This is a genomic window from Stenotrophomonas sp. 93052_Sma (assembly GCF_056481145.1).
The window spans coordinates 2,627,750-2,684,290 of the sequence record NZ_CM151134.1 but is presented as its reverse complement, the minus strand read 5'-3'; the positions used below and the strand labels follow the sequence as shown (position 1 = coordinate 2,684,290).

At 66.9% G+C, this 56,541-nt stretch carries 45 protein-coding genes and 10 pseudogenes (2 of these 55 only partly in view); 28 read left to right on the top strand and 27 right to left on the bottom strand.

Features of this window, described 5'->3' with window-relative positions; translation table 11 throughout:
• The 4 genes from ACZK2V_RS12570 to ACZK2V_RS12555 form a co-directional block, all read left to right on the top strand.
• Positions 1-836, top strand: partial view of a sensor histidine kinase gene (locus ACZK2V_RS12570; RefSeq protein ID WP_486322421.1) — the 3' portion only. Its footprint begins 760 nt before the window's first position; the window shows 836 of its 1,596 coding nt (coding positions 761-1,596); the start codon falls outside the window, past its left edge; the stop codon is at positions 834-836.
• 70 nt (positions 837-906) lie between these two features.
• Positions 907-1,248 carry a type II toxin-antitoxin system prevent-host-death family antitoxin gene (locus ACZK2V_RS12565; protein ID WP_005413623.1) on the top strand — a complete coding sequence of 114 codons (342 nt, stop codon included), beginning with the start codon at positions 907-909 and terminating at the stop codon, positions 1,246-1,248.
• 3 nt (positions 1,249-1,251) lie between these two features.
• Positions 1,252-1,878, top strand: coding sequence for an ATPase (locus ACZK2V_RS12560; protein WP_132810239.1), 627 nt, complete (start codon positions 1,252-1,254; stop codon positions 1,876-1,878).
• Between the two features lie 69 nt (positions 1,879-1,947).
• On the top strand, positions 1,948-2,562 hold the full coding sequence (locus tag ACZK2V_RS12555) for a hypothetical protein (protein ID WP_049422970.1): 615 nt from the start codon (positions 1,948-1,950) through the stop codon (positions 2,560-2,562).
• Positions 2,563-2,646: 84 nt separating this feature from the next.
• Here the strand turns inward: ACZK2V_RS12555 and proP are convergent, their stop codons facing one another.
• The 3 genes from proP to ACZK2V_RS12540 form a co-directional block, all read right to left on the bottom strand.
• A complete protein-coding gene (proP, locus tag ACZK2V_RS12550; protein ID WP_049422969.1) occupies positions 2,647-4,134 on the bottom strand; it encodes a glycine betaine/L-proline transporter ProP in 1,488 nt (495 codons plus the stop codon).
• A 260-nt stretch (positions 4,135-4,394) separates the two neighbouring features.
• Entirely contained in the window at positions 4,395-4,523 is a 129-nt protein-coding gene (locus ACZK2V_RS12545) for a hypothetical protein (protein ID WP_256200907.1), read from the bottom strand.
• An 85-nt stretch (positions 4,524-4,608) separates the two neighbouring features.
• On the bottom strand, positions 4,609-4,836 hold the full coding sequence (locus tag ACZK2V_RS12540) for a hypothetical protein (RefSeq protein WP_486322420.1): 228 nt from the start codon (positions 4,834-4,836) through the stop codon (positions 4,609-4,611).
• Between the two features lie 160 nt (positions 4,837-4,996).
• Between ACZK2V_RS12540 and ACZK2V_RS12535 the strand changes: the two genes are divergently transcribed.
• From ACZK2V_RS12535 to ACZK2V_RS12525, 3 genes and pseudogenes are all read left to right on the top strand, one after another.
• A complete protein-coding gene (locus tag ACZK2V_RS12535; protein ID WP_019337746.1) occupies positions 4,997-5,413 on the top strand; it encodes a baeRF12 domain-containing protein in 417 nt (138 codons plus the stop codon).
• Between the two features lie 5 nt (positions 5,414-5,418).
• The gene (locus tag ACZK2V_RS12530) at positions 5,419-5,742 is read left to right on the top strand and encodes a thioredoxin family protein (protein WP_486322419.1); all 324 of its coding nucleotides are present in this window, start codon (positions 5,419-5,421) and stop codon (positions 5,740-5,742) included.
• A gap of 102 nt (positions 5,743-5,844) precedes the next feature.
• Positions 5,845-8,188, top strand: a pseudogene (locus tag ACZK2V_RS12525) (GH92 family glycosyl hydrolase).
• Between the two features lie 526 nt (positions 8,189-8,714).
• Here the strand turns inward: ACZK2V_RS12525 and ACZK2V_RS12520 are convergent.
• Both ACZK2V_RS12520 and ACZK2V_RS12515 read right to left on the bottom strand, forming a co-directional pair.
• Entirely contained in the window at positions 8,715-10,094 is a 1,380-nt protein-coding gene (locus ACZK2V_RS12520) for a sensor histidine kinase (protein ID WP_201116305.1), read from the bottom strand.
• A pseudogene (locus ACZK2V_RS12515) lies at positions 10,087-10,759 on the bottom strand (response regulator). Before ACZK2V_RS12515 ends, ACZK2V_RS12520 begins: the two are co-directional and overlap by 8 nt.
• Before the next feature lie 62 nt (positions 10,760-10,821).
• Here ACZK2V_RS12515 and ACZK2V_RS12510 point away from each other — a divergent pair.
• From ACZK2V_RS12510 to ACZK2V_RS12500, 3 genes and pseudogenes are all read left to right on the top strand, one after another.
• Positions 10,822-12,067 (top strand): annotated as a pseudogene (locus tag ACZK2V_RS12510) (TolC family protein).
• Positions 12,064-13,234 (top strand): annotated as a pseudogene (locus tag ACZK2V_RS12505) (efflux RND transporter periplasmic adaptor subunit). The pseudogenes ACZK2V_RS12510 and ACZK2V_RS12505 overlap by 4 nt, the downstream one beginning before the upstream one ends.
• Positions 13,231-16,308: an efflux RND transporter permease subunit gene (locus ACZK2V_RS12500; RefSeq protein ID WP_486322418.1), complete on the top strand. Its 3,078-nt coding sequence runs from the start codon at positions 13,231-13,233 to the stop codon at positions 16,306-16,308. Before ACZK2V_RS12505 ends, ACZK2V_RS12500 begins: the two are co-directional and overlap by 4 nt.
• A gap of 68 nt (positions 16,309-16,376) precedes the next feature.
• Here ACZK2V_RS12500 and ACZK2V_RS12495 read toward each other — a convergent pair whose 3' ends face one another.
• Positions 16,377-16,691 carry a hypothetical protein gene (locus ACZK2V_RS12495; protein ID WP_032129447.1) on the bottom strand — a complete coding sequence of 105 codons (315 nt, stop codon included), beginning with the start codon at positions 16,689-16,691 and terminating at the stop codon, positions 16,377-16,379.
• A gap of 79 nt (positions 16,692-16,770) precedes the next feature.
• On the bottom strand, positions 16,771-17,511 hold the full coding sequence (locus tag ACZK2V_RS12490; RefSeq protein WP_154352671.1) for an SDR family oxidoreductase: 741 nt from the start codon (positions 17,509-17,511) through the stop codon (positions 16,771-16,773).
• 105 nt (positions 17,512-17,616) lie between these two features.
• Here ACZK2V_RS12490 and ACZK2V_RS12485 point away from each other — a divergent pair, with 105 nt between their 5' ends.
• A complete protein-coding gene (locus tag ACZK2V_RS12485; protein WP_486322417.1) occupies positions 17,617-18,510 on the top strand; it encodes a LysR family transcriptional regulator in 894 nt (297 codons plus the stop codon).
• A 65-nt stretch (positions 18,511-18,575) separates the two neighbouring features.
• Here ACZK2V_RS12485 and ACZK2V_RS12480 read toward each other — a convergent pair whose 3' ends face one another.
• The 6 genes from ACZK2V_RS12480 to ACZK2V_RS12455 all read right to left on the bottom strand — a co-directional run bounded on the left by ACZK2V_RS12480 (position 18,576) and on the right by ACZK2V_RS12455 (position 22,906).
• Positions 18,576-19,268, bottom strand: coding sequence for an ATP-binding protein (locus tag ACZK2V_RS12480; RefSeq protein WP_486322416.1), 693 nt, complete (start codon positions 19,266-19,268; stop codon positions 18,576-18,578).
• On the bottom strand, positions 19,216-19,941 hold the full coding sequence (locus ACZK2V_RS12475; RefSeq protein ID WP_486322415.1) for a hypothetical protein: 726 nt from the start codon (positions 19,939-19,941) through the stop codon (positions 19,216-19,218). The genes ACZK2V_RS12480 and ACZK2V_RS12475 overlap by 53 nt, the downstream gene beginning before the upstream one ends.
• Positions 19,938-20,636 carry a heavy metal response regulator transcription factor gene (locus ACZK2V_RS12470; protein WP_486322414.1) on the bottom strand — a complete coding sequence of 233 codons (699 nt, stop codon included), beginning with the start codon at positions 20,634-20,636 and terminating at the stop codon, positions 19,938-19,940. Before ACZK2V_RS12470 ends, ACZK2V_RS12475 begins: the two co-directional genes overlap by 4 nt.
• Before the next feature lie 45 nt (positions 20,637-20,681).
• The gene (gene copD, locus ACZK2V_RS12465) at positions 20,682-21,566 is read right to left on the bottom strand and encodes a copper homeostasis membrane protein CopD (protein WP_486322413.1); all 885 of its coding nucleotides are present in this window, start codon (positions 21,564-21,566) and stop codon (positions 20,682-20,684) included.
• Positions 21,567-21,576: 10 nt separating this feature from the next.
• The gene (gene copC, locus ACZK2V_RS12460) at positions 21,577-21,954 is read right to left on the bottom strand and encodes a copper homeostasis periplasmic binding protein CopC (protein WP_486322412.1); all 378 of its coding nucleotides are present in this window, start codon (positions 21,952-21,954) and stop codon (positions 21,577-21,579) included.
• A gap of 70 nt (positions 21,955-22,024) precedes the next feature.
• Positions 22,025-22,906, bottom strand: a complete 882-nt coding sequence (locus ACZK2V_RS12455) for an AraC family transcriptional regulator (RefSeq protein ID WP_486322411.1) — start codon at positions 22,904-22,906, stop codon at positions 22,025-22,027.
• Positions 22,907-23,094: 188 nt separating this feature from the next.
• Between ACZK2V_RS12455 and ACZK2V_RS12450 the strand changes: the two genes are divergently transcribed.
• Positions 23,095-25,227, top strand: a complete 2,133-nt coding sequence (locus ACZK2V_RS12450; RefSeq protein ID WP_486322410.1) for a TonB-dependent receptor — start codon at positions 23,095-23,097, stop codon at positions 25,225-25,227.
• Between the two features lie 86 nt (positions 25,228-25,313).
• Here ACZK2V_RS12450 and ACZK2V_RS12445 read toward each other — a convergent pair whose 3' ends face one another.
• Positions 25,314-25,790: a MerC domain-containing protein gene (locus ACZK2V_RS12445; RefSeq protein ID WP_125893594.1), complete on the bottom strand. Its 477-nt coding sequence runs from the start codon at positions 25,788-25,790 to the stop codon at positions 25,314-25,316.
• A 32-nt stretch (positions 25,791-25,822) separates the two neighbouring features.
• Here ACZK2V_RS12445 and ACZK2V_RS12440 point away from each other — a divergent pair, with 32 nt between their 5' ends.
• The 8 genes and pseudogenes from ACZK2V_RS12440 (at position 25,823) to ACZK2V_RS12405 (ending at position 32,438) form a co-directional block, all read left to right on the top strand.
• A complete protein-coding gene (locus tag ACZK2V_RS12440; RefSeq protein ID WP_486322409.1) occupies positions 25,823-26,356 on the top strand; it encodes a ZrgA family zinc uptake protein in 534 nt (177 codons plus the stop codon).
• Positions 26,353-27,046 (top strand): annotated as a pseudogene (locus ACZK2V_RS12435) (ATP-binding cassette domain-containing protein). The gene ACZK2V_RS12440 and the pseudogene ACZK2V_RS12435 overlap by 4 nt, the downstream one beginning before the upstream one ends.
• Positions 27,039-28,290: pseudogene (locus ACZK2V_RS12430) on the top strand (ABC transporter permease). The pseudogenes ACZK2V_RS12435 and ACZK2V_RS12430 overlap by 8 nt, the downstream one beginning before the upstream one ends.
• 26 nt (positions 28,291-28,316) lie before the next feature.
• On the top strand, positions 28,317-28,844 hold the full coding sequence (locus tag ACZK2V_RS12425) for a DUF3299 domain-containing protein (RefSeq protein ID WP_434060527.1): 528 nt from the start codon (positions 28,317-28,319) through the stop codon (positions 28,842-28,844).
• Positions 28,834-29,448 carry a DUF3299 domain-containing protein gene (locus ACZK2V_RS12420; RefSeq protein ID WP_486322408.1) on the top strand — a complete coding sequence of 205 codons (615 nt, stop codon included), beginning with the start codon at positions 28,834-28,836 and terminating at the stop codon, positions 29,446-29,448. Before ACZK2V_RS12425 ends, ACZK2V_RS12420 begins: the two co-directional genes overlap by 11 nt.
• Positions 29,448-30,194 carry a hypothetical protein gene (locus ACZK2V_RS12415; RefSeq protein ID WP_049422175.1) on the top strand — a complete coding sequence of 249 codons (747 nt, stop codon included), beginning with the start codon at positions 29,448-29,450 and terminating at the stop codon, positions 30,192-30,194. The genes ACZK2V_RS12420 and ACZK2V_RS12415 overlap by 1 nt, the downstream gene beginning before the upstream one ends.
• A 262-nt stretch (positions 30,195-30,456) precedes the next feature.
• A pseudogene (locus ACZK2V_RS12410) lies at positions 30,457-31,876 on the top strand (MFS transporter).
• A gap of 4 nt (positions 31,877-31,880) precedes the next feature.
• Positions 31,881-32,438 carry a TetR/AcrR family transcriptional regulator gene (locus ACZK2V_RS12405; protein WP_486322407.1) on the top strand — a complete coding sequence of 186 codons (558 nt, stop codon included), beginning with the start codon at positions 31,881-31,883 and terminating at the stop codon, positions 32,436-32,438.
• 116 nt (positions 32,439-32,554) lie between these two features.
• Here the strand turns inward: ACZK2V_RS12405 and ACZK2V_RS12400 are convergent.
• Positions 32,555-33,434: pseudogene (locus ACZK2V_RS12400) on the bottom strand (AraC family transcriptional regulator).
• 105 nt (positions 33,435-33,539) lie between these two features.
• Here ACZK2V_RS12400 and ACZK2V_RS12395 point away from each other — a divergent pair.
• The gene (locus ACZK2V_RS12395; RefSeq protein WP_486322406.1) at positions 33,540-34,076 is read left to right on the top strand and encodes a carboxymuconolactone decarboxylase family protein; all 537 of its coding nucleotides are present in this window, start codon (positions 33,540-33,542) and stop codon (positions 34,074-34,076) included.
• Positions 34,077-34,145: 69 nt separating this feature from the next.
• On the opposite strand, the gene fdhD is transcribed toward ACZK2V_RS12395, so the two are convergent.
• Positions 34,146-34,985, bottom strand: a complete 840-nt coding sequence (gene fdhD, locus ACZK2V_RS12390) for a formate dehydrogenase accessory sulfurtransferase FdhD (RefSeq protein WP_486322405.1) — start codon at positions 34,983-34,985, stop codon at positions 34,146-34,148.
• 243 nt (positions 34,986-35,228) lie between these two features.
• On the opposite strand from fdhD, the pseudogene ACZK2V_RS12385 reads away from it, so the two are divergent.
• Together ACZK2V_RS12385 and ACZK2V_RS12380 are read left to right on the top strand one after the other, a co-directional pair.
• Positions 35,229-37,512, top strand: a pseudogene (locus ACZK2V_RS12385) (FdhF/YdeP family oxidoreductase).
• A gap of 477 nt (positions 37,513-37,989) precedes the next feature.
• Complete coding sequence (locus ACZK2V_RS12380; RefSeq protein WP_189721136.1) at positions 37,990-38,529, top strand: DUF411 domain-containing protein; 540 nt, start codon at positions 37,990-37,992, stop codon at positions 38,527-38,529.
• A gap of 140 nt (positions 38,530-38,669) precedes the next feature.
• Here the strand turns inward: ACZK2V_RS12380 and blaL1 are convergent, their stop codons facing one another.
• From blaL1 to ACZK2V_RS12360, 4 genes are all read right to left on the bottom strand, one after another.
• The gene (gene blaL1, locus ACZK2V_RS12375) at positions 38,670-39,542 is read right to left on the bottom strand and encodes a L1 family subclass B3 metallo-beta-lactamase (protein WP_486322404.1); all 873 of its coding nucleotides are present in this window, start codon (positions 39,540-39,542) and stop codon (positions 38,670-38,672) included.
• 95 nt (positions 39,543-39,637) lie between these two features.
• On the bottom strand, positions 39,638-42,067 hold the full coding sequence (locus ACZK2V_RS12370) for a TonB-dependent receptor (RefSeq protein ID WP_486322403.1): 2,430 nt from the start codon (positions 42,065-42,067) through the stop codon (positions 39,638-39,640).
• A gap of 71 nt (positions 42,068-42,138) precedes the next feature.
• The gene (locus tag ACZK2V_RS12365) at positions 42,139-42,990 is read right to left on the bottom strand and encodes a FecR family protein (RefSeq protein WP_486322402.1); all 852 of its coding nucleotides are present in this window, start codon (positions 42,988-42,990) and stop codon (positions 42,139-42,141) included.
• Positions 42,987-43,511 carry an RNA polymerase sigma factor gene (locus ACZK2V_RS12360; RefSeq protein ID WP_032129471.1) on the bottom strand — a complete coding sequence of 175 codons (525 nt, stop codon included), beginning with the start codon at positions 43,509-43,511 and terminating at the stop codon, positions 42,987-42,989. The genes ACZK2V_RS12365 and ACZK2V_RS12360 overlap by 4 nt, the downstream gene beginning before the upstream one ends.
• 203 nt (positions 43,512-43,714) lie before the next feature.
• Between ACZK2V_RS12360 and ACZK2V_RS12355 the strand changes: the two genes are divergently transcribed.
• Both ACZK2V_RS12355 and ACZK2V_RS12350 read left to right on the top strand, forming a co-directional pair.
• Entirely contained in the window at positions 43,715-43,981 is a 267-nt protein-coding gene (locus ACZK2V_RS12355) for a hypothetical protein (protein WP_201116253.1), read from the top strand.
• Between the two features lie 9 nt (positions 43,982-43,990).
• Entirely contained in the window at positions 43,991-45,163 is a 1,173-nt protein-coding gene (locus ACZK2V_RS12350; RefSeq protein WP_329810005.1) for a low temperature requirement protein A, read from the top strand.
• Positions 45,164-45,262: 99 nt separating this feature from the next.
• Here ACZK2V_RS12350 and ACZK2V_RS12345 read toward each other — a convergent pair whose 3' ends face one another.
• The 7 genes and pseudogenes from ACZK2V_RS12345 to ACZK2V_RS12315 all read right to left on the bottom strand — a co-directional run bounded on the left by ACZK2V_RS12345 (position 45,263) and on the right by ACZK2V_RS12315 (position 52,305).
• The gene (locus tag ACZK2V_RS12345) at positions 45,263-45,808 is read right to left on the bottom strand and encodes a DUF1697 domain-containing protein (protein WP_329810006.1); all 546 of its coding nucleotides are present in this window, start codon (positions 45,806-45,808) and stop codon (positions 45,263-45,265) included.
• Positions 45,805-46,446, bottom strand: a complete 642-nt coding sequence (locus ACZK2V_RS12340) for a response regulator transcription factor (RefSeq protein ID WP_486322401.1) — start codon at positions 46,444-46,446, stop codon at positions 45,805-45,807. The genes ACZK2V_RS12345 and ACZK2V_RS12340 overlap by 4 nt, the downstream gene beginning before the upstream one ends.
• Positions 46,439-47,492: pseudogene (locus ACZK2V_RS12335) on the bottom strand (sensor histidine kinase). Before ACZK2V_RS12335 ends, ACZK2V_RS12340 begins: the two are co-directional and overlap by 8 nt.
• A gap of 329 nt (positions 47,493-47,821) precedes the next feature.
• On the bottom strand, positions 47,822-48,559 hold the full coding sequence (locus tag ACZK2V_RS12330; RefSeq protein WP_012511185.1) for an MgtC/SapB family protein: 738 nt from the start codon (positions 48,557-48,559) through the stop codon (positions 47,822-47,824).
• 31 nt (positions 48,560-48,590) lie between these two features.
• Complete coding sequence (mgtA, locus tag ACZK2V_RS12325; RefSeq protein ID WP_486322400.1) at positions 48,591-51,350, bottom strand: magnesium-translocating P-type ATPase; 2,760 nt, start codon at positions 51,348-51,350, stop codon at positions 48,591-48,593.
• Positions 51,351-51,412: 62 nt separating this feature from the next.
• Positions 51,413-51,712, bottom strand: coding sequence for a hypothetical protein (locus ACZK2V_RS12320; RefSeq protein ID WP_032129479.1), 300 nt, complete (start codon positions 51,710-51,712; stop codon positions 51,413-51,415).
• Positions 51,713-52,005: 293 nt separating this feature from the next.
• Positions 52,006-52,305 carry an EF-hand domain-containing protein gene (locus tag ACZK2V_RS12315; RefSeq protein ID WP_201116233.1) on the bottom strand — a complete coding sequence of 100 codons (300 nt, stop codon included), beginning with the start codon at positions 52,303-52,305 and terminating at the stop codon, positions 52,006-52,008.
• A 294-nt stretch (positions 52,306-52,599) separates the two neighbouring features.
• Between ACZK2V_RS12315 and ACZK2V_RS12310 the strand changes: the two genes are divergently transcribed.
• The 3 genes from ACZK2V_RS12310 to ACZK2V_RS12300 all read left to right on the top strand — a co-directional run.
• On the top strand, positions 52,600-53,307 hold the full coding sequence (locus tag ACZK2V_RS12310) for a CS1 fimbrial subunit B flags: Precursor (protein ID WP_486322399.1): 708 nt from the start codon (positions 52,600-52,602) through the stop codon (positions 53,305-53,307).
• Between the two features lie 110 nt (positions 53,308-53,417).
• A complete protein-coding gene (locus tag ACZK2V_RS12305; RefSeq protein WP_201116229.1) occupies positions 53,418-53,912 on the top strand; it encodes a CS1 type fimbrial major subunit in 495 nt (164 codons plus the stop codon).
• A gap of 67 nt (positions 53,913-53,979) precedes the next feature.
• Positions 53,980-56,541, top strand: the 5' portion of a protein-coding gene (locus ACZK2V_RS12300; protein WP_486322398.1) for a TcfC E-set like domain-containing protein. The gene runs 1,176 nt beyond the window's last position; only the first 2,562 of its 3,738 coding nucleotides appear in the window; its start codon is at positions 53,980-53,982; the stop codon falls past the right edge of the window.

Genomic DNA, 56,541 nt, shown 5'->3' with positions numbered 1-56,541 from the left:
TCGCCATCGCCCGCGCGATGCGCGGCGAGACCGTGGTGCCGGGGCTGGAGTTCCAGTACCTGCATGATGATGGCCGCGCGCGCTGGACCCGCGTCGCTGCCGCGCCCCTGCGCGATGGCGACGGTGAGGTCAGCGGGGTATTTGCCATCGCGGTGGACATCGACGACCTCAAGCGTGCCACTGAGTGTCAATCGGTATTGCTGGCCGAACTGCAGCACCGGGTGCGCAACATCATGTCGACCATCCATGCCATTGCCTGGCGGACCCGCGAGTCGGTCAGCAGTGTGGATGAATACGCTGAACGGTTGTGCGGGCGACTGATGTCGCTGGCACGCACGCAGAGCCTGCTGACCCGTGGTGCCAATGCCGGCGTCTGCCTGCGTGGCATGCTCGACGAGGAGATCGCTGCGCAGACGCCGGCAGCGGCCGCCTACCGCCTGCAGGGCGAGGACGTGCTGCTGCCGCCGAAAGCAGCCGAAGTACTGTCCCTGGCGATCCACGAATTAGCGACCAACGCGCTGAGGCATGGCGCGCTCACCCATGAGGATGGCCGGATCGAGGTCACCTGGGATCTGCAGGTTCAGGCCGGCCAGCCATGGCTGGGCCTGCACTGGTGCGAGCGTCATGCCGAGGTGGAGGACTGGGAGCTGCCCCTCCAGCGCGGCCTGGGCCGGGCGCTGATCGAGCAGCGCGTGCCGTACGAACTGGCTGGCAGCGGGGAGCTGCGCTTTGGCCCACAAGGCCTGGATGCCTGGATCCGCTTCCCGTTGCGGGAGCGCGACAGCCTGCTGCAGACCGATGCTCCGGGCGCGGCGGCGGAGGGTTCCGTCAGGTAAAGGTCCATTTATCCCCAATTGGGCCAAATTGGGCATAATGGCCTCAACTATCCCCGTCTGGAGCCGTGCCATGACCCTGCCGCTGGATCTGCCTGGCCTCGAAAAGGCCCCGGCTTCGTCGGTGAAGACCCGTGGCTGGCCGAGCCTGATGCGCACCGTGCGCGAGAAGCAGGCACTGGTCATCACCAACCATAATCATCCGGAAGCGGTGATCGTGGATATCCGCACGTATCAGGAGCTGCTGGCCAAGGCCGCCGGCGGTGACGCCGGTGAGCGCAGTGAAGAACTGCTGCGCCTGCGCGGTGAGTTTGACCAGACCCTGGCCAGCCTGCAGCGCGGTGAGGGGCTGGGCAAGGTGCTGGGCCAGCCGATCCGCCGTGGCCGCAAGGTCACCCTCGGCCGTCCGCTCTGAACGATGGGGCGGATCCTGGTGCTGGCCGGCGTCAATGGCGCCGGCAAAAGTTCGCTGCTGGGTACCTGGCTGGAAGCCGAAGGGCTGAGCTGGTTCAACCCCGATTCGTTCACCCGCCGCCTGGTCGAGGCTGGCTGGCCGCTGCCCGAAGCCAATGCCGAGGCCTGGCAGGAAGGCACCCGCCGCCTGCGCCAGGCCATGGCTGATGGCACGGACTTCGCCTTCGAGACCACGTTGGGTGGCAACACCATTCCGCGCCTGCTGCGCGAGGCCTGCGAGCACCATCACGTCGCGATCTGGTTCTGTGGCCTGGCCACGGTCGAGCTGCACATCGCCCGCGTGGCGGCGCGGGTAGAGGCCGGTGGCCACGATATTCCGGTGGAAAAGATCCACGCCCGCTTCGATTCGGCGCGCGAGAACCTGTTGGACCTGCTGCCGCACCTGGCTGAGCTGCATGTCTACGACAACAGCGCGCCGGCCGACGCAGAAGGCTGCGCCGCGCCCCTCCCGGTGCTGGCGATGGAGCGCGGCCAGCTGCAGTACCCGGTCTCGGTGGCCGAACTGCTGCACACGCCGGACTGGGCCAAACCCATCGTGATGCGCGCGATGGAGTTGGACACCCCGCAGTAGATCCGCGCCGTGCATGACTTGCGCCACCGGAGCTGCGGTTAGACTGACCGCACAATCAAGGAGGATGACATGCACGGACCTGCAATGCTCCGCTCGACCCCGATCCGTCTGGCGATTGCCGCGCTGGCGCTGTCCTGCCTGCCGGCGATGGCCGCGTCGCCCGCCGCCAAGCGACCATCGCCGCCCAGCCTGGTACAGGCCTACCACGCTGCCGAAGCCAACCTGCGGCTGATTCCCGGTGACGATATCGAATCGGACTTCCGCCCGGTGTGGACGGGGGTTGCCGATCTCGATGGCGATGGCCGTTCCGAAATTGTGTACTTCTACACGTCCACTTACACCGGTGGCAGCTTCGCGCAGAGCAATGTGGTGGCGGTGATGACAGCGCTGACAGCGAACGATCCGCGTGGCCAGGAGAACCCGAAGAGCTTGTCGCGGACGGAGGCGGAGGATTTCGCGGCCATCCGGGAATCAGGTTATGGCGATGATGCCGGCATCCAGATTCCTGGCGCGGTGCGGTCGATCCGAATCGAGGGCAACCGGATCATCGTTGCCTTCACTGTTACCGCAGGCGCAACGGTCTGCGAAATTCCCCGCGATTTCCGCCACGTCTGTCCGCCGGACGGAAACTACACCTGGACGCTGCGTTGGACGCCGGGGAAGCTGACCCGCATCAAGAAATAGCGCCAGGTAGCGCCGGGCGTATCCGCCCGGCGCCACAGGCCCCATGTAGATCCAGGCCATGCGTGTGGCATTTCGCGGCGAGCCTCAGGCCGGCTTCACCTGCTCAGGCTCAGCAACGTCCGGCAGCGGCGGCAGGCTCGGGTCCACCGTGACCGGCACATCGCTCTTCAACAGCGCCGCAGCTTCCCTGTCGCTGCCGACGGCCGGCGGTGAACCACGCAACGGCAGGCCGGCGGTTTCCTTCACGAACAGCATCGTGATCAGGCCGACCACCGCCGCGCCCATCAGGTAGTAGGCCGGCACCAGCGGGTCGCCGGTACGCTCCACCAGCCACGCGGTCACCAGCGGCGTGGTGCCACCGAACAACGATACCGAGACGTTGAAGGCGATCGACAGCGCGCTGTAGCGCACCGGGGTATAGAACAGCGCCGGCAGCGTGGACGGCATCGAACTGGTGAAGCACACCAGCGCCAGGCCCAGCAGCATCAGGCCAAGGAAGATCATCCAGTCGTTGCCGCTGCCGACCAGCAGCAGGCATGGAATCGCCAGTACCAGCAGCGCGATGCAGGCGCCGATGATCATCGGCCGGCGGCCCAGCTTGTCACTGAACAATCCGCCGACGATGTTCAGCGGCATCATCACCAGCATCACGATGATGATCAGCAGCAGGCCTTTGCTCTCGGCGTAGCCCATGGTGACGCTGAGGTAGCTGGGCATGTAGGTCAACAGCATGTAGTCGGTGACGTTGAACACCAGCACCAGGCCCATGCACACCAGCAGCTGGCGGCCGTGCACCTGGATCAGCGCGGCCAGCCCGGGCCGGTCGTGCTCGCGCTTCTCGGCTTCCTCGGCGAAGGCGCGGAATGCCGGGGTCTCTTCCAGCTTCATGCGCATGTACAGGCCGAGCAGGCCGAGTGGGCCAGCCACCAGGAACGGAATGCGCCAGCCCCAGTCCAGCATCTGTGCGTTGCTCAACAGCATGTGCAGTGCGGTGACCGTACCGGCGCCGGCGATGTAGCCGCCCAGCGTGCCGAACTCCAGCCAGCTGCCCATCAACCCGCGGTTGCGGTCGGTGGAATACTCGGCGATGAAGGTGGCCGCGCCGCCATATTCGCCACCGGTGGAAAAGCCCTGCACCACGCGCGCCAGCAGCAACAGCACCGGTGCCCAGATGCCGATCCGCTCGTAGGAAGGAATCAGGCCGATCGCAAAGGTACCCAGCGCCATCAGGATCATGGTGAACGCCAGCACCTTCTGGCGTCCATAGCGGTCGCCGAGCGGGCCGAACACCAGGCCGCCGAGTGGACGCACCAGGAATGCCACGGTGAAGGTGGCGAAGGCCGCGATCACCTGTGCGGTGGGATTGCTCGACGGGAAGAACACCTGGCCGATGGTGACGGCCAGATAGCCGTAGACACCGAAGTCGAACCACTCCATGGCATTGCCGAGTGCAGCGGCACCGACGGCGCGCTTGAGCATGGGCTTGTCGACGACGGTGATCTCATCGACCTTCAGGTGGCGGCGGCGTTTGAACCAGCCGAAGTGGGCATGGGAATCGGGCGTGTCCTGCATAGGGGCTCCCTTGTAGGTATGGAATAGGGGAATGGGTGCTGTGGTGTGTCCCGGAAGTCGGAAACGGCGATGCAGGCGCAAGTGGCGCAGGGGCATCGGAAGGCGGCGTGGGGGCCGGGGAATGTGTGCAGGCACGAGGGCGCGCGCACGGCAAAGCACCGCCGCAGGGGCGGAAACGCAGCAACGGGATCACATCGGCAGCGCAGTCAGCGGCCGGGTGTCACAGCAGCGTGGGGGAGCAGGCAGGGGGCCTGCGGGCGTCAGCCGCCGGGATCCAGCGCGAGGCGATGGAAATGCAGGGCGGGAGCAATCGTGGCAAGCGAAGCGCCGGTCGGCAGTGCTTCCCACGTAACAGGTGCGCCCGTCACGTAGTGGGTCGTGTCGATCATCCCTTCATCATAACGGCACCGGCGTGAGCGTGCAGCGAAGCGGGCTGATCTGCACGCTGTGTTCCACGTCGCCTGTTCAGATGGTTCAGGCCGACTTCGCCATCAAACCGAACACCGTGCAGGCCATCGCCAAGGCGCCCGGCAGTGCCAGTTTCCGCGTGACCAGTGCGGCGCCAATCATGGTGAGCACCGAGAGCATGATGGCCAGGGCGAAAAACGGTTGGCCCTGCAGGAACTGGTGGATGCAGCCGGCGCAGCCGGCAATGGCCAGGCTGGTGGCGAAGCAGACGTGGAACAGTGAGCCAGCGTGCACAGAGGTTCCTCGCGATGATGGAGGCCATAGCGGCAGGCCTTTGGGTAAATTTAGGGCGGATTTCAGATTGCGATGACGGAATCACATCCTGTACGCACTCTGGTGACATCTGCGTGCATAAGGTGAGGCACACCCACTTTTCAAATTGATGGAGGATGCAATGGCGCGGACGATTCCCGAAGGAACGCTGATCGTGGTAGCCGACGGTGGTTCGGCACGGGTGTTCACCAACGTGGGCAGCAACCATCAGTTGACCCTGAAGCAGGAGGGCGAGCTGCGCCTGCAGGACATCAGTGAGCAGGGCGTGTCCGGGCAGGGGCCTGCGGGTGCAGTGCCGAAGGACATGTCGGTCTCGCAGCTCAACGAGGCGACGTTCGCCAAGCAGGTGGCCGAACAGCTCAATGAGGATGCCTTGAAGAACCGCTATGCGCACCTGGTGTTGATCGCCGACCCGACCACGCTGGGTCGTATTCGTCCGTTGCTGCATAAAGAGGTCCAGGCGCGTTTGCTCGGGGATATTGCCAAGGATCTGACCAACGCGCCGCTGGAAGACATCCAGAAGGCACTGGCGGCGTAGCGCTGATGCCGTTCATGCGTGATCACCTTCCGAACGAGCCCACCTTTGCGGGGGTGGCGGCGCAGGCTGGGTGGCAGGTGCTGGAGTTCGGTGCGCCCTGGTGCGGTCATTGCCAGGTTGCGCAGCCCGCGTTGCAGGCCTTCGTCGAAGCGAACGATCTGCCGCATTGGAAGATCGAGGATGGCAAGGGAAGGCCATTGGGGCGAGCGTTCAAGGTGAAGCTGTGGCCGACAGTGGTGCTGCTGCGCGATGGAGAAGAGGTCGCGCGGGTGGTGAGGCCGCTGGACAGTGCGGACCTCATGTCGTTGCAGAGCGCGCTTCCCGGTTGATGATTGAACCCGGCGCGGGACCCCGGGCAGTCGCACTGCAGCATGCGGCGTGACAGGCCCGGTGCTAGCATCCGGCTACCACCTGAATCGATCCAAACGCCGATGCCCACGCTGGACCGTCGTCTCCTGATTGCTGTCGCCGCCACGGCAATGCTCGCTTCCGGCCTGGCGTCGGCCGCTCCCGCCAAAACCGCCGCCGACAAGGCCTACGCCTCGGTCGACCCGTTCATTGGTACTGGAGGTGAAGGCCACACCTACCCGGGTGCCACGGTGCCGTTCGGCATGGTCCAGCTCAGCCCGGACACACGCATCCAGCCACGCGAAAAGGCCTATGGCTGGGCAGCCGGCTATCGCTACGACGACAGCAGCATCGTCGGCTTCTCGCACACGCATTTTTCCGGAACCGGTCATTCGGACCTCGGCGACATCCTGCTGATGCCGTTCACCGGTAATCCCGGCCTGGAGCGCGGTGATCCGGAAAAGCCGCGCAGCGGTTACGCGTCGCGCTTCCGCCACGACGACGAGAAGGCTGAGCCGGGCTACTACGCGGTCACCCTGGACGACTACAAGGTGCGCGCCGAACTGACTACCAGCGCGCGTGGGCGTGCACCGCTATGCCTTCCCAAAGGGCACCGATGCCAAGGTGCTGCTGGACATGCGCACCAGCATGTACGACTACCCGGGCAAGGTGCTGTGGTCGCGGGTGCGGGTGCGCGCCGATGGCACGGTGACCGGCTTCCGCGAGACGCGCGGCTGGGCGCCGGGCCGCCAGCTGTATTTCGCGATGCGTTTCTCGCGCCCGCTGGCCGGGCATGAGCTGCACAACACCGAGCAGGACATCGTCTACAAGGGCTTCCCGCCGCCGGGCGAGAAGGATCCAGCGCAGCGGGCGCAGATCGAAGGCCGTCAGCTGGTCGGTACCTTCGCATTCGGCAAGCTGGACGCACCGCTGGTGGTCAAGGTTGCGATCTCGCCGGTCAGTGAAGCCGGTGCAATCGCCAACCTCGACGCGGAAGTGGCGGACTTCGATTTTGACCGCATTCGCGCGCAGGCAAAGCAGGAATGGACGCAGGCGCTGTCGGTGCTCGATATCGATGCGCCGGAACATGCGCGACGCAGCGCCTATACCGCGCTGTACCACACGATGCTGGGGCCAACGCTGTTCATGGATGCCGATGGCCAGTACCGCGGCTCGGACAACGCCGTGCACCAGGCCAAGGGCTACACCAACTACTCCACGTTCTCGCTGTGGGATACCTACCGCGCGCTGCATCCGCTGCTGACGCTGGTGCAGCCGGAGAAGCGCAACAGCGATTTCGTCAATTCGATGCTGGCCCACCATGAGCACAGCCCCTACGGCATGCTGCCGGTGTGGTCGTTCCACGGCCTGGAAGACTGGTGCATGATCGGCTACCACGCGGTGCCGGTGATCGCCGACGCCTACGTGAAGGGCATCCGCGGCTTCGACGCCGACAAGGCGCTGAAGGCAATGGTCGAGACCGCCAACTACGGCCCGTACGATGGCATCTCGCAGTATCGCGAGCTGGGCTACGTGCCGATCGACGAGGAAGGTGAGGCGGCCAGCAAGACGCTGGAATATGCCTTCGATGACTGGACCATCGCGCGCATGGCACAGGCGATGGGCAAGATCGATGTTGCGGCCACCTTCGACAAGCGCGCCGGCAACTGGCGCAACGCCTTCGACAAAGACACCGGCTTCATGCGCGCACGCAAGCGCGATGGCAGCTTCCGCACGCCATTCGACCCCAGCGCCAGTGAATACGGCACCGACTACACCGAGGGCAATGCCTGGCAGTACTCCTGGTACGTGCCGCAGGATGTGGCCGGTCTGGCGGCAGCGCACGGTGGCAGTGACAAGCTGCTCGCGCGCCTGGACGAGGTGTTCAACGCCAAGGTCGACCCGTCCATCTTCGAGCACATGGAAGACATCACCGGGCTGATCGGCTGGTATGCGCACGGCAACGAGCCCAGCCACCACGTCGCCTATCTGTATGCGTATGCCGGCCAGCCGTGGCGCACGCAGGCGCGCCTGAAGCAGATCATGGACACCCAGTACGCAGACCGCCCCGATGGCCTGGCCGGCAATGATGACGTCGGCCAGATGTCGGCGTGGTACGTGTTCACCGCCTTGGGCTTCTACCCGGTGGCCCCGGGCTCGGGCGAGTACATCCTGGGTCGCCCGTTCCTGCCGAAGACCGCAATGCGCCTGCCGAACGGCAAGACCTTCACCATCGTGGCCGACGGGCTGGATGACAGGCACACCTATGTGGGCAGCGTGAGCCTCAACGGCAAGCCGTTGCAGCGCACCTTCCTGCGCCATGACGAGATCCTGGCCGGTGGCGAACTGCGCTTCAGCATGCAGGCCGAGCCGAACAAGGCATGGCCGGGGCAGGGCGCGCAGGCGCCGTATTCGATGAGCCGGTGATGATGGGTAGGTGCCAACCAAGGTTGGCATCTACCGGGATCCGCCGGCTGGGGTGCTTTTGGTAGGTGCCAACCTTGGTTGGCATGCGGAACATCAACAGCGCCAACCAAGATTGGCATCTACCGGGATCCGCCGGCTGGGGTGCTTCTGGTAGGTGCCAACCTTGGTTGGCACGCGGGAGGTCAACAGCGCCCACCAAGGTGGGCATCTACCGGGATCCGCCGGCCGAGGTGCCTTTGGTAGGTGCCAACCTCGGTTGGCACACGGGACGTCAACAGCGCCAACCAAGGTTGGCATCTACCGGGATCCGCCGGAGGGGTGCCTTTGGTAGGTGCCAACCTCGGTTGGCACGCGGGAGGACAACGGCGCCCACCAAGGTGGGCGTCTACCGGAATCCGCCGGCTGGGGTGCTTTTGGTAGGTGCCAACCTTGGTTGGCATGCGGGACGTCAACAGCGCCCACCAAGGTGGGCGTCTACCGGATGGCGTGACCGGGTAGGTGCCAACCTTGGTTGGCACGCAGGACGTCAGCGGGATCGAAACCGCATCCCCACCCGCGCGCCACCGATCGGGGCGGTATCGATCACCAGCGCCGCATCATGCCGCTGCGCGATCTCGGCCACGATCGCCAATCCCAGTCCGCAGCCGTCGCCTTCTGTGCTGGCCCGGTAGAAGCGTTCCGTGACGCGCGTGCGCTCGGCTTCGGCAATGCCGGCGCCATCATCGTCCACCCATACCTGTACGCCTTCGGTCTCCTGCCGAAGGCCGAGGGTGATCACACCTGGTAGGGAACCGTAGCGCAGCGCGTTGTCCAGCAGGTTGCCCAACGCCTCGCGCAGCAGCTGCGGATCGCCCTGTACCTGCACGCCGTCGTCGGGCCCGTCATAACCCAGGTCCACGCCTGCAGCCAATGCACGGTCCGCATAGCGCTCCACCACGCTACGCGCCAACGCGGCCAGGTCCACTGGCTGCAGCGGCAGTGCGCTGCCATGTGGATCTTCGGAGCGGCTCAACATCAGCAGTTGGTTGACCAGATGCTGCAAGCGGGCCAACCCGGCCAGCGTGCCGGACAACGCCAGCTGCTGGGCCTGCGGATCATGCTGGCGCAATGAACTCTCCAGCTCCACCTGCATGGCCGCCAACGGGGTGCGCAGTTGATGTGCGGCGTTGCTGACGAAGCGCCGCTGCGCATCCTGCATCGCGTCCAGGCGCTGCAGCAGCGCGTTGTAAGCCTCCACCGCCGGCCACAGTTCGCGCGGGGCTTCCTGCGCCGGATCCAGCGGTGCCAATGGATCCGGCCGCGGGCTGGCCAGCTTCCGCGCGACCAGGTTGGCATGGCGGGCGGCGGCGCCGGTGCCGGACCAGGCCAGCCACGCCGCCAGTGCCAGGATCGCGGCCTGGAACGGAACGCTGGTCAGCAGCAGCTTGCGTTCCAGCCGGTGGCGCTTGCGCAGTGTCTCGGCCACGCGCAGCCGGATGTCATGGCCCGGGCCGGCGCTGACCACCACTTCGACCATGCGCACCGGTTGACCACGCAGGCGCGCATCGTAGTAGACCGCATCGTCATTCGCGGCGGCGCTCGCCGGACGTGGCAATGCCTCGGGCAGGTCGCCATACAGGCGCCCGCCATCCGCATCGACCACCTCGCCATGCACTTCGTCGGCGGTGTCCCAGGTGAACATGCGTGATACCGCAGGGGTGATCTCGATGGATGCGCGGCCGTCCTGCACCGTCACCAGCTCGGACAACGACATCGCCGAATCCAGCAGCCAGCGGTCGTAGACCTGGCCGGCATAGAAGCGCGCCAACGCGAATGATCCCACCGCACTGCACAGCAGCAGCACCAGCAGCGGCAGCCACAGGCGCCGCAGCAGCAGACCACGCAGGCTGTGCACGCGCTCAGTCACCCACGGCCTCCAGCCGGTATCCAAGCCCACGCAGCATGCGGATGCCGACGCCGGCGCGCCTGTTCCAGTTTGCGGCGCAGGCGGCTGACATGCACCTCGATCACCGACAGGTTGGCCTCGTGGTCCCAGCTGTACAGCGCATCGAACAAGCGCTGCTTGGTCACGGTGCGGCCGGGATGCTGCATCAGTGCCTCGACCAGCGACAGTTCGCGCGCGGTCAACTCGATGCGCTGGCCTTCTACCTGCACTTCATTGCGGATGCTGTCGAAGCACAACCGGCCCAGCCGTTTCTGCGCCGGTGCATCGCTGCGGCGGCGCGACAGTGCACGCAGGCGGGCTTCCAGCTCACCGAGTGCGAACGGCTTGGCCAGGTAATCGTCGCCACCGCGGTCGAGGCCGAGGATGCGGTCCTCCACACCATCGCGCGCGGTCAGGATCAGCACCGGCAGGGTGGCGCCGTCGTTGCGCAGGCGCGAGAGCAGGTCCAGGCCATCGACGTCGGGCAATGAAAGGTCCAGCACCATCACGTCATACGGTGCGCTGGCCAATGCCGCCGGCGCGTGCAGTCCACGCGAGAGGTGGTCGCACAGATGACCGGCACCCTGCAGGGCGCGGATCAGTCCATCGGCCAGAGCGGCGTCGTCTTCGATCAGCAGGATTCGCATTGCAAGCTTCGTGCAAGGTTGGGGCAAGTTTGGCGCAAGTGCATCACCTTACCGTGACGTGCATGAATTTCTCCTCTCGTCTTGCGGCCGTGCTGGCCACGCTTCTGTGCGCGCCTGCGGCTTCGGCGCTGTCCCTGCAGGAAGCGCAGCGCGCAATGGAAGCACACAACCCGGACCTGCGCGCAGCGGCACTGGAGCTGCGCGGTGTGCAGGGCGATGCGCAGACGGCGGCATTGCGCCCGGCCACCGAGCTGTCGATCGGCACCAGCAAGATCAGCCCCAAGCACGGCATCGGCCCCGGACGCTGGCAGGACAAGCGGGTGGACAGCACCGTGGGCCTGGGCTGGACCTGGGAGCGCGGCGGCAAGCGCGCACTGCGCATCCGCCAGGCCGACGCGCTGCTGGAAGTGGCCGGGCTGGAGATGCTCGATGCGCGGCGTCGCCAGCAGGTGGCGCTGCATGAAACCTATTTCGGCCTGAAGGGCGCCCAGGAGCGGGCGCGGATTGCCGAGGCCAACTGGCAGAGTTCGGCCGAACAGATGGCAGCGGCGGACAAGCAGGTCGCGACAGGGGCGATGGCACCGGTGGATCGCGCGGCTGGCGGTGGACGACCTGGCGGTGGCCGACGCGGCGCGCGAGGCGGCCCTGGATCTGCGCGACGCGCGGCATGCGCTGGGGCTGCTGCTCGGCCGCGACGACAGCCATGACCTCAGCGCCGATGATCCGTGGCCAGACCCCGCGGGCAGGGTCGATACGCGCGCGTTCGACCCGCAGCAGCGCGCCGACCTGCGTGCCGCGCGTTCGCGCCTGGCTGCGGCCGACGCGGGCGTGGCTCTGGCGCGCAGTGAGCGCCATCGCGACATCCAGCTGGGTGTAGAGGCCGAACGAGAGCCGACCGACATCAGCGGTGTTACCTGGGGCGTGTCGTTGACCATTCCGCTGGGGGGGCCGTCGCGCGCGCGCGGCGCGATCCAGCGTGCCGAGGCCGACCGTGACAGCGCCGCGCTGGAGCTGCAGGTGCTGCAGCGCGAAGCACGCGCCGAGCTGGACCAGCTGCAGGCCAGCGCGCAGTCCGCCGCACAGCGCCGCAGCGACTATGAGGGACTGCAGTCCGACGCCGCACGCAAGGCGGTGCAGGGCATCGAACTGGCGTACCGGCGCGGTGCCGCCAATCTGACCGATCTGCTGGATGCGCGCCGCAGCTGGCGCGACTTCGAGGCCGCACTGATCGAGGCGCGCACCGACCATGCCATTGCACTGGCGCGCTGGGAAGCCGCCACATCCGTTGCCGAAGGAGAATCCCGATGAAGTCCACCGTCGCCTATCGCCCGCAGGCGCGATACGCCGTGCTGCCCGTCTTGCTGGCGCTGATCCTGCTGGGCGGCTGTGGTCGAGAGCCAGCTTCCTATCTTGAGGACGCACCTCGGGTCAGTGCCGGCCAGATTCAGTTTCCTTCCGACAGCCGCCAGCTGGACGTGCTGCGCAGCGAGACAGTGAGTGCCGGCGCCAGCGCCAGCCTGCAGCTGCCGGGCCGGGTGGTCTGGGATGAGACGCGCTCCAGCGCACTGCACACGCCGCTGTCGGGGCAGGTAGCGCGCATCGAGGCACAGCCGGGGCAGAAGGTGAAAGCCGGCCAGGTCATCGCCTGGATCACCTCGCCCGAGTTCGGCCAGGCTCAGGCTGAAGGTGCCCGTGGTCGCGCCGAGCTGAAGCAGGCACGCAAGGAACTGGACCGTACCCGCGAACTGCATGCGGCGGGAGTGGCGTCGGGTCGTGAACTGGACGAGGCCGAGGCAAACTTCGCTGGCAGTCAGGCTGATCATGCACGCGCGGCCGCCTTCGCCAAGGCCTATGGCAACGGCCAGCGCGTCGACCAGCGCCTGCCGCTGCGCGCCCCCATCGATGGCGTGCTGGTGGAGCGGCGGATGAGCCCGGGCATGTCGGTCAGCCCCGACAGCGATCAGCCGTTGGCAGTGATCGGCGATCCGGACCGCCTGTGGCTGTTGCTGGACATTCCCGAAAGCCTGGCCGGACGTTTGAAGGCCGGCATGCAGGTGAGCGTGCCGGGTGCAGATGGCCAGCCGCTGCAGGCGGCCCTGCAGCATGTGGATGACTTCGTCGACAGCGAACGCCGCGTGGTGCAGGCGCGCCGAGCTGGACAATCGCGCACGCGGCTTCAAGGCGGGACAGTATGTGCGCGCCCAGGTGGCGTTGCCGGCCGAGGGCGGTGTCTCGTTGCCCGATGCGGCGGTGCTGCTGATCGACGGCAAGCAGGTAGTGTTCGTGGAAGAGGGCAAGGGCCGCTACGTGCGCCACGCCGTGCACGCCGAGGAGCTGGGTGACGGTCGACTGTGGGTGCGTGACGGTCTGGCGGCTGGCAGCAGGGTGGTGGTCGAAGGGGGCCTGCTGCTGCAGCAGCTGGTCGACAGCGCGCCAGCGGCCGCCAGCACCGGCGCGGGGCATGCCGCCCCATGATCGATCGCCTGATTGCCTATTGCCTGCGCCAGCCGCTGATGGTGATGCTGGCACTGCTGTTGTTCATCGGCGGCGGCATCGCCGCGTTCCGCGTGCTGCCGGTGGAGGCCTTCCCGGACGTCTCCGACACCCAGGTGACGGTGGTGTCGCTGCACCCGGGCCGCGCCGCCGAAGAGGTGGAACGCGAAGTGACGATGCCGCTGGAAGTGGCCTTGTCCGGCATTCCGCATTCGGTGCGGGTGTTCTCGCATACCCAGTTCGGCTTGTCGATGATCATCCTGACTTTCGACGACAAGGCCGACGACTATTTCGCGCGGCAGCAGGTGCTGGAGCGCTTGCAGGGTGTGGAGCTGCCAGAAGGGGTGACCCCGGAGCTGGAAGCGATGAGTTCGGCGGTGGGTGAGATCTACCGCTACGTGCTCAAGGGCCCGCACATGACATCGACCCAGCTGCGCACCGTGCAGGAATGGACGATGGAGCGCAGCCTGCGCACCGTGCCGGGCGTGGCCGATGTGATCAGCTTCGGCGGTTTCGCGCGCACCTTCCAGGTCAAACCGGACCTGGACAAGCTGCGTGACCGCGGCATCAGCCTCGGTGAGTTCGCCGAGGCGCTGGAGAAGGGCAGCTCGAACGCCGGTGGCGGCTACGTGGAGCGCGGCCAGCAGCAGTTCCTGATCCGTGGTGTGGGCTTGATGCGTTCGCCGGGCGACATCGGCAACGTGGTGGTGGCGCAGCGCGGGGGCACGCCGATCCTGGTGCGCGACCTCGCCGGGGTCGCCGACACCGGCCTGCCACGCCAGGGCCTGGTCGGCCAGGACGGCAATGATGATGCGGTGTTCGGCATGGTGCTGATGCGCAAGGGTGAGAATCCGTCCGACGTGCTCGACGCCCTGCATGCGCGCATCGCCGAGATCGAAGCGAACCAGCTGCCGGCCGGGGTCAGCATCGAGCCGTTCTACGACCGATCGTGGCTGGTGTCGACCACGCTGAAGACCGTCTTCCGCAACCTGCTGGAAGGTGCGGTGCTGGTGTTCCTGGTGCTGTGGCTGTTCCTGTACAACGCCCGCGCCGCACTGATCGTGGCGGCAATGATGCCGCTGGCGCTGTTGTCGACCTTCCTTGGCCTGCACCTGTGGGGCGTGCCGGCCAACCTGCTGTCCTTGGGTGCGATGGACTTCGGCATCATCATCGATGGCGCAGTGATCGTCACCGAGCACATCGTCTCGCGATTGTCGAAGCTGCCACCTACGGCCGATCGGAAGACGCGGTTCTCGACCATCCTTTCGGCTGCATCGGAAGTGGGCCGACCGACGTTCTTCTCGATGCTGATCATCATCGCCGCGCACATCCCGATCTTCACCCTGCAGCGCCAGGAAGGCCGCATGTTCGCGCCGATGGCGTACTCGGTGACCTCTGCGCTGATAGGTGCGTTGATCCTGGCGCTGACCGTAGTACCGCTGTTCTGCTACTGGTGGCTGCGGCGCGACCGCATGCGCGACGGCAACCCGCTGATGGACCGCCTGACCGACTGGTACCGGCCGATCCTGGAGCGCGCACTGGCCCGGCCACGTGCGGTGGTGCTGACCGCAGTGGCGTTGCTGGTGGGTACGTTGGCACTGGGCACCCGCCTGGGCTCGGAGTTCCTGCCCGAGCTGGACGAAGGATCGATCTGGCTGACCGCCACACTCGACCCCAGCACCAGCCTGGCCGAAGCGCAGCAGCAGTCGCGGCGCATCCGTGAGCTGGTCGGCACCTTCCCGCAGGTGTCGACGGTGGTGGCCAAGCTGGGGCGCCCGGAAGACGGCTCCGATGCCAAGGGCGCCAACCAGATCGAGGCGCTGGTGGCGTTGAAGCCGGAGAAGGAATGGCCGAAGGGCGTGGACAAGCGGCAGCTGGTGAGCGACCTGCAGCGCACGCTGGAGCAACGCATTCCGGGGCCGGAGTTCTCGATCTCGCAGCCCGTGCGCGACAACATCCTGGAGAGCATTTCGCAGATCAAAGGCCAGGTGGTGATCAAGGTCAGTGGCTCGGATCTGGACGTACTGAACCGGCAGGCGCAGGCGATCCTGGGCCAGGTGCGTGGGGTGGAGGGCGTGGAGAGTGCCTTCATTGACCGCGATGGCTCGTTGCCGCAACTGCAGATCGAGATCGACCGCGACCGTGCAGCACGCTATGGGCTGAACGTGCGCGACATCGACGAAGTGATCGAGACCGCACTGGGCGGGCGCCAGGTTGGCGAGCTGTGGGAGGGTGACCGCAGGTTCCCGATCACGTTGCGCCTGGACGATGCCGACCGTGACCTGCAACGGCTGCGTACGGTGCCGGTGGGCATCGGCGATGGCCACACGGTGACATTGTCCGACGTGGCCGACTTCCGCATGGCCAGCGGCGCGATCAATATCTCGCGCGAGAACGCACAGCGGGTCAAGGCGGTCAGCATCTTCATCGCCGGGCGTGACATGGGCAGCGTGGTGGCCGACATGCGCAAGCGCGTGGATGCCAGTGTGCAGCTGCCGGAAGGCTACCGGTTGGAATGGTCCGGTGAGTTCGAGAACCAGCAGCGTGCGATGAAGCGGCTGGGCTGGGTGATTCCGCTGTCGGTGCTGCTCATCTTCGTACTGCTGTTCGATGCCTTCAAGGACATCAGCAGCGCGGCGCTGATCCTGGCCAACGTACCGCTGGCGATGATCGGCGGCATCCTGGCGTTGTGGTTGACCGGCATTCCACTGTCAGTGTCGGCGGCGATCGGCTTCATTGCGTTGTTCGGACAAGCGGTGCTGAACGGGGTAGTGATGCTCAGTCGCTTCGCTCAGCTGCGCGAGCAGGGCATGGACCTGCTGCAGTCGGTGGTGCAGGGCTCGCTGCAGCGCCTGCGCACGGTGCTGATGACCGCACTGCTGGCGATGTTCGGCCTGCTGCCGATGGCGACCTCGCATGCGATCGGTGCCGAGACCCAGAAGCCGCTGGCGGTGGTGGTGATCGGTGGCCTGCTGTCGGCGATGCTGCTGACCCTGCTGGTGCTGCCGACGCTCTACTACTGGGTGCACCGACGCCGCGAGGCGCGGACGGGCTGACGATAATGTAGAGCCGAGCCCATGCTCGGCTGCTTCTGGCTTCTGCGCGAAGCGCAGCCGAGCCAGCCTTACTGCGCCACGCCCTGCCAGGCAATCATCATCGGTACGATCAACAGGCCCAGGCAACTGACGCACAGCACCGTCGTGGTGATGTGGAAGAGCCAGAAACGGCCTGGCGTTTCAGCACGCCATACCTTCTTGGCGATGTTGACGCCCCAGATCGTAAAGCCATCGGCGATGCCACCCAAGAAGAAGCAAAGGGTGGCCAGTGCCCACAGCACCCAGATCAGCGCCATCGCCAGATTGCGTACGTCGCCACGCAGCGAGGACCACAGCACCAGCGTCGCCAGCGCCAACAGGCCTCCCAGCAGAAACGTGATCATCCAGAGTCGATACCAGATGCCCGGCTTTTCCATGCGCGTGCCCCCTCCGTTTGGCCGAGCATAGCCAGTCCGGTGGTCCTTACACCATCCCGCCATTGGCGCGCAGCACCTGCCCGTTGATCCACCCGCCATCAGCACCGGCTAGGAAGGCCACCGCACCGGCGATGTCCTCAGGCATACCCAGCCGTTCCAGGGGGTTCATCTTCGCCAACCGCTCGATCAGCTCGGGTGACTTGCCCTCCAGGAACAGGTCGGTGGCGGTCGGGCCGGGCGCCACTGCATTCACGGTGATGTTGCGCCCGCGCAGCTCCTTGCTGAGGATCGCGCCCATCGTCTCCACCGCCGCCTTGCTGGCGGCATACACGCTGTAGTGCTCCAGTCTGATGCCGACCACGCTGGTGGACAGGCTGATCAGGCGGCCACCGTCGCGCACCCGTCGCGCGCTCTCGCGCAGCACGTTGAAGCCGCCTTTCAGATTGATCCCGATCACCCGCTCGAACAGGGCATCGTCGCTGTCGGCCAGCGGCGCCAACTGCAGCACGCCGGCACTGTTCACCACTACGTCGATACCGCCGAAGCGCGCCTCGATGGCGTCGAACAGCTGGCGCACCGCCTGCGGGTCGGCCACATCGGCCTGCAGCGCGATGGCCTGTGCGCCGGTGGCGTTGAGTTCGGCTGCCAGTGCCTCGGCATCATCGCGGCGGCCGGCATAGTTGATCACCACGTCATGGCCATCGGCCGCGAGCCGCCGGGAAATGGCGGCACCGATGCCGCGGGAACCACCGGTGACCAGGGCGATGCGATTGGGGGAGGTGGGCATGATCCGGTCCAGCAGGCACGCCGGAGTGGCGCAGGGCCATCTTCGCCATCTTGCCCGGTCGGATAATCATGCATAATCCGCCAACATCATCCGGGTAGCCGAACAATGGACCGATTCACGGCCATGCGCACCTTCGTCCGTATCGTCGAGCGCCGCAGCTTCACCCGTGCCTCCGAGGACCTGGGCCTGCCGCGGGCCACGGTGACCGACGCGATCAAGGCACTGGAGCATCGGCTGGGCGTGCGCCTGCTGCACCGGACCACGCGGCTGGTGGTGCCGACCCTGGAAGGCGAGGCCTTCTATGGTCGCTGCCTGCGGTTGATCGCCGACATGGACGATGCCGAGGCCGCGTTCCGTGACGTGCCGCCACGCGGTCCGCTGCGCATCGAGGTACACGGCACGCTGGGCCGGCATCTGTTGTTTCCGCACCTGCGAGATTTCCTGCAGCGCTACCCGGAGATCGAACTGGATGTCAGCGAGGGCGATCGCTATGTCGACCTTCTGCGCGAGGGTGTGGACGCGGCGCTGCGTGTCGGCACCCTGGCCCACAGCGATCTGGCGGCGCGGCGGTTGACGCTGCTGCGCGAAGTTACGGTGGCCGCACCGGGTTATGTGCAGGCGCACGGTGTGCCCGAGACCATCGAATCACTGGAGCAAGGCCACCAGATGGTCGGCTATCGCTCCAGCGTCACCGGCCAGCTGATTCCGCTTGAGTTCCAGCAGGGTGGGCAGGTGCGCTATGTGCCGCTGCCCGCGCGGGCGAGGGTTTCCGGCGCGGACGCATTCCTCGGTGCCGCGCTGGCAGGGCTGGGCATCATCCAGGCGCCGCGCTACCGGATGGACCCCTACATTGCGCGTGGGCAACTGGTCGAGCTGTTGCCGCACGCACCGCCGACGCCGAGCCCGTTGAATCTGGTCTACCCACGCAACCGCACGCCGTCGCCGCGGCTGCGGGTGTTCATCGACTGGGTGGCCGGGGTGTTCGACCAGATGAGGTAGTGCCGGCCGCTGGCCGGCAACTGCAACACGCGTGATGTGCAAAGGTTGCCGGCCAGCGGCCGGCACTACCGGGCTGATGCGCTTGGCAGCACCAGCTCGAACACGGTGCCGGTTTCATCGGAGGTCACGCTTACCGTTCCGCCATGCGCCTGTGCAATCGCACGGGTGATCGCCAGGCCCAGTCCGGCACCTTCGTGGCGGCCACGCTCGCCGCGATAGAAGCGATCGAACAGGCGCGGCAGTGCTGCTTCGGCAATCGGCGGGCCGAGGTTGTGCACGCTGACCCTGCACACGCCATCGCCCTCGACCAGCTGCACCCGCACCTCGCTGCCCACGGCTGCGTGCTTCAACGCATTCGACAGCAGATTGGCGATCGCCCGGTGCAGCATCAGACGGTTGCCTTCCACGCTCGCCACGCCGTCGCGGCGCAGGGTCAATTGCCGGTCCTCGGCCAGCAGGTCATAGAACTCCAGCAGCGAATCCACCACCGCATCCAGCGCCACCGGCTCACGCGAGGGCAGTGCGCCCGGCGCTTCGGCCTGCGCCAGGTACAGCAGGTCGCCTACGGTCTGCGCCAGCTGCTGCAGCTCCTCGGCACACGACGCCAGCGTCTCGCGGTAGGCCTCGTTGCTGCGCGGGTGGGCCAGCACCACCTGTACCTGGGTCAGCATGTTGGTGATCGGCGTGCGCAGCTCATGGGCCAGATCACCAGAGAACTCGGTCAGGCGCGCGAAGTCCTGCTGCAGGCGCGCCAGCATGCCGTTGAGTGTCTGTGCCAGCTGTTCCAGTTCGGCCGGTGCCGTGCGCGCTCAGACGCCGCTGCAATCGACCGGCGGTGATCTGCCGGGCTTCATCGGCCAACGTACGCAGCGGTCGCAGCGTGCGTCGCACTACGTAGCCGCCGAGCAGGCTGCTGGCCACGGCGGCGCCGATGATGGCGATCGCCAGAAGATGGCGGAAGCGCTGCAGGAAATCGGCATGGCGGTCGTCATCGATGGCCAGCAGGGTGACCAGCTGGCTGCCGTCGGCCAGGGTCTGCCGCAGGTGCAGGGCATGCATGCAGCGACCATCGTCGAGAATCCAGTCGTGCCGCCGTGGCGCGGCGTCGATGGGCTGGCTGCGTGCGTGCTCGCGCAGCAGTGCCGGTGCGGTCGAGAACAGCACGGCTCCGTGGCCATTGACGATGTGGAAGGCGATATCGGGATGATGGCTGAGCGCCTCTGCCAACCGCGGGCCGCGTGCGGCGGCGGGCCCATTGCCAGCAATATCGCGGATCAACGCAACCTTGTTCTCCAGTTCGATGAAGTCCTGGGCAACAAGGTCATGGCGGGCGCTGACATAGATGGCCACGCCCAATGCGGCCAGCACCAGCGTGGCCACGGTGGCGAACAGCAGCGTCAGCCGCACCGCGATGGAACGGCGCAGGCTCATCCGTTGCTCACAGCGCCGTCGTCTGGTGCTTCGAGCACGTAGCCCATGCCGCGCACGGTGACGATGAGCTTGGCGTCGAAGTCATCGTCGATCTTCGCGCGCAGGCGGCGGATCGCCACGTCGATCACATTGGTGTCGCTGTCGAAGTTCATGTCCCACACCTGCGAGGCGATCAACGAGCGCGGCAGTACTTCACCGCGCCGCCGCGCCAGAAGTTCCAGCAGGGTGTACTCCTTCTGGCTGAGCGCGATGCGCTGGCCGCCACGCTCCACCCGGCGGCGCTGGGTATCCACCACCAGGTCGGCGATGACGATGCGTTCAACCTGCGGCACCGCTTGGCCGCGGCGTAGCAGCGTGCGCACGCGCGCCAGCAGCTCGGCGAAAGCGAAGGGCTTGGCCAGGTAGTCGTCGGCGCCCAGCTCAAGGCCCTGCACGCGGTCGGCGATGCTGCTGCGTGCGGTCAGGAACAGCACCGGCAGCGGCCAGCCGGCTCCACGCAGCCGCGACAGCACAGTCCAGCCATCCAGGCCGGGCAGCATCACATCGAGAATGACCAGCTGGTACTCGCCGCTACCGGCCAGGTGCAGCCCGTCGACGCCGTTGCAGGCGAGATCGACCACGTAGCCGGCCTCGATCAGGCCCTGGCGCAGGTAGTTGCCGGTCTTGGGTTCGTCTTCGACGATCAGCAGTTTCATGGTGCGCCCATCATCGCAGCTTGGGCGTGGGCTGGCTGCGCAGTCTCATGCCAGCGGATCCAGCGTGCCGAGAATCGCGACACAGGCCAGCACCAGCAGCGCCAGTACCGATTCGCAGGCCAGGCTGTGGCGCAGTGAACGCAGCGGCCTGGGCTGCCAGCCACCCCGGATGGAGACCGCCAGCGCCGGCACCAGCCGCCAGCGATGCAGCGCGGCCAGGCCCAGCATGCCACCCACCAGTGCCAGCTTGAGCAGCAGCCAGCGTCCATGCGCGGCGCCGGTCAGGGTCTGTATGGAACCGCCGAGATCGACATAGGTATAGGTGCCGGTCATCGCCAGCAGGGCGACGATGATCGTGCCGGGCACGGCGAAGCCGTGCGCGGCCTGCCATAGTTCGTGGGTGCGTTCGCGCAGGCGCAGGCCCTGGCGGCGCAGTGCTAGCTGCACGATGGCGGCGATCGCACCGATCCAGGCGCCGGCCGCCAGCAGGTGCACGATGCCGGCAGCAAGACGCAGCCATCCAGCGACCCCATCGCCAGCAGCGGCGTGGCCGTTCCAGGCGAGGCTGGCCAGGGTCACCGCCGAGAGTGCCAGCAGTGCAGGGCGGCGCAGGCCCTGCACCGGGTGATTGACTGCCAGCAGCGGCAGCATTGCCAGCAGGGCCAGGATACGCAGCAGTCCCGCCTCGCCCACCGGCGTACCGGTAAGAAACCAGCGCGCTGTCTCGCCATCGATGTCGACCGGTGATATGTCAAGCACGCCGGACAATCGGGTGACCGCATCGATGCCGACCAGCACCAGTGCCACAAAAGTGAGGCCCAGCGAGACGCTGCGCGGCAGTCCGGGGCGGACGAACAGCATCCGCCCGAACAGCAGCATCAGGGCCAGATACAGCGCCAGCCGCAGCGCGTATGGCGAAAGCTCGGCCACAGCGATGGCCTTACTTCACGGTGAAGCGGTAGGTGCCGGTGATCGGATGGCTGTCCTGGCCGACCGCGCGCCACTGCAGTGCGTAACTGCCGGCGGGCAGCGGCTTGGCAAAGCGCGCGCGCAGGGTGTGGCCGTCCTCGGAGATCTCCTGCGCCGTGGTCGGCATCGCCATCTTCATGCGGCCGTGGTCCATGCTCAGTTCGATGCGGGTGGCACGCGGCATCACCTTCTCACTGAACTGCAGCTCGATCTGGCTGGCCGGGGCCACGGTGGCATCGGCCGCTGGCGTCGAACGCACCAGGCTGGGATGGGCCAGCGCCAGCGGCGCGGCCGAAAGGCCGGACAGCAGCAGGGCGAGCGGGACGACGCGGAACAGGGAGCGGGTCATATGCGGATCACCGATGAGGAAGTGGCCTGCAGGGTGACGTCCACCGCCTTTCGAGGCCCTGACCTGGACATTACCAGTTTGTAATGTTGGCGGCCGGCACTACCGGGCCCGTGACTGCGCGATCCATGCCGACGGCGAACAACCGACCACACGCCGGAACGCAGCGCTGAACTTGCTGGGATTGGCATATCCGCTGGCCAGGGCAACGTCGGTGACACGCCGGCCCTGCGCGAGTTCGGCGCGCCCGCTGCATGCGGTGCTCGGTCAGGAACGCATAGGGCGGCAGGCCAGTGGCCGCACGCAGCGCGCGGCCGAACGTCGCGGCCTCCATCTGCACTGCAGCGGCCAGCTGTGGAACGGTCAGCGCCTGGCCGTGTTGCGCGTCGATGTAGGCCTCCAGTTGCCGCAACCGTCGGGCCGACAGTGGGGACACCGTGCCACGCGCCTGGCGCGGCTGACCGGCAAGCTGACCCAGGCGGTGCAGCAGCACCTGCGCGCCATGCTCGAGGAAGCCGGGCAGGCAAACATCAGCCTGCGCGCTGCACCACAGCGCCTGCAGCACCGAAGTAATCACCGGGTCGTGGTGCAGCCGCGCAGCCAGCGGCTGCAGCTGTTGCAACTGCTGCGGATCCTGCGGATGCAGGTGGGTATCGATGGCGATGCCGAGCAGATCGACCGCGGGGCTGGCATAGGTGCCGGTGTCTTCCGGCAGCACCAGATTGAACTGGCCGCGCCGCCACGGAGCCTGCAGAAGACCGCTGAGGGTGTGCTGCTGCAGCCGACCGCCGCCGCCCACGGCCAGGCCCAAGCGCAGTTGCTGCGGATGTCCCATCTCACCTTCGCTGGCATCGAAGCGATGGCGCAGCAGCACCACCGCACCATCGTGGCTGGCGTAGGCCGCAGGGGCCTGCGACCGGGTTTCCTGCAGCAGCTGGTCGGCGAGGGCGGGCATCACGGATCCGGGAATGGAGCGGCGCTGCCGGAAATGGAGTGGCGGCAGGACGCGAATGTTACAGGATAACACTCTTGTCCCGCGCTGCCGCCGCCCGCGCGTCCGCCACTCCATCCGTCGAGGTTCCCGCTTTGAAGTCGTCCACGCCTGCTGCCGCGCTCATCGCAGCATCCCTGCTCGTTCCTGCCTTGCCCGCCCTTGCCCAGCAGGCCGACCCGGCCACGCTCGACGGTGTCCGCGTCACCGGTTCCAAGCGCGATACCCCATACCTGAAGAGCGATCTGTCGGTGACGGTGCTCGACAGGCAGGCGCTGAAAGAAGCGGGCGTCACCGAGTTCCGTGACCTCGACAAGCTCGCGCCCAACGTGAAGTTCAACGCAATGGGGCAGCTCAGCAACATGTTCATCTCGATCCGCGGCATCGAGTCCAATCCATTCCTGGTCAATCGTGCCTCGGTCTACATCGATGGCATTCCGTTCCGCGAGCTGAGCAATGCCGTGCTCAACCAGGTCGAGTCGGTGGAGGTGCTGCGCGGCCCGCAGGGCACGCTGTACGGCGCCAACAGCGAATCCGGCCTGGTACTGGTGCGTACGCGTGGTCCTGCGGATAAGCGCGAGGGCGAGATCAATGTGCGCAGCACCTGGTTCGGCAACGGCAATGGCACCGCTCTCGATGGCTTCCTGGCGGGGCCGCTGAACAAGACGGGCAGCCTGTCCGGCTCGGTGGCGTTCATGGGCTCCGACGAGGACGCCTACCTGAAGAACCTCACGCCTTCCGGTGCACGCGGCAAGGTCGGCGAAGGCTACCTGCAGGGGAAGCTGCGCTGGCGGCCCAGCGACTACGTCTCGGTGAACGCGCTGGCCTACCACCTGCGCACCCGCGCGCCGGGCATGTTCGAGTATGAATACCTTCCGCTGGATACCGGCCTCTATAACCGCACCTACGGCACCTCGCTCAATGGCGGCCGCCGTGCCGAAGACTTCACCTACATCAACGACGCGCCCAAACGCACCGAAAAGGACGAAACGGTGGCGGGCCTCAGTGCGCAATGGCAGCTGCAGGCCGGCACGCTGGACGTGGCCGCTTCCTGGCGGGACGAGGAGGTGACCTCGGCCGGCTACGACTTCGACATGACCAATAGCCCGGCATTGGCCGGCCGCATCTACGACAGGAAGAAGGAATGGACGGCCGAGGCGCGCTTCAGCTCGCCCAGCGACCAGGCGCTGACCTGGATGACCGGTGTGTCGACCTACCGCAACAGCAAGGATTCGATCCTCGGCACCTTCGTCGGCCCGGCGCTGCACGGGCTGGACAGCTACAACCTGGCACCGCGGCAGACCTCCAAGGGCGAGGACTACAGCGTCTTCGCCACCGCCAGCTATACCTTCCCGGCGGTGCCGAAGCTGACCGCCAGCGCCGGCCTGCGCCATGAGCAGGCACGGCGCTCCACCGAACAGCGTGCCGGTGCGCTGGACCTGGGCGCCGGTGGCCGCGTGCTGTACCGCGATGCAGCGCTGGCGCATACCTTCTCGGCCACGCTGCCGCGGCTGTCACTGCGCTACGACGCCACTGACGACCTGTCCTTCTACGCGGCCTCGGCCAAGGGCTACATTCCGGGTGGCTTCAATCTTGCCGCGGCGCAGAGCGATGTGGTCAACGACAAGGTGCTGCGCTACGAATCCGAGCGCATGTGGAGCCATGAGCTGGGCTTCAAGATGAACCTGGCCGGCGGCCGTGGCCACATCGGCGGCGCGCTGTTCCACATCACCTCGGACAACTGGCAGGAAATCCAGGTGGCCACCGATGCCAACGGCCGCCCGATCTCGTCGGACTACGTAGGTTCGGATGCCTCGATCCGTTCCCGCGGTGCCGAGCTGGAGGGCGTGTTTGAAGTGCTGCCGGGCTTCACCCTGATGGCGAATGTGGGCTACGTCGATGCGAAGTACACCAAGCTATGGGTCAGCGTGGACCAGAACCTGGATGGCAAGCGGGTCAAGCTGACGCCGCATTACACTGGCTATCTGGCGGCGCGCTATCAGTTCGAATCGGGCATCCATGCACGGCTGGAATCGCAGTTCACCGGCTCCAGTGCACTGGATGAACGCAACCGCGCGTTCCAGCCGGCAGTGGCCGTGCTCGGTGCTCAGCTGGGCTACGAGACCGGGCCGTGGAGCGCGCGGGTGTTCGTGCAGAACCTGACCAACAAGCGCCGCATCAACGGCCTGATCTTCGACAACCTGGCCTTCGGCCGCGACGGCAACTACTACGGCCCGGTCGACAGCCCGCGCATCTTCGGCGCGGAAGTGGGTTACCGCTTCTGAGGAGGCGGGCCGCGCGCCGGCCAGCGGCCGGCGCTACCGGTCCAACGAAACGGTAGTGCCGGCCGCTGGCCGGCATCTTCGGAACGCTACCTGTGGCCGTGCAATGCCCGCCGGTTGCCGATGTGCGCGCATGCCAGCAGCACGCCACCGCAGGCGGTGGCCACGCCATGCCAGAGCAGCGATTCCTTCAACGGCAGGTACAGCGACGCCGACACCAGCAGGATCGCGCCAACCACGGCCAGCCGCACCGGCAGCCAGCGCCCATGCCGGTGCAGCCCGGCCGTGGTACTGGCCAGCGCCAGCGTCGAGGCCATCAATGCGAACAACCATTCCCAGCGCGACATCATCAACAGCAGCGTCATCACGCCGTGGCCGGGGTGCTGGAACGAGCGCAGCGCCATCATTGCCGCCGGCACGAAGGCCAGCAGCAGCGGCAGGGCGATGCAATGGGCGGCGCAGGCCAGCGACAGCCAGGCGCCGGCCAGATCGAAACGGGGATGCCAGCGTGCCGAAGTTGGCGGCTGGGCCAGAGCCCTTGCGGGGGTCGGGGGGATGTGGTCCATTATGTTACATAGTAACAATTGGAGTCTCCCCCATGAAGCTTCCTGCTGCTCTTTTCCTGCTGCTGGCCGCCAACGCGGCCCAGGCACACGATGTCCGCCAGCACGCGCCACACGTGCACGGCCAGGCGACTGTTGATCTCGCACTCGACCAGGGAACGCTGGAGTTCGCCCTGCAGGCGCCGGGTATCGGCATTCTTGATTTCGAGCGACCGCCCGCCAACGCGACCGAGCAGGCGGCACTGTCGCGCGCCACGGCATTGCTGAAGGGCGGCAGCTGGGTGACCCTGCCCACCGCCGCCAACTGCCGCCTGGCCAGCAGTGACGCCAGTGCCGAAGGCTTCGCTGCGACCGCCGCTGTGCCAGCGGCCGGGCAGCATCGCCACGCCGGTTTCACTGCCAACCTGCAGTATCGCTGCACGAATCCGAGTGCACTGCGCGCCCTGGTCGTGCGCCTGCCGGTGCTGTTCCCCGGGTTGCACGAAGTCATCGTCAACAGTGCGACGGCCAACGGCCAGGAGCGCAGCGTGCTGAGTGCCGACAACCTGCGCGTGGTGCTGGCGCCGTGAGCACGCCAGCGGTGATCGCCCTGGAGGATGTGCAGTTCGGCTACGCAACACGCCTGGTGCTGGATATCCCGCAGCTGCTGATAGAGCAGGGCAGCAGCGTGCTGTTGCGTGGAGTGAGCGGGGGCGGCAAGAGTACCTTGCTCGGCCTGCTGGCCGGCGTCCTGCTACCCGGCAGGGGGCGCGTCGAAGTGGCGGGTCACGCGCTGCAGATGATGCGGGGTGCTGCGCGCGATCGCTTCCGTGCCGATCACCTGGGCGTGATCTTCCAGCAGTTCAATCTGCTGCCGTTTCTCAGCGTACGCGACAACATCGCGCTGGGCCTGCGCTTTTCGCGCCTGCGCAGCGCGCATCAGTGGGCCGCTGGATGCCGAGATCGCCCGCCTGCTGCAGGCCCTGCAGCTCAATCCCGAGCTGATGCAGCGGCGCGCGGGTACGCTCAGTGTTGGCCAGCAACAACGCGTGGCGGCCGCACGTGCGCTGATCGGCCGGCCGGCGGTGCTGTTGGCCGACGAGCCGACCTCGGCGCTGGATCGCCAAGCCGCGACCGCCTTCCTGCAGCTGATGTCCGCACAGTGCCGGGCTGCCGGTACCACGGTTCTGGTGGTCAGCCACGATGAAAGCCTGCAGCCGTTGTTCGACCGCACCATTTCACTTTCCGAGATCAACCAGGCAGGTGGCACCCATGCTTGAACTTGCCTGGCCCAGCCTGCGCAGCCGCGCATTGAGCGTCAGCCTCACCGTGCTGGTGATCACCCTCAGCGTGGTGCTGCTGCTCGGTGTTGAGCGCGTGCGCACGCAGGCGCATGAAGGTTTTGCCAGCACCATCTCAGGCACGGACCTGATCGTCGGTGCCCGCTCCGGGCCGGTGAACCTGCTGCTGTATTCGGTGTTCCACATCGGCGACCCGACCAACAACGTGTCCTGGCAGTCCTACCAGGAGCTGTCCTCGCTGCCGCAGGTGAAGTGGGCGGTGCCACTGTCGCTGGGCGATTCGTGGCGCGGCTACCGGGTGGTCGGCACCAGTGGCGGCTATTTCGAGCACTACCGCTACGGCGCGGGACATGCGCTGGCGTTTGCACAGGGGCGGCCGTTCGACGATCTGTACGACGCCGTGATCGGCGCAGAGGTGGCGCGCGCAGAAGGTCGGCCTCGGCGACGAGATCGTGCTGGCGCACGGCACCGGCGCGGTCACGCTGGCCACGCATGCCGACAAGCCGTTCCGTGTGGCCGGCATCCTGCAGCGCACCGGCACGCCGGTCGACTCCTCGGTGCTGGTCTCGCTGCCGGCCATCGAGGCGATCCATGTCGACTGGCGCTCCGGCGTGCAGCTGCGCAGCCACAGCGTCAGCGCCGAGCAGGCGCGCCACCTGGACCTGACCCCGACCAGCATCACCGCCTTCATGCTCGGCCTGAATTCGCGCATCGCCACGTTCTCGGTACAGCGCAGGATCAACGAGTACCCGGACGAGGCGATGCTGGCGATCCTGCCTGGCGTGACGTTGCAGCAGCTGTGGCAGTCACTGGGCATCGCCGAGCGGGCACTGCAGCTGATCAGTGCGATGGTGGTGCTGCTGGGCATGGTCTCGCTGGTGGCGCTGCTGGTCTCGACCCTGCAGGAGCGCCGGCGCGAGATGGCGGTGCTGCGTGCCATCGGTGCACGCCCGGGCTATATCGCCAGCCTGCTGGTGGTGGAGGCGGTAGCGACCAGCGCGCTTGCCTGCGTGCTTGCACTGGCCGCACTGGTGGCCACCAGCATTGCCGGGCGTGGCTGGGCGCTGGCCAACTTTGGCCTGTCGATCACTCACATCTGGCCGGATGGCCGCGAACTGGCGTGGGCCGCGGGTGTGCTGGCGATCAGCGCGGTGGCCGGCCTGGTACCGGCGCTGCTGGCCTATCGGCGCACGCTGGCCGATGGCCTGTCACCCGGGGGCTGAGCATGCGCTGGTTACCGCTGTTGGCAATGTTACTGGTGCTGACCGCCTGCGAACGCCCGGTCGATACCGGCGTGCAGGCGCTGCCACCGTCACCGGTGGTCGATCGCGATGCTCCGGCCGCTCCCGAGGAACAGGAACTGGACTGGTTGCAGATGATGCCGAAGGACGAGCTGGCCGCGCTGGAGCGGGGCGAGGGGCCGGAGGTCGAGCACAACGGCAACCGGCGCATGCCGCAGTTCGGTACGTTCCGCACCGTGGACACCGTACTGCAGCGGCCGGTGCGCTTGCCGGGTTACGTGGTGCCGCTGGCCAACGCGCAGGACGGGCGGCTGACCGAATTCCTGTTCGTGCCGTACTACGGTGCCTGCATCCATGTGCCGCCGCCACCGCCGAACCAGATCGTGCACGTGGTGCTGCCGCGCCCGATCGACATGCCGGACATGTATTCGCCGTTCTTCCTGGCCGGTACCCTGCGCGCCGAACGGCTGGACGATGATCTGGCCGGCTCCGCCTACACCATGCGCGATGCGCAGCTGAGGCCGTATGAACCGTAGCGTCCTGATCGGACTGACCTGCTGCCTGGGCCTGTTGGGGTGTACGCAGGCGGGTGGGGGAGCCACCACCGGCGCCGCAGCACCGGCACAGCCGGCCACGACCGAGGCGCCCATCGACCGCTGGGATGCACTGCGGCCCGACGAAGTGACCTACCAGCGTCCGCCGCCGCAGATCGGCCTGTCACGCAATGGCATGGACGGGGTGGGCGGGCTGATCGATGACACCGGCTCGGGCACGCCACCGGGGCAGGAGATCGACCATTCCAGCCCGGATCGCGCCAAGCAGTTCGGCTCTTCGCGCGTGGTCGACGTTGTCGACGGTCGCGCGGTGGATCTGGATGGCTACGTGGTGCCGCTGGGCACCAACGACGCAGGACTGGTCGACGAACTGTTGTTCGTGCCGTTCTACGGGGCCTGCATCCATGTGCCGCCACCGCCGCCGAACCAGATCATCCATGTGACCCTGGCCACGCCGATCGCACTGGGCGACCTGTGGGATCCGTACCGGTTGGCCGGTCGCCTCCAGGTCAAGCGCTTCGATGCGGATATCGCCAGTGCGTCCTACGACGCCGCAGCGGCGACGCTGACGGCGATCCACAACTGATGCGTGCGCGCTGGATCATCGTTGCAGCAGCCTTGCTGGTGGTGGTTGCGCTGCTGGTGTGGTGGCAGCGGCAGGCTGCACCCATCGCGCCACCCGCGATCGCATTTCCGCCGCCTTCGTCCGATGCCCGCCAGCGCATCGAACAGCGCCTGGGTGATGACCATGCCTTTCGCAACGACGTACTGTTCCTGCTCGCGGCCACCCTGCGCGACCGCTGCCAGCCGGCGCAGGCGGGGCTGCTGGCGCGCATGGCCAATCGTGCATCGTTGCCGGTGTTGGCGGCGGTCAGTGCGGTGACCCAGCAGGATCCAACGCTGGACCGGCCGATCTACCAGTACATCCAGCATCGTGCCGACGCCACGCGCTGTGGCCAGCCGCTGCAGATGCCGCTGGCCGGTGGACGCAGCATGGCCGTGGACATCGAGCAGTACGCGCGCACCTTCCCGGACAGCTATTTCGACCCGCAGCGCAGCAGCGAGCCGCGGGATTTCGGCGGACTGTCGCTGCAGCAGCGGGCAGGCAACGCCTGCAACAGCGTGGTGTATTCGGTGCTGCCGCTGGGTGGCACCGATTGGCGATGCAGCAGCCTGCGCGCGAATGCCCGTGCGCGGGTGCGCGGCCTGTGCGAGGACGAACTGCGGCGCCAGCATGGGGGAACGGGCGGGGAACTGGACATGGCCGTGGGGCAGGGCATGCAGGGTGCGGTGGTGTCGGCGATTGCCGCGCTGCCGGAAGACTGCCGATAAGCGTTTACCAGTAGAGCCAGGCCATGCCTGGCTGGCGGTTCAGCCAAGCAGACTTGCCCCTACAGACCCTGAACTGGTGGATTCCGAAGGTCATAACTATACAGGACATCCGGTATAGTTATGGCCGTACTCCACCCCACCAGATTCTCCCATGGCTTTGTCCCAGCCCCTGGCCGGTGCTCCGGCCCTGTCGCGTGCCCGTCGCTGGGCGCTGTTGTTCACCGTCGCCGCCGGCCTGCTGCTGGTCACGCTCGACAACTCCGTGCTCTACACCGCACTGCCCACCCTGACCGAGGAACTCTCGGCCAGCGCCGGCCAGGCACTGTGGATCATCAACGCCTATCCGCTGGTGATGGCCGGCCTGCTGCTGGGCGCGGGCACGCTGGGCGACCGCATCGGCCACCGCCGCATGTTCCTGATCGGCCTGGTGGTGTTCGGCATCGCCTCGCTGGCAGCGGCGTTCGCTGCTACAGCGGCGCAGCTGATTGCCGCGCGCGTTCCTGGCGGTGGGCGCCGCAGCGATGATGCCGGCTACGCTGGCGTTGATCGGCCTGAGCTTCCACGAAGAGCGCGAGCGCAACATCGCCATCGCGATCTGGGGCTCGGTGGCCATCGTCGGTGCAGCGCTGGGTCCTATCATCGGCGGCTGGCTGCTGCAGCACTTCTGGTGGGGCTCAGTGTTCCTGATCAACGTGCCGGTGGTGGTGGTCGCATTCGTGGCCACGCTGCTGCTGGCACCGGAAGGCCAGCGCGATACCTCGCGGCCGTGGGACCTGGTGTCTTCGTTGCTGGCATTGGCGGCGCTGTCCGGCCTGGTGCTGGCGATCAAGTCACTGATCGCTACGCCGCCGTCGTATGCGCTGGGTGCCGGTGCGCTGTTGCTGGCCGTCATCAGCGGCGCGGCGTTCGCACGTCGCCAGCAGCAGTTGCCGTACCCGTTGCTGGACTTCGCGATCTTCCGCAATCCGGCGTTCCTGGCCGGCACGCTGTCGGCGGTGTTCACCCTGTTCGCGATGGCCGGCCTGCAGCTGGTTACCACCCAGCGTTTCCAGCTGGTGGCGGGCTTCACACCGCTGCAGGCAGGCCTGCTGGTATCGGTGGCGGCGCTGGGCAGCCTGCCGAGTGCACTGCTGGGCGGCAGCATCCTGCACCGCGTGGGCCTGCGTCCGCTGATCTGTGGTGGCCTGGCGGCTGGCGCCGTGGGTGTCGGTGTTGTGGCGTTCGGCTTCCCGCACGGCCTCGGTTGGGTGGTGGCCGGCATGGCGATCACCGGTTTCGGCATGGGCTCGGCCATCTCGGTGGCGTCCACTGCCATCCTCAACAACGTACCAGCGCACCGCGCGGGCATGGCCTCGTCGGTGGAAGAGGTGTCCTACGAGCTTGGTGGCCTGCTCGCTGTGGCGATGCTGGGCAGCCTGAGTGCGGCAATGTACGGCGCCTTCCTGCCGGCCTCGGCCGACATGCCCGAGCTTGCCCGCGACGGCTTCACCCAGGCGCTGCACGTGGCACGCGAAAGCGGGCAGGGCGAGTGGTTCGCACTGGCCACGGCCGCGTATGACCGTGGCTACCAGATCGTGCTGCTGGTGATCACGGTGGTGCTGGTAGTGGGCGCGGCGATCATCGCGCGCCTGTTGCGGGGGCGCGTCGGTGGCCGCGAGGGTGCGGCCGATCGCGTAAAATGACGCGATGAGAACCAGCAAGCGCGACCGCATCCTCGACGCCGCCGTCAACGTGATCAATCGTGACGGCGTGCGCGCGGTGACCTTCGAGTCGGTGGCGGCCGAGGCCAAGCTGACCCGTGGCGGCCTGCTGTATCACTTCCCGTCGCGCGAAGCGTTGCTGCGCGGCATCGACGAGCACCTGGTGCAGGCCTGGGAAGCGTCGATGGAGTCGCTGCTGGGCAAGACCGCAGACGAGGCCACGGCGCTGGAGCGCTACCAGACCTTCGTGCGCGTCTCGGCGCAGAGTGCCACCCGTGCCGAACTGATGTTCATGCTCGAATCGGCCGACCCGGACGCCGATGAGCGTCCGTGGGGACCGGCTGTTCGGCGCTGGGCGCCGTTGCCGCCGTCGGCCGGACAGAATGACCCGGCCGCGCTCGACAACTTCGTGGCGCGGCTGGCGGCCGATGGCCTGTGGATCTACGAGGCGATGTACGAAGGGCAGCTGGATGAAAGCGTGCGCGCCCAGGTAGCGGAGCGCATCGCCGGGCTGCTGGCGAAGTCTGATGGGACGTCCAGCTGAGCCGTCGACCGACGCGGGGACGCCGCTCCTGGTAGAGCCGACCGCTGGTCGGCTGCTCACGAAAATCCCGCGCTTCGCGCGATAGTCGACCAGCCGTCGACTCTACCCCTCTCCATTTACCCAGCCTGCGCTGCGCTCGCGGCCAGCCAGGCCCTCGGCGAGGCCCCCAATCGCTTGCGGAACGCCTTCGACAACGACGCGGTATCGGCAAACCCCACCTCGATCGCCACCTGCTTGACCGCCACGCCCGCCCGCAACTGCGCGCAGGCCAGGCTCAGCCGCCAATCCAGCAGATAACTGGCCGGCGTCGCCTGCATCACCTCCTTGAACACGGCTGCGAACGCGCTACGCGACATGCCGGCGGTCGACGCCATGCGCGGCAGCGTCCATTCGTCCTGCGGCGCCTGGTGCATTGCCACCAGTGTGCGTGCCAGCCGTGCATCTGACAGCCCACGCATCAGCCCGTGGCTGACCCCGGCCGCATCGGGATGATCGACCACCCAGCGCAGGATCTGGATCAGCGCCACTTCGAACAGCCGGTTGGTCAGCAGCCGCGAACCGCAGCGTTGGCGGTCGGCCTCGGTGAACAGCAGATGCAGGGTGTCGTCCAGCTCGTCGATCGCGGCCAGCGGCACCACCATCACCGGCGGTAGCGACTGCACGATGGGATTGCGCGCCGCCATCGAAGTCGAGCGTGGCGCAGGTGAAGTCGGGGCCATCCAGCGGCGCATTGAAGAACACGTGGTGCAGTGGCTGCGGGTACAGCAGCAGGCTGGGCGCGTCGATCTTCAAGCGAGGAAGCGCGATATCGCCGTCGGGATGACGGACCTCCATTTCACCCTGGCGCAGGATGTGCAGGAACGCCCGACCGGGCTGCGGCTCGAAGACATGGCGCCCGCACAGAGGTCCGCTGTGGAACAGCGCGGCCTGCACCCGGAAGCGTTCCAGCAGAGAGGAGAGGCGGTCGGGTGCGGAGGTGTCGGTGGGCATGCTCATGGACGACTGGACAACATGTGTGGCCAATTACGACCAATACGTCCGTAGAGTCTACCTAGGATGAGCGGGTCGTCCAATCCGGGCGCTTTCCCAAGGAGATCCACCATGTCCCGTGTCCCCCTGATCGATGCCGCCAACACCACCGCCGACCGCCAGGCCCTGCTGGGCCAGGTCCACGCCGCCTTCGGTGCCACCCCGGCCATGTTCCGCGCTGTGGCCAATTCACCGGCCGCCCTGCAGAGCATGTGGGGCTCGTTCGGCGCACTGGGCGGCGGTCGCCTGTCGCCGCTGCTGGGCGAGCAGATCGCCGTCGCCATCGCCAACCGCAATGCCTGCGAATACTGCCTGGCGGCGCACACCGCACTGGGTCGCAAGGCTGGTGCCAGCAGCGAGCAGATGGCTGCCGCGCAGATCGGCCACTCCAGTGATCCGGCCACCTCGGCGGCGCTCGACTTCGCGCTGAAGGTGGTTGAACAGCGTGCACAGATCACCGACGGTGATGTGCAGGCGTTGCGCGCAGCCGGCTTCGATGACGAGCAGATCGTCGAGATCCTCGCCCATGTGGCGCTCAACCTGTTCACCAACTACGTCAACGTCGCGTTCGACGTGCCGGTGGACTTCCCGAAGGTGGCGCTGCGCTGAGATGCGGTTCGGCTCGGGTGGCAGTGGCCGCCCGGGCCGGTCGAAATGGAGCAGACGGGGTGGTCGGCGCTACCTGTCGTCCGCCTGCAGCCGCTCGGGGTGCGTATACACATTGAACCCGCTCTCCCGCGCGAATCCGACCAGGCACAGTCCGGCACTGCGGGCCAGGTCGATCGCCAGCGCGGTCGGCGCAGACACCGCTGCCAGCACGCTGGCACCCGCACGTATCGCCTTGCTGACCATCTCATAGCTGGCGCGGCTGGAAATCACCAGCAACCCACCGTCGATGGCGTGCTCGTTGTGATGCAGGGCGCCGATCAGTTTGTCCAACGCATTGTGACGGCCCACATCCTCGCGCACCCAGCCAATCCGCCCGCTGGCATCGGCCCAGGCCGCGGCGTGCGTCGATCCACTCACCGCATTCATCGGCTGATGCTGCGCCAGCGTGGCCAGTGCCCGCTGCAACGCGGCATGCGGATAGGTGCGACGCTCGCGGATCTGCGGAAGCGGGCGCAGCACATCCTCCAGCTGGCGCGTGCCGCACAGGCCACAGCCTCCGCGACCGGGCAGCAGGCGGCCATTGGCCGGATCCAGATCGGCACCGGGTGCGTCGTCGGAAACGGTCATCTGCAGTTCGATGCCCTCCAGCTGCGGGCGGACCTCGATCGACAGCAGTTGCGAGGGCGTATTGATCAGCCCCTCGCTGAGCGAGAAACCCAGCGCGAAGTCTTCCAGGTCGCAGGGCGTGGCCATCATCACTGCGAAGGCGGCGCCGTTGTAGCGCAGTGCAACCGGCACTTCCTCGGCCACCACGTCGACCTGCTGCTGGTGCCCCTCGCTGCGCCAGCGCTGCAACGGACGCTGGGCCGTGCCGGCAGGCGGGGAGTGCGGCGGGGTCGAGTCAGGCATGCAGCGCGTCCGGGCAAGGGAAATACGCAGGTGGTGGACCACCCACGGCTTCGAGAATAGCGCAGTGGCCGGGCGCTGACGCGGGTGTAACCGTTGTCATGGCAGGCTGCGCTGAAAACAGCATCTGCCTCTGGCGAAGCGGCCTTGTCCGTGCTTGACTGCGGGGCTGGCCGCGCTGCAGACGCCGCATCCCGCCCATCCCGCGCCGTTGATTGTTGTGTTCCTCCCGCCAGGTTCCCGAACATGTCCGAGCAGAAGCCGCCGCGCTACAAGCCCTACAACCAGCCGGCCGGTGGCTGGGGTGCCGCCGGTGCCACGGCCAAGGTGCTGTTGCAGCAGAGTGTGATCGGCAAGGGCTCGAAGGCGCTGCTGGCAATGAACCAGCCCGGTGGCTTCAAGTGCCCCAGCTGTGCGTTCCCCGATGCCGACGAACGCAGGAAGCTGGAATTCTGCGAGAACGGTGCCAAGGCGCTGGCCTGGGAAGCCACCCAGTTCCGTGCCGGCCGCGAGCTGTTCGCTCAGCACACCGTGACCGAGCTGATGGCGCAGACCGACTACTGGCTGGAGATGCAGGGCCGGCTGACTGAGCCGATGCGCTATGACGCGTCCACCGATCATTACGTTCCGTGCAGCTGGGACGAGGCGTTCGCCTTGATCGGCCGTCATCTGCAGGCGCTGGACAGCCCGCACCAGGCCGAGTTCTACACCTCCGGCCGCACGCCCAACGAAGCTGCATTCCTGTATTCGATCTTCGTGCGCGAGTTCGGCACCAACAATTTCCCGGACTGCTCGAACATGTGCCACGAGCCGACCAGCCGCGGCCTGCCGCCGGCCATCGGCGTGGGCAAGGGCACCATCGTGCTGCAGGATTTCGAGCACGCCGAGGCGATCTTCGTGATCGGCCAGAACACCGGCACCAATTCGCCGCGGATGATGAGCAACCTGGTCGAGGCGCGCAAACGCGGCATCCCGATCGTGGCGGTCAACCCGATGCCCGAGCGCGCTGATCCGTTTCGCCGAACCGCAGGACATGGTGCAGATGGCCACGTTCGGTTCGACCGAGATCACCAGTGAGTTCGTGCACATCCGCATTGGCGGCGACCTGGCCCTGATCAAGGGCATGATGAAGGTGATGTTCGAGCGCGAAGCGCAGGGTGAGCGCGTGCTTGACCACGATTTCCTGGCCGAGCACACGGTGGGCCTGGACGCACTGCGCGCAGATGTGATGGCGCAGGACTGGAACGAGATCGTGCAGGTCTCCGGTATCACGCAGGCGCAGATCCGCCGCTGCGCCGAGATCTACATCCGCTCCAAGGCCACGGTGATCTGCTATGGCATGGGCCTGACCCAGCATCAGTATGGTTCGACCCTGCTGCAGCAGGTGGCCAACCTGCTGTTGCTGCGTGGCAACTTCGGCAAGCCCGGCGCAGGCATCGGGCCGATCCGTGGCCATTCCAACGTGCAGGGCGACCGTACCGTCGGCATCGACGAGAAACCCAAGCCGGCCTATCTGGAGCGCGTGCAGCAGGTGTTCGGCTTCGATCCGCCGCGCGAGCACGGTCATCACGTGGTCGAATCGATCGAGGCGATGCTGGACGGCAGCGCCAAGGTGTTCATCGGTATGGGTGGCAACTTCATCCACGCCGTGCCCGATACACCGCGCGCGTACGAGGCCATGCGTGGCCTGGAGCTGACGGTCGGCATCGCCACCAAGCTCAATCGGGGTCACCTGGTGCATGGCCGCGATGCCTTGATCCTGCCGGTGGTCGCACGCTCGGAGCGCATCGTTACGCCTGCCGGCGAGCAATTCGTCACTATCGAAGACGCGATGTCGAACGTGACCGCTTCGCGCGGCGTGCTCGAGCCGGTCAGCACGGACGTGCTCCCGGAGGTCGAGATCGTCTGTCGCATGGCGATGGCAACATTGCCGCACAGCAAGGTCGACTGGGCGGGGTGCATGCATGACTACGCACCCATCCGCGAGCTGATTGCGGCGGTGTATCCGGAGATCTACACCGGCTTCAACGAGCGCATCCAGCAGCCGCACGGCTTCCATCTGGACATTCCACCGCGCCGTCGAGTGTGGCCCACGCCCAACGGCAAGGCCAACATCCTGGTGATGCCAGGCCTGGACGTGGACGCGCCGGTGGACGATCCCGGGATGCTGCGGTTGGCCACGGTGCGCTCGCACGACCAGTACAACACCACCATCTACAGCTACAGCGACCGCTACCGCGGCGTCTACAACGATCGCATGGTGCTGTTCATGAACATCGAGGACCGGCTGGCGCGCGGGCTGGAGAAGGAGGCGCTGGTCAGCCTGGAGACCATCAGCGGTGATGGCGTGCAGCGGCGCATCGAGGGCCTGACCGTACTGGACTACCCGATGCCGCGCGGCGCCCTGGCCGGTTACTACCCCGAGTTGAACCCGCTGCTGCCGCTGGACTACTACGACCGGGTCAGCGGTACCCCAGCGGCCAAGTCGATCCCGGTGCGGATGAGCGCAATGGTGGCGGCGATTGCGTGACCCGCGCATCGGCTATCATCAGCGGGTGAATCTGCCTGGCCTGCTGCTGCGATGGATGCTCCTCCTTGCCCTGGTGCTGAATGCACCGGCGCTTGCGATTGCCTCATCCTCGTACGCGGCGCAGTCCAGCGCGGACCACTGCGCCGCGCCGCACTCCGCTGCCATGGCCGGGTGCTGTGACGAGGTAGCATCTACGGTCTGCCAGAGCAATGAGTGCGAATGCCCGCCGGCCAGCGTCGGCATGCTGGCCACCCTGAGCGGAACGCCGGCGTCACCCTGGCGTGAGGCACCTTTACCAGCCAGCGCCCAGCAACGCGCACCGCCGCCGTTGCCGGATCCGCTACGGCCTCCCATCGTGTGATTCCCTGCAGGCCTCAAGCGCCTGCCGTAGCTGCTCGACTCATTCTCGACTCTGCCTGTGCCTTCGATGCGCAGGCAGCGGGCCGCGTTGCCCGCATCTGCAAAGGAATCAACACCATGAACCGTTCTCTCTCCCTCGGCCTGCTGCTTGGCACCGTGCTGGCCACCACCGCCTGCGCGCGTGCTGCCGAAGAATCGCCTGCCGCGCCGGTTGCCAGCCAAGCCCCGGCGGCACCGATCAAGGCCAGCCCGTCGCAGGTGGATCCGGCACTGCCCATCGCCATCGTGCACAAGACCGCCAGCTGCGGCTGCTGCGGTATCTGGGTCGATCACCTGAAGGCCGAAGGCTTCCAGGTGGATGTTCGCGATACCGATGACATGAACCCGATCAAGGTCCGGCTGGGTGTGCCGGTCGGCAAGGCCTCCTGCCACACCGCCGAGATCGGTGGTTACGTGGTTGAAGGCCATATCCCGGCCGAGGACATCAAGCGACTGCTGGCGGAGCGGCCGGCAGCGCGCGGCCTGGTGTTGCCGGGCATGCCGGCCGGCTCGCCGGGCATGGAAATGCCGGACGGCTACGTGCAGCCGTACACCGTTGAACTGGTGCGCAACGATGGCACCACCGAGCCGTTCGCGCAGCACGGCCAGGGCGGCTGACAGTCACGGGTGCCGGTCGTATTGACCGGCACCCTTCCACGCGTCCTGTGTAGAGCCGAGCCCACCCTCGGCGTGCTCTTTGTAGAGTCGAGCCATGCTCGACTGCTCTGCTTCAGTCGAGCAAGCTCGACTCTACAGAATCAGCGGGCGCGGGCTGTTTCCTTGGCCAGCTGTGCGTCGAACTTCTGTTCGGCTGCATCCGCGTAGGCCTTGCAGGTCAGTGCCTTGGCGCTGGCCTTGCTGCCGGAGGCGTAGTCCCAGTTGCTGGCACCCGGATGAGGGGTCAGCAACACGTCACAGGGCAACGCCCGCACCGTCGCGAAGCTGCGTTTGTAGTCATCGACCAGGCGCGGATAGCGCGCATTGCCCTGCAGCTGGTATCCCGGTGCACTCAGGCTGTCGGCGTAGGCGATGCGCACCGGCTTGCCCTCGCGGGTATCGGTCCAGGTCCAAGCGGTGCTGCCCGGGGTGTGTCCCGGCATGAAGTGCGCGGTGAATTCGATGCCGCCCACCTTGACCACCTCGCCATCCATTACGATGCGGTCCGCATTGGCAGGCGGGTAGGTGATGCCATCGCCGAAGTGCAGATCATCGCTGCCACCACGTGCCAGCAGCACCGCCGATTCCGCGTTGGCGACCACGTGCGCGCCGCTGCGGCGCTTCAGTTCCGCCACTGGGCCTGCATGGTCGGCATGCGCATGGCTGAGCAGGATCAGACGCAGGTCCTGCGGTGCCACGCCGCGTGCCTTCATGTTGTCGAGCAGGTGGCCGGCCATCTGTGGCATGCCGCCGTCGAGCAGCACCGCGCCCTCGGCGGTCTGCACCAGCAGTGCGGTCAGGTTCTCGGTGCCGATCTGCCAGGTGTGGTCAGCAATCTGCAGCGGTGCCATCGGCTGCAGCCAGGAAGCATCCACGGTGTAGGCCCGCAACTGCGGCAGGGGTGCCTCGGCGGCGCTGGCGTGCGCGACCGGAAGAACAGCGGCCAGTGTGACGGCGAGCAGGGAAAAACGCATGGTTCACGTCCGTTTGAAGGAGGCCCAGAAACTAGCATGGGCCTCCTTCATCGCGTCGCGCATAGATTTCATGGCTCCCATAAGGGCGCCATGGATCAGTACCGGTACTGCCACCCCAGCGTCAGCACCCGACCACGGCCCGAGAAATAGCTCGGGTTCGACGGCGTGGTCTGCGAGTAGTAGCTGATGTACTGCTTGTTCGCCAGGTTCTGCACGCCCAGCGTGAAGGCGTGCTTGTCCAGCGTGTAGCGCGCGACCAGGTCCACCGTGGTGTAACCCTCGAACTCCGCCACCCGCGCGCCACGCAGGTCGAAGTCGCGGTCGAAGGCATGGCTGGCCTGCAGGCGGGTGCTCAGCTGCGGCGTCCAGCTCTGTTCCCAGAACGCGGTCAGCCGGTTCGGCGCGATGTTGACACCGGCCAGGTCGCTGTCGAGGCGGCCATCGACGTCGGCATCGTAGCGGCCGTTGGCGCGTGCATAACCCAGGCCCAGCCGGCTGTCGCCCAAGCGCAGGCGCAGGTTGCTTTCAAAGCCTTCCACGCGGGTGGCCTGGCGCTGCACCGCATAGGCGTCGATGCCCGGGTCGTAGATCAGCACCGAGCCCAGCTTGGATTCAGAGGTGTAGTACGCAATATCGCCACTGAACCGGCCATCGTCGTACTCCAGGCCGATCTCGCGGTTGTCCGACACCACCGGTGACAGGTCAATCAGATTGTCAACGCGCTGGCCGTCGCGGTTGATCGCGCGCAGTACGCGACCGACGTCGGCCACGGTGTAGCCTTCCGAATACGAGGCGTAGGCATTGAGGCGATCGTTGATGTACCAGACCGCGCCGAAGTTGGGCAGGGTCTCGCTCATGGTCGGCTTGCCGCCAGCCACCTTGCGTGCGCCGTAGCGGGGCAGGGTGGTGTAGTCGGCTACTTCCAGCTCGCCCTTTTCGTAGCGCAGGCCGCCGGACAGCATCAGGTGGTCGGTTGGCCACCAGTGCAGCTGCAGCAGCGGCGACAGGCTCTGGTAGGTGGTCTGCGGCACCCAGTTCATGCCGCTGGCCAGCAGCACCTGATGGGTGCGGTCGCGCAGGCCGTCCAGGCCCAGGGTCACGTCCAGCGTGGTGTCGGCGATGCGGGCCCAGCTCTGGGTCAGCTTGAAGCCGCGCTTGTCCGATTCGTTCTGGGTCTGGTCCCAGGCGGCGTTGGCGCCGGTGTTGCCCCACGGATCCCACTGGCTGGCGCCATAACGGCCTTCGAAGTCCACCGCGAAGGCCTGCGCCTGGAAGCGGCCACCGAGCAGATCGGCGGCGCTGTAGTCCAGCGTCAACGAACGCGAGCGGTTCATCGGCGGCTCCAGCGGGGTATCGCCGGGCACCGAAATGGTCGGGCGACCGGTGCGGTAATCACCGTTCACCGCCAGGTAGTTGTCCAGCCCGCGCAGTTCGTAGCGGTTGGCCATCAGCTGCAGGCGGTGGCCCTCGGCAATGTTCCAGCCCAGCTTGGCGAACACGTTCGACGAGGTCGAATCCATCAGTTCGCCCTGCACGTTGGTACCGATCGAACGGCCCTCGCCGTCGTGGTACAGGCCTTGCTTCTCATAGGCCAGGCCGGCCACCAGATCGAACTGCTCGCCGCGCACGCCGACCAGTGCCGAGCCGCGCTGGCCGTTGTCATCACGGCGGCTGGGGAGCGCCGAGCTGTAGCTGACGTTGGTGTCGAGCAGGAAGGCGCCGGGCTCGCTGGGCGCGCTGCGGGTGATGATGTTGACGATGCCACCGGTACCGCCGATGCCCTGCAGTGCGTTGGCACCGTGGATGACCTCGATGCGTTCGATCATCGCCGGATCGATGGTGTGCGAATCACGTGAGCCATCGCGCAGCGGCGTCGACTGCGGCACGCCGTCGACCATGTACAGGATGCCGCGGCCACGCATGGTTTCGCCGTAGTTGGACATCTTCTCGCGCGCCGGGGCAAATGCCGGGATCTGCGCCGACAGCACGCGCGAGACATCCGAGCCCAGCGCCAGCTGCTGCGCGATGTCCTCGCGGGTCAGCACGGTGATGGTGTTGGGCATCGCGGTCTCGCCCTGCGGCATGCGCGCGGTCGAGGCCGATACCGTGACGCGGGCCAGTGAAGTGGTCGTGGCCGGGGACGCTGCCGATGACGCGGCCCGGGCCGGAGCGCGGGGTTTGGGGGGTGCCGGCGCGGCACTCACCACGAACACCCCCGGCGAGCGCTCCTGCATCGCCAGGCCTTGCCCGGCCAGCAGGCGCTGCAGGGCGTCGTGCGGGGTGTAGCGGCCGTCGAGGGCGGGCGCGTTGCGGCCGCTCACGCTGTCGGCCGCGAACAGCAGCTGGATGCCACTCTGCCGCGCCAGCGAGTTGAGCGAAGTTTGCAGCGGGCCGGCCGGCAGGTGCAGTTCGACGGGTGCGGACGCAGCGGTCTGCGCGGTGGCGGGCAGCGCCGCACACAGGCAGGCGGCGAGCAGGGTGGGGGCCAGCCGGCGCAGCGCGGCGGGCGGAACAGGGCGGGTCATGCGGGGGTCCTTCGGAAGGGTTCAAGCACTTGCCGGATGGGACGGCGCGCAACCCACCCTCGGCGTGGCAATCAATCGCGGGCGCGCAGATGCAGGCTGCCGTCGGCGGCGGTCTGCACCTGGACCGGCAGGATCTCCGGCAACAGCGCGACCGCCGTCTGGGCACGATCGGCATCGAACACACCCGACACCTGCAGCGGACCCAGTGCCGGGTCGTCCAGCACGATCGGACGGTCGTGATAGCGCTGCAGGATGCGCAGCACCTCGCTCAGTGGCATGCGGTCGAACTGCAGCCGGCCGGTGGTCCAGTCGGCCCGGTCCGGATCCACGGCTTCCGGAGGAGACAGCGACCCCGGCTGGGCCAGCAGGCGCTGCCCCGGTTTCAGCCGCTGCTCGGTGCCGCCGCCATCCACGCTGACACCGACCTCGCCGCGCCACAGCGTGACCTCGCTGAGATCGCCTTGGCGGTCAACATCGAACACCGTGCCGTAGTTGCGTACCTGTACCGGCCCGGCATCGACCTGGAAGCGGCGCCACGCCGAATGCTGCACCTCGAAGCGCGCATGGCCCTGCGCCAGCAGCACCTGCCGCGAACGCAGATGGCGACGGACCTGCAGGTGGGTTCCCGCGTCGAGCAGCACGCGGCTGCCGTCCGGCAGCTCGATGTCGCGGCGCTCGCCGACGGCGGTCTGGTAGTCACGCACCTGCCAGGCCGGGTCGGTCAACAGCAGCGCTCCGGCCGCAAGCAACAGCACCGGCAGTACCCGTTTTGCGCCAGATCCGCCGCGCCGCCGCTGCAACTGCTCCGGGCCTGGCAACGGGAAACGCTCCTTCAGTGCCTCCCGGTGCTGATCGAGCGTGTCCTCGGCGGACGGTTCGGCGGGCGCCGACGGCGGTGCCGGATCGGGTGATGCAGGGCTCACCGCAGCGCACCGTGCAGCCGGCAGTCGGCCATGGCCAGGCGCAGATGACGTTCCACTGCCTTCAGGCCGATGCCCATCCGCTGCGCCACCTCGGCCTGGGGCAGCTCGTGGATCTTGTGCAGGATGAACACCTGCTGCCGCCGGCAGGGCATGCGCTCGATGCTGGTGGTCAGCCGCTGCAGCGCCTGCTGGCCCTGCGCCTGGCGCTCGGGTCCGGGGCGCTCGCAGGCGCCTTCGGGAAGCTCGGCGCGGGGCTCCACCCAGTGCCGGCGCAGGTCCTCGGCGCGGCAGCGGTCGACCGCCGCATCGTGGGCGATCCTGCGCAGCAGCGCGATCGGTTGGCGGGCGTCATGCGCGGCCGGGCGTTCCAGCAGGCGCACACAGACATCGTGCACCACTTCGCGGGCCAGCCCGGGCGAGCGGAACCGGCGATGCAGGTAGTCCACCAGTTCCTCGTAGTGGCGCACCAGCGAGGTCACCAGCGGCAGCGCAGGTGGGCGGGGAAGTGTCGGCTGGGACATCCGGACGGGCAGCAAGGGTGAAAGGCGGGTGCCGGGAGGTCATCCCTGCGCAATGACGCAATACTAATGGGAACTGTTCTCGTTTGCCATGCCGCGATCATCATGGCGATTGTTCGCCGCGCCTGGAAAGTGAATCCACGATCATCGGCTGGAGCGCAGAATCGCCCACGGCTAGCCTGCCTGCAGGCTCAAGGAGGTGGACCATGCATGTGCTTCTGGTGATGGTGGGTGGCGTCGTGCTGCTTGGGGTGTTCCTGCTGTTCGGACGGCTGTGGAGCGTGGGTACCTCACAGCTGCCCACGGCCCTGATCGCATTCGTTGCCACCTGGCTGCTGGTGACGGTGGCCAACCTGTGGGTGGGGGTCAGCAAGGCCGGCTACGGGATACGTGAAGAACTGCCGATCCTGCTGCTGGTGTTCGCGGTGCCGGCCCTGCTGGCCGGTCTGCTCTACTGGCGCCTGGCGCGCTGAAGGACAGCCATGAGTACACGACTGCGATTGCCGGCCCTGCGCCAGCGCGACGGCCACCATGCGCGCGTGACCTACGAAGAGCTGTTCTTCGACCTGGTCTACGTGTTCGCGGTCACCCAGCTCAGCCACCACCTGCTGCATCACCTGGATCTGGCCGGCGTGCTGCAGACCCTGGTGCTGTGGTTTGCGGTGTGGCTGGGCTGGCAGTACGCCTGCTGGGTCAGCAACTGGTTCGATCCGGAAGCACCGCGCATCCGCGGCCTGCTGTTCGCCACCATGCTGCTGGCCTTGTTGATGTCCTCGTCCATTCCCGAGGCCTTCGCCGACCGTGCCTGGGTGTTTGCCGGGGCCTACGCCACCATGCAGGTCGGGCGTACCGCCTTCGTGCTGCTGGAGGTCGGTCGCACGCATCCACTGGCACCGAACTTCCGTCGCATGCTGGCCTGGGTGAGCGTGTCGGCCTGCTTCTGGCTGGCAGGTGCGGCATCCGAGGGCAATGCGCGGTTGGCGCTGTGGGCGGTGGCGGTGGCGTGCGAGTACGTCTCACCGATGTTCGGCTTCGCGTTCCCGGGGCTGGGCCGTTCGCACACCCGTGAGTGGACCATCGAAGGCGGGCACCTGGCCGAGCGCTGCCAGCTGTTCGTCATCGTCGCACTGGGCGAGACGTTGCTGGCCACCGGTGGCGTGCTCAGCGAGGTCGAACAGTGGAGCGGGGCAGTGGTGTCGGCGGTGCTGGCAACGTTCGCCGGCACGATCGCCATGTGGTGGCTGTACTTCGGCATCTCCAGCCGCGACGCCACCGAGGCCATCAGCCATGCCGAAGACCCGGGCCGGATGGGCGCCAACTTCCACTATGTGCACGCGTTGCTGATCGCAGGGATCATCGCTACGGCGGTGGGCAATGACCTGGTCATGGACCACCCGCACGCTGCGGTGACGTCGGTGTATGCGGCCGTGCTGGTGGCCGGCCCGTTGATCTACCTGCTGGGCAGCGCGCTGTACAAGCGGGTGGTGTACGGGCGCGCACCGTACTCGCATCTGATCGGCGCGGTGGCGCTGGGCGTGCTGGGCGTGGTGTTGCCGCAGACCCATCTGTTGGCCGCTGGCTGGTTGACCAGTGCGGTGCTGCTGGCGGTGGGGTTGATGGATACGCGGTTGAAGCAGCGCCTGCAACGGGCGTGATCAGCCCTCTGCCGGGTACAGTCGAATGTTGGTCGACTGCTCTTCCACAAGGTTGTGGAAAATCCCGCGCTGCGGGCGATAGTCGACTGACAGTCGACTCTACCGCCGCCCTCTACTGTCTGAGGTGACCTGGTCGAGCGCGGCGGCCATTGCCGCAAGTTTGCCGACCGTGTTGAGGTTGCGGGCGGTGCCTTGCTGGGCACAGGGAATCCGCAGGCGTGAGTCGGCCATGCCGTCGCCATAGTGGACGAAGATCTCGCGGGTACCCAGCACCAGCTGCTCATCGCGCAGGCCGGTCACCCCGGTCAAGGGATTCGTGGGCAGTGCCTCATCCACGAACAGCGCGACCACACGATTGCCGGCGGCGTGCGGGAACGGATTGCCGGCGGCAACCGCCGCGATCTCGGCTGCCGAGCGCACCAGCACACCCACCGGTTTTCCTGCATAGGCCTGCAGCCGTTGGCCAAGGGCTTTCCGCACGCCGGCTTCGTCAAGTCCGCTGCGGAACACCACGTTGCCGCTGGCGATATAGGTGCGGACGTCGGTGAAGCCGGCGTCTTCGCACATCGCCACCAGTTCAACCATCGGCAGCTTGCCGGTACCGCCGACATTGACTGCCCGCAGCAGCGCGACATGCACGCTCATGGGGAACCCGCCTGCAGGCGGTCGTACATGCGCACCAGGTCGACCAGCGTACGCGCGCCCATCTTGCGCATCACCTGCGCGCGGCGCACCTTCACCGTGATCTCGCTGACCTCGAGATCGCCGGCGATCTGCTTGTTGAGGCGGCCACGTACCACACCGTCGACCACCTCGCGCTCGCCGGCGTTGAGGGTGTTCCAGCGCTGCTGCAGGGCATCGAGTGCCTCGCCGTCACGGCGGCGCTGGCGGTCGATGTCGATGCCTTTGTGGATCGCATCCAGCAGTTCCTGGTCACGGAACGGCTTGGTCAGGAACTCGATGGCGCCGTCCTTGATCGCGTTGACGCCCATTGCGATGTCGCCGTGGCCGGTAATGAACACCACCGGCAACTGCAGGCCGTGGCTGCCCATCGTGCGATGGAACTCCAGCCCGCTCTGACCGGGCATGCGCACGTCCAGCACCAGGCAGGCCGGTGCATCTTCCAGTTCGTGTTCGAGGAACGCCTGGGTGGAGGCGAAGGCCCGTACCTGCAGGCCCATCGAGGCGAGCAGGTCTTCCAGCGCGGCGCGCACCGACGGATCGTCGTCGATCACGTAGACGATGGGCGCTGGATCGGCAGCGGGTGCAGCGGGCTTACGCATGGGGGACTTCCGTGGCAACGGGCAGGTCAAACACAAAGCAGGCACCTCCGCCGCTGGGGCGCTCGGCTCGGATCCTGCCGTCGTTGGCCTCGATCATCGAACGGCTCAGGCTGAGACCGAGCCCGAGTCCGTGTGATTTGGTGGTCCAGAACGCATCGAACACGCGCTCAGGATGGTCGATTGGCAGGCCGATACCGCGGTCGCGCACGCTGAGGCTGATCCGCTGTCCGTCGCGTTGGGTCAACAGGGACAGACGGCGGTCGGCAGGCGGCACTGCTTCCATCGCGTCCACCGCATTGAGGATCAGGTTGCCGATCACCTGCTGCACCTGCACGCGATCAGCCTGTACCAGCGGCAGGTCAGCATCGAGCAGCAGGGCCACGGCCACGCCATGCTGGTCCAGTTCGCTGCGCGACAGTGCCAGCATTTCCTCCACCGCCTGGTTCAGGTCGAACGCGCGTCGTTCCGGTGCTGCGCCCTGGGTCAGGCCGCGGATGCGGGCGATAACGTCACCGGCGCGATGCGCATCGGCCAGGATGCGGGCCACGGTCTGCCGTGCCTTGTCCACGTTCGGTGGGTCCTGCGCCAGCCAGCGTTGGCAGGCCTCGGCGCTGCTGGCGATCGCCGCCAGCGGCTGGTTCACTTCATGGGCGATGGAGGTGGTCAGCTCGCCCACGGTCGACGCGCGCCACTCGCAGCAGCCGGCCCTGGGCTTCCTGCACCGCGGACTTGGCCGCTTCCATCTTCAACGCCAGGTAGGTGGTGATGCCGATCACCAGCATGCCGATCACCGAGTTGACCAGGCCGATGCGGTAGGTGCCGAAGCGGGTGAGGAAGAAGCTCAGGGCGGTGAGTGCGATGCAGGCGATGGCCAGGCTGATCAGTCCGCGCGCGGCGAGTACGCGCGATGCGGCGAGGATGACCGCTGCGTAGAAGCAGGCCGCCGCCACGGCGTAGTCGGTGACGGTATCGATCAGGAAGATCGCCGCCATCACGACGATCAGGGCCAGCAGCACCAGCGGGCGGCGGGGCGACAGCGATGGCATCGGAACGGCTCCCGGGCGTGGGGGGAAAGGATAGCAAAGCCGCCTTGGGTGGATGCGGGCACCCACCAAAGCGATGCCTGGTAGTGCCGGCCGCTGGCCGGCAGCTGCAGGATCGTCCCGGAGATCATGAGGTTGCCGGCCAGCGGCCGGCACTACCCAGGTCTGTGCCGACCCAGGTCGGCACAGACCAATGTGGTGCATGCGGGCTGTTGGTAGATGCCGACCTTGGTCGGCAGGCTCTGGCAGCAGTCGTGGCATCTCAGGGTTCTGTGCCGACCAAGGTCGGCACCTACCAAGCGGTGCACGATGTTGCCGGCCAGCGGCCGGCACTACTCCTCCAGGCTGGCGTTCCAGAACCCCTGCAACACCCCGGGCGTGGTCGCCAGCGTGGCCAGAACCGCATCCAGTTCACCGGCATCGACGGTGGTGGCATACAACACCGCTTCGATCTCGACATCACGCTCGCCGAACGGGCGCTGGTCCACCGCGCGCACCGGGTAGTGCGCCTGTTCCAGCAGCAGCAACAGCTGGTCCAGTACCTCGGCCTGCTGCTCACGCTGGCAGACCACGTTGATCGCATAAGTCGCTTCGCTGAACGCTTCCGGCAGTGGCTGCCGCTGGATGCGGTTCACTACCGGCCGCAGCAGGGTATTGGCGGCCAGCACGAACACGGCCGCCAGCACCGCCTCCGGCAGCAGCTTGATACCCGCACAGGCGCCAACCGCCGCCGAGCCCCATAAGGTGGCCGCGGTGTTCAGGCCGGACACCTGCGCACCGTCCTTCATGATCGCGCCGGCACCGAGGAAGCCCACACCGGAGATCACATAGGCCACCACATGCAGCGGCGACGGCGGACCGCCGTACAGGTCATGGAAGCGCACAGCGAGGTCCACGAACACTGCCGCGCCCACCGCCACCAGGGTATTGGTGCGCAGGCCGGCAGTGCGTTGGCGCAGCTGCCGCTCCAGGCCGATGACGGTGCCAAGCACGAACGCCACCGACAGGCTGATCAGCGAGCTCAGGGTCGCGCCGGCGTTGAACGCCGGCAGGTTCGGATTGATGTCCATTGTGTTTCTCCCCGGACCAGGCGGCGGGCGCTTACTGCCAGCCGTAACGACGGATGTAGATCTTCTTCAGCACGGTGGTCAGCACCGCGTAGCCGAACAGGATCGCCACCAGGAACGGCCAGTAGCCGGTCGGCAGGGCCTGCAGCTTGAAGTAGCCAGCCAGCGGGCTCATCGGCAGGGCCACGCCGATGGCCATGATCAGGCCGGTCATCACCAGCAGCGGCGGCGCGGCGATGCTCTGCAGGAACGGCACCTTCGGTGTACGGATCATGTGCACGATCAGGGTCTGGGTCAGCAGGCCCACCACGAACCAGCCGGACTGGAACAGGCCCTGGTCGGCGGGTGTGCGCGCATCGAACACGTACCACATCAGCGCGAAGCAGCTCAGGTCGAAGATCGAGCTGATCGGCCCGAAGAACACCATGAAGCGTCCAATGTCTGCCGGGTTCCACTTCAGCGGCTTGCGCACCAGCTCCTCGTCCACGTTGTCGAACGGAATGGCGATCTGCGAGATGTCGTACAGCAGGTTCTGCACCAGCAGCTGCAGTGGCAGCATCGGCAGGAACGGCAGGAAGGCCGAGGCCACCAGTACCGAGAAAACGTTGCCGAAGTTGGAGCTGGCGGTCATGCGGATGTACTTCAGCATGTTGTTGAACGTGCGCCGGCCCTGGATGACGCCTTCCTCCAGCACCATCAGGTTCTTTTCCAGCAGGATGATGTCGGCGGCCTCCTTGGCGATGTCCACCGCGCTGTCCACGCTGATGCCGATGTCGGCCGCGCGCAGCGCCGGTGCATCGTTGATGCCGTCGCCGAGGAAACCGACCACCTTGCCCTGTGCGCGTAGCTCGCGTACGAGGCGCTCCTTGTGTAGTGGTGTCAATCGGGCAAACACACGGTGGTGGTGCAACGCCCGCGACAGCGCGCCGTCATCCATGCGCTCGATCCGCGGGCCGGTCAGGATGGTGTCCGCCTCCAGCCCGACCTGGGCACAGACGCGGGCGGTGACAAGCTCGTTGTCGCCGGTGAATACCTTCACCTCTACGCCATGCGCGGCCAGCGCCTGCAGCGCCTGTGCAGCCGATTCCTTCGGCGGGTCGAGGAAGGCCACGTAGCCGACCAGGGTCAGGCCGCACTCGTCAGCCTGCGAATACACGGTCTGGCTGGCAGCAGTTTCCTTCATCGCCACTGCCACCACGCGAAGGCCCTGTTCGTTCAGTTCCTCCGTGGTCTGCCGCACGCGCGCCAGCCGCTGCTCATCCAACGGCTTGTCCTCGCCGTTCTCGCGCACGGTGCTGCATACCGCCAGCATCTCCTCAACCGCACCCTTGCAGATCAGCTCATGGTGGTCCTCGCGTTCGGACACCACCACCGACATGCGGCGGCGCTCGAAGTCGAACGGAATCTCATCCACCATGTGGTAGTCCTGCGACAGCCGCAGCGAGCTCTGCAGCTCCACGTGCTCCAGCACCGCACGGTCGAGCAGGTTGATCAGCCCGGTCTGGAAATGGCTGTTGAGGTAGGCGAACTTCAGCACGTCCTCCGAATCGTGACCGAACACGTCGGTGTGCCGTTCCAGCGCGATCTTGTCCTGGGTAAGGGTGCCGGTCTTGTCGGTGCACAGCACTTCCATCGCACCGAAGTTCTGGATCGCATCCAGGCGCTTGACGATCACCTTGCGCCGCGACAGCAGCACCGCACCCTTGGCCAGGGTGGAGGTGACAATCATCGGCAGCATTTCCGGGGTCAGGCCCACCGCCACCGACAGCGCGAACAGGAACGCCTCGGTCCAGTCGCCCTTGGTCCAGCCGTTGATCAGCAGCACGAACGGCACCATCACCAGCGCGAAGCGGATCAGCAGCCAGCTGACACTGTTGACGCCGGCCTGGAACGCGGTGGGCGCACGGTCGGTGGCGGTGCTGCGCTGGGCCAGGGTGCCGAAGTAGGTGCGGTTGCCGGTGGCCAGCACCACGGCGGTGGCGGTGCCGGACACCACATTGGTGCCCATGAACAGCAGGTTGTGCTGCTCCAGCAGGCCGGCCAGGCCGTCGCCCGGGTGCGCGAACTTCTCCACCGGCAGCGACTCGCCGGTCATCGCTGCCTGCGCCACGAACAGGTCCTTGGCGGTCAGCACGCGGCAATCGGCCGGAATCATGTCGCCGGCCGACAGCACGATGTGGTCACCGGGCACCAGCTCGCGGATCGGAAGGTCCAGCAGCCGCGCCGGGCGACGGCTGTGCAGGTGCGCACCGAAGTACTGGTCGGCCACATCGGCGGCCTCGGTACCCGGATTGCGGCGCAGCACGCGCGCGGTGTTGCCGACCAGTGCCTTCAGCCGCTCGGCGGCACGGTTGGAACGGCCTTCCTGCACGAAGCGGATCAGCGTAGACAGCAGCACCATGGCGCCGATCACGATCGTGGCCTTGATGTCCTCGGTCAGCCAGGACACCGCCGCCAGTACGGTCAGCAGCAGGTTGAACGGGTTGCGGTAGCACTGCCACAGATGACGCCACCACGGCAGCGGCTTTTCGTGATCCACCTCGTTGGGGCCGAGCGTGGCCAGCCGCTCCTCGGCCTCGTGCGGGCTGAGGCCATCGACGTGCGAGTCGAGCGCAGCCAGCAGGCGCGGCTCGTCCAACTGCGACAGGGTGACCAGGCCGGTGGTGAGTGCGAACGGTGCGGCCTCGGCGCTGCCCGGGCCGAAGCCGGCTTCGGGCATGGCGCGACGACCGAACAGGTTGCCTGCGCGACGGCTGCGCAGGAATGCATTGAACCAGGCGTTGAGCAGGCTCATGGGAACTCCTTGAATGTCAGAGCCGGCCGCGGCCGGAACACGAACGGAACGGATGCAACGGTTCAGGCGTGGCGCATCGCCAGCACCGCAGGTGACCACGGCTGCATGTGCAGGCGCTGGCTGCCGCCGATGCACAGCGGCTTCATCGCGTCGCGAAGGGGGTAGGGCAGATGGCGCAGCACGTTGATGCGTTCGCTGATCGGCAGCAGCGACAGTGCGTCGGCGACCACGCGCGGCGAACCGAGCGACAGCGAACGGGCGAAAACCACGGCGCCGTGCTGCAGCAGGTGGCTGCGCAGGGCGGCAACATCGCGCTCGCCGATCAGGCGGCGCAGGGTGATGTAGAGGATCTTGTAGGACATGGGGGTGATCTCCAGGCAGGCGGCGCCTGGCGATCCCCCGTCACTCAGGCAGGCAGGGACCGGCGGGCAGGCGCCAGGAACAGGCAACAGGCAGGCATACGGGGCGCGGTGCGCCCGGCAGGGTCGGGGTCCATCTGCGTCTCCATGAGGGGAGGTAGCCAGCCAGGGTTGCCCTGGCCAGTGGCGCTATTGTCCGCCCCTGAATGGGGTAGTCCTAGAGGCTCGTGGGTTAGCCCAGCTATACCTTGGTATAGCCGGGCAAGCATCGCGCCAATCGATGGCGCATCAAGGGATCAATGCGAGGCACTGGTCTGCTTGCACACGTCGTACTCGCCGCGGCTCAACGTCTTGTTGCGATCGGTATCGCAGGCGTGCAGTCGTTCGGCCCAGTCCGGCGCAACCGCATCGACTTCGGCGAGGGTGACGATGCCGTCCTTGTCCTTGTCCAGCGATTCATAGGCAGGGATGAGCTTCACTTCGGTCACGTCCTCGGCGGCGGTGGCCTTGCTGGCGTCCTGCGTTTTGGAACAACCGCCCAGCAGAATGCCGGCCGAGAGGATGAGGAGAGCGGGAAGGTAGCGGAAACCGGTCATGGCGTGCTCCTGAGGAGGGGGGCACCGGTGTGGTGGCCACGGCCGGATCTTCGGCGGGGGACTGTAAGCCGGTTGCGAAGAATGCAGGCAGGCGTGCACGCAAGTGGGGCGCCGTTCACCGCGATGGCGCCGGTCCCGCGGGTCGGGACCGGCAGACTAGCAATCGTTTCAAATGCGTAGGACATGTCCGGCTTTTGCAACTTTTCGCATATCGAGATTGTGATGGGGCCGTGAAAATTCGCGCTCGCCTTTCCCTGCGGGCTCGCCATGCGTCGTCTTCTCTCATTGATTCTGTTGGTCATCCTGTCTGGCAGCGCGCACGCATCCACACCCCAGATCAACGTAGGCGTGCTGTTCGACTATCTGCAGCCCACGCACAGCAACCTGCTCAAGCGCATCCGCAACACCGGTGACGCCACGGCTTACGTGCGGGTTGAAGTCACCCAGATGCACTTCGATGCAGACGGCAAGGCCAGCGAAACGCCGGTGGATACCACCGCGCTGGTCCGCAATACGCCGGATGCCCAAGGCGTCATTGCCAGCCCCAGCCGCCTGATCATCGCGGGCAATGGACAGCAGGCTACACGCCTGGTGTATCGCGGTGCGCGTGACCAGGAGCGCTACTACCGGTTGCGCTTCATCCCGGTGGCGCCGACAGCCGAGGAATTCTCGCTAAGCGAAGACCAGGCCCTGGAGGCAGCCGAGCTCACCTCGGCCATCCGCGTATTCACCGGCTACGGCACGATCTTCTTCGTCGCGCCGGAGAACCCGCACTACGACACGCTCATCGAGCAACAGCAGGTGCGCAATCGCGGCAACGCCACTGTGGTGCTGGACAACCTGCGCCAGTGCGAGCGCGATCGTCCAGATATCTGCACGCCGGGAATCATCGCCCATGTGCGTCCTGGCAACAGCTATGCGCTGCAGGCTGCCGAGCATCAGTTTCTGCGTTTCGAGCTTCGCGAAGGCGACAGCCAGCGCAGCATCGACTCACGCCGTTAAGCCCACTTCCACCCTTGGATCAGTTCCGAACGGGCCTGCCAGGCGCCCGATGGGATGGCGTTGCCCATGCCTGGCACCTTGATTTCCACCCTTGAACCTGGAGTGCATCCATGTCCCTGAAGACCACCCTGCTGGCAGCGGCCACCGCCCTGCTGATCACCCCGGCCGTTACGCTGGCCGCCACCGAAACCAAGTCGATCACCATCAATGTCACTGCCGACGTACCAAACTCCGCCGGCCTGCAGGTGTCCACCCCGGACGGCTGGGAAGGCCTGCCGCAGAACCTGCCGTGGGATACCGCCCGTCAGACCCTGGGCGATCTGACCGGCCGCGTCATCAACATCAAGTCGCCGGCGGCGATCAGTGCCTATCTGTCGGCACCGGCGCAGATGGCATCGGCCGCCGACGTGGTCGACCTGGCAGTGAAGCTGGACAACGTGGTGGTGCCGGCCACCTCGGCCGCCAAGATAACGGTGGCCAATGCCGCACAGGCCGCGGCCGGCAAGTCGTTGGCGTTTGCCATTGCCCCCACCGTGCCGACCGATGGCTACAAGCAGGGCAGCTACGGCGGCCAGTTCCACATGATCTTCGAAAGCGACATCTGACGATCATGCAGCTTCGAGCCCTTCCTACCGCGTCGGCGATGCGGGGGGAGGGCACTGGTATCCGCCCATGAGACTTCCCCTCGCTCCCGCATATCCGGCCCTTGCGCGATTGGCTGCTGGTATCGGCGCCGTGGTGTTTGCCGCGTCCAGCCATGCCGCCGGTCTTGCGCTGGGTGAACTGCCCAGCCTGCTGGAGCAGCGCGAGCGCATGCCTGCGGAGTTCCGTGAGCATCTGTTCGGCAATCCGCTCACCGTGCGGGTGGAGCTGGACGGGCGCTACCTGGGGGACGCCGAGGTGCTGCTGCACGAAGACAATCGTGTGCAGCTGGTCGGCTTTGGCGAAGCGCATGACAGCCCGCTGCCGCAGACAGAACGTGCACGCTGGGCCGAGGTGCTGGCCGAGCCGATGGGACTGGGCGTCTGCAGCCAGCAAGGTCGCGGATTGGCGGCGCTGCACTACAGCCTGTCCAATTCCCTGCTCAGCCTGCTGACCCCAGCGGGTGCGCACAAGGAGGGACGCCATGTCGCGCTGCCGGAGCGTGGCAGCCATGGCCTGATCGTGCGCAACAGCGTGGCCGTGCATGGCGGCCAGGAACAGCAGACATCTGCACGCTACAGCGCCGAACTGCGTGGCAGTGTTGGCCGCTGGAGCACGGTCGGCAGCTACCAGTATTACGCCCAGCCGGGCAGCCGCGAGCACTATCTCAGTGCCCTGTATGCGCAGCGCGAGCTGGGCGACCATTTCGTGCGTGCGGGCTACTTCCTGCCCACCTTCGAAGGCATCATCCGCCAGCCGCGCGCACCCGGCACGCAGAACGATACCGCGCTGGGCTTCATGCTCGGCTCGTCGGACGTGCTGCTGGCCGACACGCGCAGCCCCAGTGTGTATCCGGTCTATGTCACGGCCAGCCGCGAAGGCGTGGTGGAGATCCTGCGCGACGGCAATCTGCTGTCCACGCAGGCCGTCAAGCCGGGCATCCAGGAAATCGACACCCGCCGTCTGCCCGGTGGCATCTACGACGTGGAACTGCGGGTCATCGAGGATGGCCACGAGGCCTCGCGTGAGATCGCGTCGATCCACAAACCAAGTCGTTGGAGCGACCCCAGCCGCCGCTGGCGCTACAGCGTGTTCGCCGGTCAACAGCGTGGCCTGCTCGATAGCGGCCGCTCAGCGCAGGAGAGCAAGGTCGCCGCAGGTGCGGTGGTCAATTACCTGGTGCACCCCCGTGCTGTGGCCGGTGCCACGGTGCAGCAGATCGGCACGCGTCACGCGGCTGGGCTGTCGATGGACTGGCAGGCCAGCGATCGCTTCAGCACCTACACCAATGTCTACACGTCCAGCGACGCCGGGCGCGGTGTGGACCTGCAGGGCCTGTACCGTTACCGCGCCGGTTCGGTGGTGGCCAACCATGCGCGCAGCTGGGCCGAACAACGCCAGCGCGTCCTGCCCGGTGACGGCTCGGCGCCGCGCTGGGAAACCCGTGGCGGCTGGCAGGACACAACTGCCGTGTCGATCACCCATCGCTTCAGTCATCGCGACAACGCCAGCGTGCGGGTAGCGCGCAGCTCGGGCATCACCAAAGGCACCGGCATCGATGTGTCCTATGGGCGCCGGGAGACCCTGTTCGGCAGGCACGACGTGAGCTGGCGGGTTTCGGCCTACGACCGCCCCGGCAGCTGCTTCACCCACTACCGCCGCCAGCGCGGTGTCGACCTGACCGTCAGCGTATCGCTGGGCAGCGAGCGCCGCAGCTACAGCGGCAGCCTGGGCAGCCGTACCGGCGAGGCCGGCCAGCGCGATACCTATGTCAGTGCGGCTGCCACTCAGCGTGTGGACGGCAAGCTGCTGCGGAGCGTGAACGGCATGATCAGTGCCGAGCGCAGCGGCATCGGCGCAGGCGCGGGTGCCTATCTGCAGAGTTCGCTGCTGGAAGGCGATGTGCAGTTGTACCGGGGCGCGGGCGCGGGCCACGTGAGTGGCAGCGCCAACCTGGACAGTACGCTGGTGATTGGCGGTGGCCGAGCAGCGGTGCTTGGCCAGGGCCGCAGTGGCAGCGTGGATACCGGCATCATCGTCGACGTGCGCAGCGACTACCCCGACGTGATGCTGCGCGGCGACGACAGCCGGGGCGGAGGCGTGGAACTGAAGCCGGGGCGCAACTTCGTGCCGGTGACTGCCTACCGCGCGGGCCACGTGCAGTTTGATTTCCAGGGCCGCCATGCACCCGCGGCCACGCTGCAACCGGCAACCATCAGCTACCACCTCAACAAGGGTGGAGTGATGCACGCCACCGTGGATGTGCTTCGCACGTTCACCGTAATGGGCCAGGTGCAGGATGCCGACGGCAACGGCGTGCGCGGTGTGCAGGTGATCAACCATGCAGGCCGCAGCGTCAGCCAGGAGGAAGGCTTCTTCACATTGGAGCTGAGTGCGCGCGCCGGTGCTGGAACTGCGCTACCCGAATCAGATCAGCTGCGTGCTGACGATGGAGGAGGGGCGCTATCCGCGAGAAGGCGATGTGCTGATGGTGGGGGGCGTTGGCTGCCCAGCACCCCTTGCTGGCCCGTGAGTAATCCGCTGAGAGACCACTCCATGTCCATGATTGAACGCTTCATTTCCGCTTTGTCA

What these genes read in the sequence shown, in the direction of transcription:
- ACZK2V_RS12565 (WP_005413623.1), top strand. Translation starts at nt 907, where the DNA reads ATGACCCTGCCGCTGGATCTGCCTGGCCTCGAAAAGGCCCCGGCTTCG.
- ACZK2V_RS12560 (WP_132810239.1), top strand. Translation starts at nt 1,252, where the DNA reads ATGGGGCGGATCCTGGTGCTGGCCGGCGTCAATGGCGCCGGCAAAAGT.
- ACZK2V_RS12555 (WP_049422970.1), top strand. Translation starts at nt 1,948, where the DNA reads ATGCACGGACCTGCAATGCTCCGCTCGACCCCGATCCGTCTGGCGATT.
- proP (WP_049422969.1), bottom strand. Translation starts at nt 4,134, where the DNA reads ATGCAGGACACGCCCGATTCCCATGCCCACTTCGGCTGGTTCAAACGC.
- ACZK2V_RS12545 (WP_256200907.1), bottom strand. Translation starts at nt 4,523, where the DNA reads ATGATCGACACGACCCACTACGTGACGGGCGCACCTGTTACGTGGGAA.
- ACZK2V_RS12535 (WP_019337746.1), top strand. Translation starts at nt 4,997, where the DNA reads ATGGCGCGGACGATTCCCGAAGGAACGCTGATCGTGGTAGCCGACGGT.
- ACZK2V_RS12530 (WP_486322419.1), top strand. Translation starts at nt 5,419, where the DNA reads ATGCCGTTCATGCGTGATCACCTTCCGAACGAGCCCACCTTTGCGGGG.
- ACZK2V_RS12500 (WP_486322418.1), top strand. Translation starts at nt 13,231, where the DNA reads ATGATCGATCGCCTGATTGCCTATTGCCTGCGCCAGCCGCTGATGGTG.
- ACZK2V_RS12495 (WP_032129447.1), bottom strand. Translation starts at nt 16,691, where the DNA reads ATGATCACGTTTCTGCTGGGAGGCCTGTTGGCGCTGGCGACGCTGGTG.
- ACZK2V_RS12490 (WP_154352671.1), bottom strand. Translation starts at nt 17,511, where the DNA reads ATGCCCACCTCCCCCAATCGCATCGCCCTGGTCACCGGTGGTTCCCGC.
- ACZK2V_RS12485 (WP_486322417.1), top strand. Translation starts at nt 17,617, where the DNA reads ATGGACCGATTCACGGCCATGCGCACCTTCGTCCGTATCGTCGAGCGC.
- ACZK2V_RS12480 (WP_486322416.1), bottom strand. Translation starts at nt 19,268, where the DNA reads ATGCTGGCGCGCCTGCAGCAGGACTTCGCGCGCCTGACCGAGTTCTCT.
- ACZK2V_RS12475 (WP_486322415.1), bottom strand. Translation starts at nt 19,941, where the DNA reads ATGAGCCTGCGCCGTTCCATCGCGGTGCGGCTGACGCTGCTGTTCGCC.
- ACZK2V_RS12470 (WP_486322414.1), bottom strand. Translation starts at nt 20,636, where the DNA reads ATGAAACTGCTGATCGTCGAAGACGAACCCAAGACCGGCAACTACCTG.
- copC (WP_486322412.1), bottom strand. Translation starts at nt 21,954, where the DNA reads ATGACCCGCTCCCTGTTCCGCGTCGTCCCGCTCGCCCTGCTGCTGTCC.
- ACZK2V_RS12455 (WP_486322411.1), bottom strand. Translation starts at nt 22,906, where the DNA reads ATGCCCGCCCTCGCCGACCAGCTGCTGCAGGAAACCCGGTCGCAGGCC.
- ACZK2V_RS12445 (WP_125893594.1), bottom strand. Translation starts at nt 25,790, where the DNA reads ATGGACCACATCCCCCCGACCCCCGCAAGGGCTCTGGCCCAGCCGCCA.
- ACZK2V_RS12440 (WP_486322409.1), top strand. Translation starts at nt 25,823, where the DNA reads ATGAAGCTTCCTGCTGCTCTTTTCCTGCTGCTGGCCGCCAACGCGGCC.
- ACZK2V_RS12425 (WP_434060527.1), top strand. Translation starts at nt 28,317, where the DNA reads ATGTTACTGGTGCTGACCGCCTGCGAACGCCCGGTCGATACCGGCGTG.
- ACZK2V_RS12420 (WP_486322408.1), top strand. Translation starts at nt 28,834, where the DNA reads ATGAACCGTAGCGTCCTGATCGGACTGACCTGCTGCCTGGGCCTGTTG.
- ACZK2V_RS12415 (WP_049422175.1), top strand. Translation starts at nt 29,448, where the DNA reads ATGCGTGCGCGCTGGATCATCGTTGCAGCAGCCTTGCTGGTGGTGGTT.
- ACZK2V_RS12405 (WP_486322407.1), top strand. Translation starts at nt 31,881, where the DNA reads ATGAGAACCAGCAAGCGCGACCGCATCCTCGACGCCGCCGTCAACGTG.
- ACZK2V_RS12395 (WP_486322406.1), top strand. Translation starts at nt 33,540, where the DNA reads ATGTCCCGTGTCCCCCTGATCGATGCCGCCAACACCACCGCCGACCGC.
- fdhD (WP_486322405.1), bottom strand. Translation starts at nt 34,985, where the DNA reads ATGCCTGACTCGACCCCGCCGCACTCCCCGCCTGCCGGCACGGCCCAG.
- ACZK2V_RS12380 (WP_189721136.1), top strand. Translation starts at nt 37,990, where the DNA reads ATGAACCGTTCTCTCTCCCTCGGCCTGCTGCTTGGCACCGTGCTGGCC.
- blaL1 (WP_486322404.1), bottom strand. Translation starts at nt 39,542, where the DNA reads ATGCGTTTTTCCCTGCTCGCCGTCACACTGGCCGCTGTTCTTCCGGTC.
- ACZK2V_RS12370 (WP_486322403.1), bottom strand. Translation starts at nt 42,067, where the DNA reads ATGACCCGCCCTGTTCCGCCCGCCGCGCTGCGCCGGCTGGCCCCCACC.
- ACZK2V_RS12360 (WP_032129471.1), bottom strand. Translation starts at nt 43,511, where the DNA reads ATGTCCCAGCCGACACTTCCCCGCCCACCTGCGCTGCCGCTGGTGACC.
- ACZK2V_RS12355 (WP_201116253.1), top strand. Translation starts at nt 43,715, where the DNA reads ATGCATGTGCTTCTGGTGATGGTGGGTGGCGTCGTGCTGCTTGGGGTG.
- ACZK2V_RS12350 (WP_329810005.1), top strand. Translation starts at nt 43,991, where the DNA reads ATGAGTACACGACTGCGATTGCCGGCCCTGCGCCAGCGCGACGGCCAC.
- ACZK2V_RS12345 (WP_329810006.1), bottom strand. Translation starts at nt 45,808, where the DNA reads ATGAGCGTGCATGTCGCGCTGCTGCGGGCAGTCAATGTCGGCGGTACC.
- ACZK2V_RS12340 (WP_486322401.1), bottom strand. Translation starts at nt 46,446, where the DNA reads ATGCGTAAGCCCGCTGCACCCGCTGCCGATCCAGCGCCCATCGTCTAC.
- ACZK2V_RS12330 (WP_012511185.1), bottom strand. Translation starts at nt 48,559, where the DNA reads ATGGACATCAATCCGAACCTGCCGGCGTTCAACGCCGGCGCGACCCTG.
- mgtA (WP_486322400.1), bottom strand. Translation starts at nt 51,350, where the DNA reads ATGAGCCTGCTCAACGCCTGGTTCAATGCATTCCTGCGCAGCCGTCGC.
- ACZK2V_RS12320 (WP_032129479.1), bottom strand. Translation starts at nt 51,712, where the DNA reads ATGTCCTACAAGATCCTCTACATCACCCTGCGCCGCCTGATCGGCGAG.
- ACZK2V_RS12315 (WP_201116233.1), bottom strand. Translation starts at nt 52,305, where the DNA reads ATGACCGGTTTCCGCTACCTTCCCGCTCTCCTCATCCTCTCGGCCGGC.
- ACZK2V_RS12305 (WP_201116229.1), top strand. Translation starts at nt 53,418, where the DNA reads ATGTCCCTGAAGACCACCCTGCTGGCAGCGGCCACCGCCCTGCTGATC.